52 protein-coding genes and 7 tRNA genes (1 of these 59 cut by a window edge) are annotated in these 56,236 nt (G+C 70.6%); 15 read left to right on the top strand and 44 right to left on the bottom strand.

Features of this window, described 5'->3' with window-relative positions:
* Nucleotides 1-616: the beginning of a RelA/SpoT family protein gene (locus tag ACFY10_RS43720; RefSeq protein ID WP_390670914.1), read on the bottom strand. The gene continues 1,958 nt to the left of window position 1, outside the view; the window shows 616 of its 2,574 coding nt (coding positions 1-616); its start codon is at nt 614-616; its stop codon lies off the left edge, out of view.
* 335 nt (nt 617-951) lie between these two features.
* On the opposite strand from ACFY10_RS43720, the gene ACFY10_RS43715 reads away from it, so the two are divergent.
* Entirely contained in the window at nt 952-1,275 is a 324-nt protein-coding gene (locus ACFY10_RS43715; protein ID WP_390670913.1) for a hypothetical protein, read from the top strand.
* Nucleotides 1,276-1,381: 106 nt separating this feature from the next.
* Here ACFY10_RS43715 and ACFY10_RS43710 read toward each other — a convergent pair whose 3' ends face one another.
* The 14 genes from ACFY10_RS43710 to pgsA form a co-directional block, all read right to left on the bottom strand.
* Complete coding sequence (locus tag ACFY10_RS43710; RefSeq protein ID WP_390670912.1) at nt 1,382-1,921, bottom strand: adenine phosphoribosyltransferase; 540 nt, start codon at nt 1,919-1,921, stop codon at nt 1,382-1,384.
* Entirely contained in the window at nt 1,918-3,036 is a 1,119-nt protein-coding gene (gene secF, locus ACFY10_RS43705) for a protein translocase subunit SecF (RefSeq protein ID WP_390670911.1), read from the bottom strand. The genes ACFY10_RS43710 and secF overlap by 4 nt, the downstream gene beginning before the upstream one ends.
* Before the next feature lies 1 nt (nt 3,037).
* On the bottom strand, nt 3,038-4,807 hold the full coding sequence (gene secD, locus ACFY10_RS43700; protein ID WP_390670910.1) for a protein translocase subunit SecD: 1,770 nt from the start codon (nt 4,805-4,807) through the stop codon (nt 3,038-3,040).
* 132 nt (nt 4,808-4,939) lie between these two features.
* Nucleotides 4,940-5,431: a preprotein translocase subunit YajC gene (gene yajC, locus ACFY10_RS43695; protein ID WP_390670938.1), complete on the bottom strand. Its 492-nt coding sequence runs from the start codon at nt 5,429-5,431 to the stop codon at nt 4,940-4,942.
* 187 nt (nt 5,432-5,618) lie between these two features.
* Entirely contained in the window at nt 5,619-6,689 is a 1,071-nt protein-coding gene (ruvB, locus tag ACFY10_RS43690; RefSeq protein ID WP_390670909.1) for a Holliday junction branch migration DNA helicase RuvB, read from the bottom strand.
* A 32-nt stretch (nt 6,690-6,721) separates the two neighbouring features.
* Entirely contained in the window at nt 6,722-7,327 is a 606-nt protein-coding gene (gene ruvA, locus ACFY10_RS43685) for a Holliday junction branch migration protein RuvA (protein WP_390670908.1), read from the bottom strand.
* On the bottom strand, nt 7,324-7,863 hold the full coding sequence (ruvC, locus tag ACFY10_RS43680) for a crossover junction endodeoxyribonuclease RuvC (RefSeq protein WP_099927474.1): 540 nt from the start codon (nt 7,861-7,863) through the stop codon (nt 7,324-7,326). Before ruvC ends, ruvA begins: the two co-directional genes overlap by 4 nt.
* Before the next feature lie 122 nt (nt 7,864-7,985).
* Nucleotides 7,986-8,738, bottom strand: coding sequence for a YebC/PmpR family DNA-binding transcriptional regulator (locus ACFY10_RS43675; RefSeq protein ID WP_390670907.1), 753 nt, complete (start codon nt 8,736-8,738; stop codon nt 7,986-7,988).
* A 48-nt stretch (nt 8,739-8,786) separates the two neighbouring features.
* Nucleotides 8,787-9,398 carry a pyridoxal 5'-phosphate synthase glutaminase subunit PdxT gene (pdxT, locus tag ACFY10_RS43670; RefSeq protein WP_390670906.1) on the bottom strand — a complete coding sequence of 204 codons (612 nt, stop codon included), beginning with the start codon at nt 9,396-9,398 and terminating at the stop codon, nt 8,787-8,789.
* A 7-nt stretch (nt 9,399-9,405) separates the two neighbouring features.
* The gene (pdxS, locus tag ACFY10_RS43665; RefSeq protein WP_390670905.1) at nt 9,406-10,317 is read right to left on the bottom strand and encodes a pyridoxal 5'-phosphate synthase lyase subunit PdxS; all 912 of its coding nucleotides are present in this window, start codon (nt 10,315-10,317) and stop codon (nt 9,406-9,408) included.
* A gap of 118 nt (nt 10,318-10,435) precedes the next feature.
* Complete coding sequence (locus ACFY10_RS43660) at nt 10,436-10,987, bottom strand: hypothetical protein (RefSeq protein WP_390670904.1); 552 nt, start codon at nt 10,985-10,987, stop codon at nt 10,436-10,438.
* 64 nt (nt 10,988-11,051) lie between these two features.
* The gene (locus tag ACFY10_RS43655) at nt 11,052-12,221 is read right to left on the bottom strand and encodes a glycosyltransferase family 4 protein (RefSeq protein WP_390670903.1); all 1,170 of its coding nucleotides are present in this window, start codon (nt 12,219-12,221) and stop codon (nt 11,052-11,054) included.
* Complete coding sequence (locus tag ACFY10_RS43650; RefSeq protein ID WP_390670901.1) at nt 12,218-13,147, bottom strand: phosphatidylinositol mannoside acyltransferase; 930 nt, start codon at nt 13,145-13,147, stop codon at nt 12,218-12,220. Before ACFY10_RS43650 ends, ACFY10_RS43655 begins: the two co-directional genes overlap by 4 nt.
* The gene (gene pgsA, locus ACFY10_RS43645; protein WP_390670900.1) at nt 13,144-13,824 is read right to left on the bottom strand and encodes a phosphatidylinositol phosphate synthase; all 681 of its coding nucleotides are present in this window, start codon (nt 13,822-13,824) and stop codon (nt 13,144-13,146) included. Before pgsA ends, ACFY10_RS43650 begins: the two co-directional genes overlap by 4 nt.
* 283 nt (nt 13,825-14,107) lie before the next feature.
* Between pgsA and ACFY10_RS43640 the strand changes: the two genes are divergently transcribed.
* Together ACFY10_RS43640 and ACFY10_RS43635 are read left to right on the top strand one after the other, a co-directional pair.
* On the top strand, nt 14,108-16,306 hold the full coding sequence (locus tag ACFY10_RS43640) for an elongation factor G-like protein EF-G2 (RefSeq protein WP_390670899.1): 2,199 nt from the start codon (nt 14,108-14,110) through the stop codon (nt 16,304-16,306).
* A 236-nt stretch (nt 16,307-16,542) separates the two neighbouring features.
* Nucleotides 16,543-18,204: a hypothetical protein gene (locus tag ACFY10_RS43635; RefSeq protein WP_390670898.1), complete on the top strand. Its 1,662-nt coding sequence runs from the start codon at nt 16,543-16,545 to the stop codon at nt 18,202-18,204.
* A 106-nt stretch (nt 18,205-18,310) separates the two neighbouring features.
* Here the strand turns inward: ACFY10_RS43635 and ACFY10_RS43630 are convergent, their stop codons facing one another.
* Nucleotides 18,311-18,871 (bottom strand): HIT family protein, encoded by a 561-nt coding sequence (locus ACFY10_RS43630; protein WP_390670897.1) that lies wholly within the window; start codon nt 18,869-18,871, stop codon nt 18,311-18,313.
* 67 nt (nt 18,872-18,938) lie between these two features.
* On the opposite strand from ACFY10_RS43630, the gene ACFY10_RS43625 reads away from it, so the two are divergent.
* The gene (locus ACFY10_RS43625) at nt 18,939-19,595 is read left to right on the top strand and encodes a potassium channel family protein (protein WP_390670896.1); all 657 of its coding nucleotides are present in this window, start codon (nt 18,939-18,941) and stop codon (nt 19,593-19,595) included.
* A 31-nt stretch (nt 19,596-19,626) separates the two neighbouring features.
* Here ACFY10_RS43625 and thrS read toward each other — a convergent pair whose 3' ends face one another.
* The 3 genes from thrS to ACFY10_RS43610 form a co-directional block, all read right to left on the bottom strand.
* Nucleotides 19,627-21,603, bottom strand: a complete 1,977-nt coding sequence (gene thrS / locus ACFY10_RS43620; RefSeq protein WP_390670895.1) for a threonine--tRNA ligase — start codon at nt 21,601-21,603, stop codon at nt 19,627-19,629.
* Nucleotides 21,604-21,724: 121 nt separating this feature from the next.
* On the bottom strand, nt 21,725-22,951 hold the full coding sequence (locus ACFY10_RS43615) for a hypothetical protein (protein WP_390670893.1): 1,227 nt from the start codon (nt 22,949-22,951) through the stop codon (nt 21,725-21,727).
* Nucleotides 22,948-23,514 carry a DUF4365 domain-containing protein gene (locus ACFY10_RS43610; protein WP_275774182.1) on the bottom strand — a complete coding sequence of 189 codons (567 nt, stop codon included), beginning with the start codon at nt 23,512-23,514 and terminating at the stop codon, nt 22,948-22,950. The genes ACFY10_RS43615 and ACFY10_RS43610 overlap by 4 nt, the downstream gene beginning before the upstream one ends.
* 168 nt (nt 23,515-23,682) lie before the next feature.
* Between ACFY10_RS43610 and ACFY10_RS43605 the strand changes: the two genes are divergently transcribed.
* A complete protein-coding gene (locus ACFY10_RS43605) occupies nt 23,683-24,408 on the top strand; it encodes a 3'-5' exonuclease (protein ID WP_390670892.1) in 726 nt (241 codons plus the stop codon).
* Nucleotides 24,409-24,454: 46 nt separating this feature from the next.
* Here the strand turns inward: ACFY10_RS43605 and ACFY10_RS43600 are convergent.
* Both ACFY10_RS43600 and ACFY10_RS43595 read right to left on the bottom strand, forming a co-directional pair.
* Nucleotides 24,455-24,526 (bottom strand) — tRNA-Val (locus ACFY10_RS43600).
* 39 nt (nt 24,527-24,565) lie between these two features.
* Nucleotides 24,566-25,012, bottom strand: a complete 447-nt coding sequence (locus ACFY10_RS43595) for an SRPBCC family protein (RefSeq protein WP_390670891.1) — start codon at nt 25,010-25,012, stop codon at nt 24,566-24,568.
* 88 nt (nt 25,013-25,100) lie between these two features.
* Between ACFY10_RS43595 and ACFY10_RS43590 the strand changes: the two genes are divergently transcribed.
* On the top strand, nt 25,101-27,500 hold the full coding sequence (locus ACFY10_RS43590; protein ID WP_390670890.1) for an SCO7613 C-terminal domain-containing membrane protein: 2,400 nt from the start codon (nt 25,101-25,103) through the stop codon (nt 27,498-27,500).
* A 19-nt stretch (nt 27,501-27,519) separates the two neighbouring features.
* Here the strand turns inward: ACFY10_RS43590 and ACFY10_RS43585 are convergent, their stop codons facing one another.
* From ACFY10_RS43585 to ACFY10_RS43555, 7 genes are all read right to left on the bottom strand, one after another.
* Nucleotides 27,520-30,258: a Tat pathway signal sequence domain protein gene (locus ACFY10_RS43585; RefSeq protein WP_390670889.1), complete on the bottom strand. Its 2,739-nt coding sequence runs from the start codon at nt 30,256-30,258 to the stop codon at nt 27,520-27,522.
* Between the two features lie 117 nt (nt 30,259-30,375).
* The gene (locus tag ACFY10_RS43580; protein WP_390670888.1) at nt 30,376-30,966 is read right to left on the bottom strand and encodes a hypothetical protein; all 591 of its coding nucleotides are present in this window, start codon (nt 30,964-30,966) and stop codon (nt 30,376-30,378) included.
* A gap of 19 nt (nt 30,967-30,985) precedes the next feature.
* Complete coding sequence (locus tag ACFY10_RS43575; protein ID WP_390670887.1) at nt 30,986-31,858, bottom strand: carbohydrate ABC transporter permease; 873 nt, start codon at nt 31,856-31,858, stop codon at nt 30,986-30,988.
* Entirely contained in the window at nt 31,855-32,811 is a 957-nt protein-coding gene (locus ACFY10_RS43570) for a carbohydrate ABC transporter permease (RefSeq protein ID WP_390670886.1), read from the bottom strand. Before ACFY10_RS43570 ends, ACFY10_RS43575 begins: the two co-directional genes overlap by 4 nt.
* Nucleotides 32,812-32,825: 14 nt before the next feature.
* Entirely contained in the window at nt 32,826-34,115 is a 1,290-nt protein-coding gene (locus ACFY10_RS43565; protein WP_390670885.1) for an ABC transporter substrate-binding protein, read from the bottom strand.
* A gap of 332 nt (nt 34,116-34,447) precedes the next feature.
* A tRNA-Val gene (locus ACFY10_RS43560) sits at nt 34,448-34,519 on the bottom strand.
* An 88-nt stretch (nt 34,520-34,607) separates the two neighbouring features.
* Nucleotides 34,608-35,072 (bottom strand): TIGR02611 family protein, encoded by a 465-nt coding sequence (locus ACFY10_RS43555; RefSeq protein WP_390670884.1) that lies wholly within the window; start codon nt 35,070-35,072, stop codon nt 34,608-34,610.
* A gap of 201 nt (nt 35,073-35,273) precedes the next feature.
* Between ACFY10_RS43555 and ACFY10_RS43550 the strand changes: the two genes are divergently transcribed.
* Both ACFY10_RS43550 and ACFY10_RS43545 read left to right on the top strand, forming a co-directional pair.
* Nucleotides 35,274-35,687, top strand: coding sequence for an SsgA family sporulation/cell division regulator (locus tag ACFY10_RS43550; protein WP_004002642.1), 414 nt, complete (start codon nt 35,274-35,276; stop codon nt 35,685-35,687).
* 242 nt (nt 35,688-35,929) lie between these two features.
* Entirely contained in the window at nt 35,930-36,490 is a 561-nt protein-coding gene (locus ACFY10_RS43545; RefSeq protein WP_390670882.1) for a CGNR zinc finger domain-containing protein, read from the top strand.
* A gap of 66 nt (nt 36,491-36,556) precedes the next feature.
* On the opposite strand, the gene ACFY10_RS43540 is transcribed toward ACFY10_RS43545, so the two are convergent.
* Complete coding sequence (locus ACFY10_RS43540; RefSeq protein WP_390670881.1) at nt 36,557-36,709, bottom strand: hypothetical protein; 153 nt, start codon at nt 36,707-36,709, stop codon at nt 36,557-36,559.
* Between the two features lie 154 nt (nt 36,710-36,863).
* Entirely contained in the window at nt 36,864-37,307 is a 444-nt protein-coding gene (locus tag ACFY10_RS43535) for a hypothetical protein (RefSeq protein ID WP_390670880.1), read from the bottom strand.
* 242 nt (nt 37,308-37,549) lie between these two features.
* Between ACFY10_RS43535 and ACFY10_RS43530 the strand changes: the two genes are divergently transcribed.
* Nucleotides 37,550-38,074: a DsbA family protein gene (locus ACFY10_RS43530; protein WP_390670879.1), complete on the top strand. Its 525-nt coding sequence runs from the start codon at nt 37,550-37,552 to the stop codon at nt 38,072-38,074.
* A gap of 7 nt (nt 38,075-38,081) precedes the next feature.
* Here ACFY10_RS43530 and ACFY10_RS43525 read toward each other — a convergent pair whose 3' ends face one another.
* From ACFY10_RS43525 to ACFY10_RS43515, 3 genes are read right to left on the bottom strand one after another with little or no spacing between them, the layout of a single operon-like run.
* Nucleotides 38,082-38,906, bottom strand: a complete 825-nt coding sequence (locus tag ACFY10_RS43525; RefSeq protein ID WP_390670878.1) for a GNAT family N-acetyltransferase — start codon at nt 38,904-38,906, stop codon at nt 38,082-38,084.
* Between the two features lie 53 nt (nt 38,907-38,959).
* Nucleotides 38,960-39,781 carry an aminotransferase class IV gene (locus ACFY10_RS43520; protein WP_390670876.1) on the bottom strand — a complete coding sequence of 274 codons (822 nt, stop codon included), beginning with the start codon at nt 39,779-39,781 and terminating at the stop codon, nt 38,960-38,962.
* Entirely contained in the window at nt 39,778-40,824 is a 1,047-nt protein-coding gene (locus ACFY10_RS43515) for a chorismate-binding protein (RefSeq protein WP_390670875.1), read from the bottom strand. The genes ACFY10_RS43520 and ACFY10_RS43515 overlap by 4 nt, the downstream gene beginning before the upstream one ends.
* Before the next feature lie 178 nt (nt 40,825-41,002).
* Here ACFY10_RS43515 and ACFY10_RS43510 point away from each other — a divergent pair.
* The 5 genes from ACFY10_RS43510 to ACFY10_RS43490 all read left to right on the top strand — a co-directional run bounded on the left by ACFY10_RS43510 (nt 41,003) and on the right by ACFY10_RS43490 (nt 41,455).
* A tRNA-Gly gene (locus ACFY10_RS43510) sits at nt 41,003-41,075 on the top strand.
* A 39-nt stretch (nt 41,076-41,114) separates the two neighbouring features.
* A tRNA-Cys gene (locus tag ACFY10_RS43505) sits at nt 41,115-41,188 on the top strand.
* A gap of 1 nt (nt 41,189) precedes the next feature.
* A tRNA-Val gene (locus ACFY10_RS43500) sits at nt 41,190-41,261 on the top strand.
* Nucleotides 41,262-41,279: 18 nt separating this feature from the next.
* Nucleotides 41,280-41,351: transfer RNA gene (locus ACFY10_RS43495), tRNA-Val, on the top strand.
* A gap of 29 nt (nt 41,352-41,380) precedes the next feature.
* Nucleotides 41,381-41,455, top strand: a tRNA-Val gene (locus ACFY10_RS43490).
* 83 nt (nt 41,456-41,538) lie between these two features.
* On the opposite strand, the gene ACFY10_RS43485 is transcribed toward ACFY10_RS43490, so the two are convergent.
* From ACFY10_RS43485 to ACFY10_RS43470, 4 genes are all read right to left on the bottom strand, one after another.
* Nucleotides 41,539-41,838 (bottom strand): zf-TFIIB domain-containing protein, encoded by a 300-nt coding sequence (locus tag ACFY10_RS43485; RefSeq protein WP_390670874.1) that lies wholly within the window; start codon nt 41,836-41,838, stop codon nt 41,539-41,541.
* A gap of 80 nt (nt 41,839-41,918) precedes the next feature.
* The gene (locus tag ACFY10_RS43480) at nt 41,919-42,857 is read right to left on the bottom strand and encodes a phosphotransferase family protein (protein ID WP_390670873.1); all 939 of its coding nucleotides are present in this window, start codon (nt 42,855-42,857) and stop codon (nt 41,919-41,921) included.
* A gap of 790 nt (nt 42,858-43,647) precedes the next feature.
* The gene (locus tag ACFY10_RS43475) at nt 43,648-43,842 is read right to left on the bottom strand and encodes a hypothetical protein (protein ID WP_351466481.1); all 195 of its coding nucleotides are present in this window, start codon (nt 43,840-43,842) and stop codon (nt 43,648-43,650) included.
* Nucleotides 43,843-44,040: 198 nt separating this feature from the next.
* Nucleotides 44,041-44,316, bottom strand: a complete 276-nt coding sequence (locus tag ACFY10_RS43470) for a hypothetical protein (RefSeq protein WP_390670872.1) — start codon at nt 44,314-44,316, stop codon at nt 44,041-44,043.
* Between the two features lie 196 nt (nt 44,317-44,512).
* On the opposite strand from ACFY10_RS43470, the gene ACFY10_RS43465 reads away from it, so the two are divergent.
* A complete protein-coding gene (locus tag ACFY10_RS43465; RefSeq protein WP_390670937.1) occupies nt 44,513-45,880 on the top strand; it encodes a protein kinase in 1,368 nt (455 codons plus the stop codon).
* Between the two features lie 4 nt (nt 45,881-45,884).
* Here ACFY10_RS43465 and ACFY10_RS43460 read toward each other — a convergent pair whose 3' ends face one another.
* The 7 genes from ACFY10_RS43460 to ACFY10_RS43430 form a co-directional block, all read right to left on the bottom strand.
* Nucleotides 45,885-46,277, bottom strand: a complete 393-nt coding sequence (locus ACFY10_RS43460) for an NUDIX domain-containing protein (protein ID WP_390670871.1) — start codon at nt 46,275-46,277, stop codon at nt 45,885-45,887.
* 4 nt (nt 46,278-46,281) lie between these two features.
* Nucleotides 46,282-47,100 (bottom strand): TrmH family RNA methyltransferase, encoded by an 819-nt coding sequence (locus ACFY10_RS43455; RefSeq protein ID WP_390670870.1) that lies wholly within the window; start codon nt 47,098-47,100, stop codon nt 46,282-46,284.
* 67 nt (nt 47,101-47,167) lie between these two features.
* The gene (gene cobA, locus ACFY10_RS43450; RefSeq protein WP_390670869.1) at nt 47,168-48,397 is read right to left on the bottom strand and encodes a uroporphyrinogen-III C-methyltransferase; all 1,230 of its coding nucleotides are present in this window, start codon (nt 48,395-48,397) and stop codon (nt 47,168-47,170) included.
* Between the two features lie 262 nt (nt 48,398-48,659).
* The gene (cobT, locus tag ACFY10_RS43445) at nt 48,660-52,883 is read right to left on the bottom strand and encodes a nicotinate-nucleotide--dimethylbenzimidazole phosphoribosyltransferase (RefSeq protein WP_390670868.1); all 4,224 of its coding nucleotides are present in this window, start codon (nt 52,881-52,883) and stop codon (nt 48,660-48,662) included.
* A gap of 392 nt (nt 52,884-53,275) precedes the next feature.
* A complete protein-coding gene (gene cbiE / locus ACFY10_RS43440) occupies nt 53,276-54,496 on the bottom strand; it encodes a precorrin-6y C5,15-methyltransferase (decarboxylating) subunit CbiE (RefSeq protein ID WP_390670867.1) in 1,221 nt (406 codons plus the stop codon).
* Nucleotides 54,497-54,580: 84 nt separating this feature from the next.
* The gene (locus ACFY10_RS43435; protein ID WP_390670866.1) at nt 54,581-55,219 is read right to left on the bottom strand and encodes a GNAT family N-acetyltransferase; all 639 of its coding nucleotides are present in this window, start codon (nt 55,217-55,219) and stop codon (nt 54,581-54,583) included.
* A gap of 153 nt (nt 55,220-55,372) precedes the next feature.
* Entirely contained in the window at nt 55,373-56,209 is an 837-nt protein-coding gene (locus ACFY10_RS43430) for a MetQ/NlpA family ABC transporter substrate-binding protein (protein WP_390670865.1), read from the bottom strand.
* Between the last annotated feature and the right edge of the window lie 27 nt (nt 56,210-56,236).

The raw sequence follows: 56,236 nt of genomic DNA, 5'->3' as shown, positions 1-56,236 counted from the left end.
CGAAGTCGCGGCGCAGCTGGTCGAGGCCGTACTCGGTGTCCTCGACGGTGTCGTGGAGGAGCCCGGCCATGAGGGTGGCCGGATCCATGCCCAGCTCGGCCAGGATGGTGGTGACGGCGAGCGGATGCGTGATGTACGGATCGCCGCTCTTGCGCTTCTGGCCGCGGTGCCAGCGCTCGGCGACCTGGTAGGCCTTCTCTATCTGGCGCAGCGTCGCCGTCTCGATCTTCGGGTCGTTGCTGCGCACTATCCGCAGCAGCGGCTCCAGGACCGGGTTGTACGGGTTGGAGCGCTGGACGCCGAGGCGGGCGAGGCGGGCGCGGACGCGGTTGGAGGAGCCGGAGCGGGCGGGCTGGCCGGTGTTCGGGCGGACAGCGGGCGCCGGGGATCCCCCCGCTCGCACGGAGTCGGGATTGGGGGAGGGCGTGGGCCGTTCGGGTGGCGCGGGCTTGGGGCGCGACTGCTCGGCCGACTTGTCGACGGGCGCGGACTGGGCATGCTCGACCGGCCCGCGGGTGTCGTTCTTCGCGTGCGGCGCGTTCGGCGCGGGCTTGGCCGCGGCTGCCGAGGCGGACTCGGGCTTGGCGGCGGTCAGGTGCTGGGCCTCGTCTGGCAAGAGGGCTCCTCGTGCGCGATCCGGGTCCCCCGGTCAGGCTCCGGAGACCCCATGGTAGCGATCCTGGGCCGCAGGATCGCCTTCAGGCCAATGTGAGGGCCGTCTACCCGAGAAACATGAGGGGCTGCTGCCCGCACCGTCGGGGCGCATGGAATCGACCAGACATATGCCAAATTTCCCCTTTCTCCGAACATTCACCAATTGAACCGAGCGGGAGATCAAGGCCATTAACTCCGTTGACTCGCGCATCAGGCGCCACATAAGATCAACTTCGACCAGAAGTGGGAGAATTTGCCATATTCCCACTTCGAAAGAAAACGGAAACGGGATAGAGCATGAAGATATTCGGTAAGTCAGTGGCCGCTGTGGCCCTGACCGTGGGCATGAGCGCAGCTTTCGCGCTTCCCGCCCAGGCGGCAACGGCAACCCCGATGTCAACGCACAGGGGTAGCTCTGGATGCTTCAACTGGTCCTGGGCCGACGGCACTTCCACAACGACCATCTACTACCACAACACCTGCAGCACGACAAAGCATCTGTGTGTTTGGTGGAAGGACGGCGTGGAGCACAACCTGCATCGCATCACCGCCGCAGGCGATGCGAAGGGTCACCTCAAGGAGCCCGGCACCATCGAATCCGAAGACATCGAGGACTGCTGATTTCGCAGTCAGTCGGATGACATAAATCGGCACGGAAAACAAAACGAGGCAGCCCCGAGTGTGCAATAAGGTCACACTCGGGGCTGTCCCGTTTCCGAAACTCTGCTCAGATGGTGAGTACAGCCTCCAGGGGGGCGCCGTTGAGAGCCGGTTCCAGGCGGGCGCGGCCGCCCAGGAATCCCAGCTCCATCAGGACGGCGAGACCCGCGACCTCGGCGCCCGCCCGGCGGATGAGCTGGAGGGAAGCCTCCGCGGTGCCGCCGGTGGCGAGGACGTCATCGACGACCATGATGCGGTCGCCCGCAGACAGGTCCTCCGCGTGCACCTCGATCGCCGCCGAGCCGTACTCCAGGTCGTACGCCTGGCCGAGGGTTGCTCCGGGGAGCTTGCCCGCCTTGCGTACGGGGATGAAGCCGAGGCCGGCGCGGACGGCCACCGGGGCGCCGAGGATGAAGCCGCGGGCCTCCAGGCCGACGACCTTGGTGGCGCCCGTGTTCGCGGCGATCTCGGCGAGGGCGTCGGTGAGCGCCGTGAAGGCCGCCGGGTCCGCCAGCAGCGGGGTGATGTCCTTGAACATCACCCCCGGCTCCGGGTAGTCGGCCACGTCACGGATGCGGCTGAGCAGCAGCTCCTTGATGTCGGTCATCGGCGCTTCCCGGAGGGACGGCCACGGCCGCGGTTGCGGGACGCCGGCTGGTTGCGCGGACCGACGACCGCGTGGGCGGCGTCTTCGCGCTCGTCGTCGTGCACGCCGTCCACGGCCTCGGGCTCCACTGGCTCGCCCTGCGCCGCGGCCTGGGCCCGCTTGGCGAGGACGCGCTTCTTGAGCGCCTTCATCTGCGGCTCGCGCTCCTTGAGGTCGGCGACGAGCGGCGTGGCGATGAAGATCGAGGAGTACGCACCGGCCGCGAGGCCGACGAACAGCGACAGCGAGATGTCGTTGAGCACGCCGGCGCCGAGGAAGCCGCCACCGATGAACAGCAGGCCCGCCACCGGCAGCAGCGCGACCACCGTGGTGTTGATGGACCGCATCAGAGTGCTGTTGATCGAGCGGTTGGCGACGTCACTGTAGGTCCAGCGGGTCTGCTTGGTGATGTCCTTCGTCTGCTCCTTGAGGCTGTCGAAGACGACGACCGTGTCATAGAGCGAGTAACCGAGGATCGTGAGCAGACCGATCACCGTGCCCGGCGTGACCTCGAAGCCGACGAGGGCGTAGATGCCGGTCGTGATGGTGATGTCATGGATCAGGGCGACGAGCGCGGCGACCGCCATGCGCCATTCGAACGCGATCGCCAGGTAGACCACCACGAGGATCATGAAGATCGCCAGGCCCTGCCAGGCCTTGTTGGCGATCTGGTCACCCCAGCTGGGGCCGACCAGGTCGGCGTTGATGTTCTCGGAGTTGACGCTCAGATCCTTGGCGAGCTTGTCCTTGATCGCGTCGGACTTGTCGGTGTCGATGCCCGCGATCTGGATGCGCAGGCTGCCGTCGCCGAGCTTCTGGACGATCGCCTCGTGACCGGACGCGTCGTGCGCGTACCCCTCGGCCGTGGCGACCGAGGTCGTCATGTGCTTCGGAGTGGTGAAGACCGCACCGCCCCGGAACTCGATGCCCATGTTCAGGCCCCGCACCGTCAGGCCGAGGATGGCCGTGATGGTGATCAGGATCGAGATGCCGTACCAGATCTTGCGGTTGCCGACGAAGTCGTAGCCGACCTCACCGCGGTGCAGACGGGCGCCGAGGCTGCCGAGTTTCGACATCTCACGCCTCCTTCGGGTCGACGGGGGCGGAGGGACGACGAGTGCGGCGCAGCGGGGGCTTGGCGCCCAGTGCCTTCGGGTCGAGGCCCGACCACTTGTGGCCGTTCGCGAAGAACTTCCGGCGGGCGAGGAGCGTCATCAGCGGCTTGGTGAACAGGAAGACGACGACCACGTCGAGCACGGTGGTCAGACCGAGCGTGAACGCGAAGCCCTGGACCTTGCCGACCGTGACGATGAACAGCACCGCGGCAGCGAGGAACGACACGAAGTCGGAGACCAGGATGGTGCGCCGGGCGCGTGGCCAGGCCCGCTCGACGGCGGGGCGCAGCGAGCGGCCCTCGCGGATCTCGTCCCGGATCCGTTCGAAGAACACGATGAACGAGTCGGCTGTGATACCGATCGCGACGATCGCACCGCAGACGGCCGGCAGATTCAGCGCGAAGTGGATGGTCGGGCCGAGCAGCGCCATGATCACGTACGCGAGGATCGCAGAGACCAGCAGCGAGGGGATCGCGACGACCGAGAGGCCGCGGTAGAAGATCAGCAGGTAGACGATGACCAGTGCCAGGCCGATGCCACCCGCGATCAGACCGGCCTGCAGCTGCTCGCCGCCGAGCGCGGCGGTCACCGTGGTGACGCTGTCCTCCTTGAAGCTCAGCGGCAGCGCGCCGTACGACAGCATGTTGGCGAGGCTCTGGGCCTCCTGCTGGCTGAAGCTGCCGGAGATCTCCGCGTTGCCGCTCAGCGCCTGAGTGACGTACGGGTCGGAGACGACGTCGCCGTCGAGGACGATCGCGAACTGGTTCTGCGGGGTCTGGTTCTTGGCCAGCTTGCCGGTGATGGCGGCGAACTTCTTGGAGCCCGTGCCCGTGAACTCCATGGTGACGGTCCAGCCGGCAGCGGACTGCGTGTTGAAGACCGCCCGGGCATTCTTGACGTCAGTGCCGTCCACCTCGGCGGGGCCGAGGATGTACTTCTGCCACTGGCCATGCGAATTCTTGCCGCACGCCACGGTCGGGTCGCTGGACTTGCCCTTACCGGTGTTGGCGCGGGCCTTGTCGTTCTTGCAATTGAGCGCGGTGTACTGCGCCTCGAGCTTGCTCGCGGCCGCGTTGCCGGAGGAACTACTGCTGGCAGACGGGGAGGCGGAGGTCTGCGCGCTCGAGGAGGCGGTGGCGCTCGGCGTCGAGTCGGCCTTCAGGGCGTCGGTGACGGCGCGGCCCTGCGAGGTGGCGGTCGCCGACGGGGCCGCGGAGGAGGACGGGGTCGACTTGCCCGTGGCCTTCTGGGTGGCCTTGCCGGTGGCCTTGCCCGAGGGGCTGCTGGAGGCGCTCGGCGACGGGCTGGTCGTCGCGGCGCCGTCGGAGACCTCGGTGGCGAGCACCGGGCGGAAGTACAGCTTGGCGGTGGTGCCGACCTGCTGCCGCGCCTCCTTGGAGTTCGTGCCCTTGGGGATGTTTACGATGATGTTCCGCGTGCCCTGGGTCTGGACCTCGGTCTCTGAGACACCGAGACCATTGACACGGCGGTTCATGATCTCGACCGCGGTGTCCATGTTGGTCTTGTTGATCGCGGACTCCTGGCCCGGCTCTGCGACCGCCCGGAGCGTGATGCTCGTACCACCGGCCAGGTCGATACCGAGACGCGGAGTGGTGTTTCCGGAGGCGAACATTCCTCCGGTGAGCGCCACGATGGCGATCAGGATGAGGGCCAGCGAGCGCCCCGGCTTGCTCTGGGCGCTCGCGCTCCGGCCCCTCTTAGGTGCTGCCACCTTCTCGTACTCCCTCTCGGGCCGCCTCGCGCCGGGTTGCGGGCGGGGCGGCCATGACATGGTGTCGGGATCCCCTGCGAGCTGCGCATGCTCCGGGGCGCGCGGTCCTGGCCCGCGCGCCCCGGGCCACGCCTACTTCGCGTCGGAGTCGCCCTCGGACTTCTTCGGCTCTTCGTCCGACTTGGCCTCGGCGGCCGGGGTGTCGTCGGCCGGCTCCTCGGGCGCGTCCTTCTTGTCGAGGTCGACGGACTTGTCGTCGGAGGCGGCGGCAGCTTCGTCGGCGGAGTCGTCGGTCTCGGTGAGGGAGGAGGCGTCGTCCGGGACCAGGTCGGTGTCGGACTTCAGGTCGTGCTCGATGCCGTGCACGATGCGGTTGTACTCGTCGTCGCTGAGCACAGAACCGATGGCGTTCTTCGCGAAGAGGAGCTCGACGCCCGGGCCGGCGTCGAGGAGGACCGTGTCCTCGTTGACCTCCTTGACCGTCGCGTACATGCCCCCGATCGTGCGGACGCCGCTGCCGGGCTGCAACTCGTTGCGCATCTGGGCGGCCTGCTGCTGCTTGCGCTTGGCCGAGCGGGTCATGAGGAACATGGCCCCGATGAGCACGATGAACGGGAGGAGCATGGTGATATTCACGGGACGGAATTTCCTTCGCACGACCGCGATGGAGAGCGGCCTCATGGATGGGGGTATGTATACCGCCGACAAAGGCGGCATCGGCGGAGTCTAAGCGAGTCTCCGCGCATGGAACAACGCTCAGCATGGCACCTGGGTTCCTGGCCCGGCCAATGCCCGCGCCGTCACAAAGGCATCACGTCCCGAACAGGTCCTGTTGTCCGTTTCCCGCAGTCGCCGAGCGGGGCGGGGTGAGGCCGAGATGCGCCCATGCGGCAGGTGTGGCGACGCGTCCGCGCGGGGTACGGGCGAGCAGGCCCTCCCGGACGAGAAAGGGCTCGGCGACCTCCTCGACGGTTTCGCGCTCCTCCCCCACTGCGACGGCGAGGGTGGACAGGCCGACGGGTCCGCCGCCGAACAGCTTGAGCAGGGCCTCCAGGACACCGCGGTCGAGGCGGTCGAGGCCGCGGGCGTCGACCTCGTAGACCTTCAACGCGGCGGCCGCGATGTCCCGCGTGATGAATCCGTCCGCCTTGACCTGGGCGTAGTCCCGTACGCGGCGCAGCAGGCGGTTGGCGATACGGGGTGTGCCGCGGGAGCGCCCGGCGATCTCGGCGGCGCCGTCGGCCTGGATCTCGACGTCGAGCAGGTTGGCGGAGCGGTGGATGACGCGCTCCAGCTCGGCGGGCTCGTAGAACTCCATGTGCGCGGTGAAGCCGAAGCGGTCGCGCAGCGGGGGCGGCAGCAGGCCCGCGCGCGTGGTGGCGCCGACCAGCGTGAACGGGGGCAGTTCGAGCGGGATGGCGGTGGCACCGGGGCCCTTGCCGACGATGACGTCGACCCGGAAGTCCTCCATGGCCATGTACAGCATCTCCTCGGCGGGCCGGGACATGCGGTGGATCTCGTCGAGGAAGAGGACCTCGCCCTCCTGGAGGGAGGAGAGAATGGCGGCCAAGTCGCCGGCGTGCTGGATGGCGGGGCCGCTGGTGATGCGGATGGGGGCGCCCATCTCGGCCGCGATGATCATCGAGAGGGTGGTCTTGCCGAGGCCGGGGGCGCCGGAGAGCAGGACGTGGTCGGCGGTGGCGCCACGCGCGCGTGCGGCGCGCAGGACCAGGTCGAGCTGCTCGCGGACCTTCTCCTGGCCGATGAACTCGTCCAGGTCCTTGGGGCGCAGGGCGGCCTCGACGGCCTGGTCCTCGCGGTCGGCGACAGAGCCCACCAGCCGCTCGGGGGCGGGGGCGTCGGTCGGGTCGTCCCAGTTCACTGAGATCTCCTAACTGGGGTGGCGCAGGCGGGTCAGCGGGCGCGGTTGAGGGTCTGCAGGGCCGCTTTCAGCAGCTGACCGACCTGGGGCGTGCCCCCGGCCGCCTCGGCCTGCGGTGCCACGGCGGACACGGCCTCGTCGGCCTCGCGGGTGGCGTACCCGAGGCCGATCAGGGCGGCGTGCAGCTGGTCGCGCCAGCCGGAGGTGACCGCCGTGCCGACGGCCGGGGCGCCGATCGGCTCGCCGAGCCGGTCCCTGAGTTCCAGCAGCAGCTTCTGCGCGCCCTTCTTGCCGATGCCGGGGACGGCGATGAGGGCCTTCTCGTCGCTCGTGGACACCGCCCTGCGCAGCGCGTCCGGGGTGTGCACGGCCAGCATCGCCTGCGCCAGCCGCGGGCCGACTCCGCTCGCCGTCTGCAGCAGTTCGAAGACCTGGCGCTCGTCGTCGTCCACGAAGCCGTAGAGCGTCAGCGAGTCCTCCCGTACGACGAGGGAGGTGGCGAGCTTGGCCGGCTGGCCGAGGCGGAGTGTGGAGAGCGTGTTCGGCGTGCACTGCACGGCCATGCCGACACCGCCGACCTCGACCACGGCGGCGTCGGGGGCGAGTGCGGCAATCGTGCCGCTCACGAAGGCGATCATGCCGTACGGCCTTTCGTTGCGTTGGCTGCGTGCAGGGCGACCGCCTGCTGGAGGCGGTTCTGGGCGGGTGCGCGCCAGATGTGGCAGATGGCGAGCGCGAGGGCGTCGGCCGCGTCGGCCGGCTTCGGGGGTGCGTCGAGCCGGAGCAGTCGGGTCACCATGGCGCCGACCTGGGCCTTCTCGGCGCGGCCGCTGCCGGTGACCGCGGCCTTGACCTCGCTGGGGGTGTGCAGGGCGACGGGGAGGCCGCGCCGGGCGGCGCACAGCATGGCGACCGCGCTGGCCTGGGCGGTGCCCATCACGGTCCGTACGTTGTGCTGGCTGAACACCCGCTCCACGGCGACGACTTCGGGCCGGTGCTCGTCCAGCCACTGCTCGATGCCCTGCTCGATGGCGACGAGGCGCTGCCCCAACTCGGCGTCCACGGGCGTGCGTACGACACCGACGCCCACCATGGTCAGCGGCCGGCCCGCGACCCCCTCGACGACGCCCACACCGCACCGCGTCAGTCCGGGGTCAACCCCGAGTACCCGCACGCGCCCCTCCCCTCGGTGATCTTTGACTTCACGCCAGGCTAACCGCTGCCACCGACAACGGCGGCGGGCCGGTGGGACGCGTGTCCCACCGGCCCGCCACAACCGCTCAGTTCGCGGCAGCGTTACGCGTCGACCTTCTCCATGACCTCGTCGCTGACGTCGAAGTTGGCGAAGACGTTCTGCACGTCGTCGCTGTCCTCGAGCGCGTCGATCAGCTTGAAGATCTTCTTGGCGCCTTCCTCGTCCAGCTCGACCTGGACGGACGGCACGAAGCTGGAGTCGGCGGAGTCGTAGTCGATCCCGGCCTCCTGGAGGGCGGTGCGTACCGCGACCAGGTCGGTGGCCTCGCTGATGACCTCGAAGGACTCACCGAGGTCATTGACCTCCTCGGCACCCGCGTCCAGGACGGCACCCAGGACGTCGTCCTCGGTCAGCTCGCCCTTGGGGACGATGATGACGCCCTTGCGGCTGAACATGTACGACACGGAGCCCGGGTCGGCCATGTTGCCGCCGTTGCGGGTCATGGCGACACGGACGTCGGAGGCGGCGCGGTTGCGGTTGTCGGTGAGGCACTCGATGAGCACCGCGACGCCGTTCGGGCCGTAGCCCTCGTACATGATCGTCTCGTAGTCGGCGCCACCGGCCTCGAGACCGCCGCCGCGCTTGATCGCGGAGTCGATGTTCTTGTTCGGAACCGACTGCTTCTTCGCCTTCTGCACGGCGTCAAAAAGCGTCGGGTTTCCTTCGAGGTCCACGCCGCCCATCCGCGCCGCGACCTCGATGTTCTTGATCAGCTTCGCGAAGAGCTTGCCGCGCTTGGCATCGATCACGGCCTTCTTGTGCTTCGTCGTGGCCCATTTAGAGTGGCCGGACATCTGCCTGTCTCCTTCGCGTAACCCATCCAGATACGAACGCCAGAGATCCTACAAGGACTCCGCCGTACGGTTCGCGCGCACCATGTCGACGAACAGGGCGTGCACGCGGTGGTCGCCGGTCAGTTCCGGGTGGAACGACGTGGCGAGCGCATTGCCCTGGCGGACCGCGACGATGTGGCCGTCGTGCTCGGCGAGCACCTCGGTCTCGGCGCCGACGGACTCCACCCAGGGGGCGCGGATGAAGACGCCCTCTACAGGATCGCCCTCGACGCCCCGGACGTCGACCGCCGCTTCGAAGGACTCGTTCTGCCGTCCGAAGGCGTTGCGGCGCACGATCATGTCGATGCCGCCGATGGTCTCCTGGCCCGAGCGCGGGTCGAGGATCTTGTCGGCGAGCATGATCATGCCCGCGCAGGTGCCGTAGACCGGCATACCGCCGCGCACGCGCGCGCGTAGGGGCTCCATCACGCCGAACAGGACGGCCAGCTTGGAGATGGTGGTGGACTCGCCGCCGGGGATGACCAGGCCGTCCACCTCGGCGAGCTCCTCGGGACGCCGCACCGGCCTGGCCACGGCGTCGGCCGCGGCCAGGGCGATGAGGTGCTCCCGTACGTCGCCCTGAAGGGCCAGGACGCCTATGACAGGGGCTTCGTTGGACATGGGGTGATTACCAGCCGCGGTTGGCGTAGCGCTCGGCCTCGGGGAGGGTGTCGCAGTTGATGCCGACCATGGCCTCGCCGAGGTTGCGGGACGCGTCCGCGATGATCTTGGGGTCGTCGTAGAAGGTGGTGGCCTTCACGATGGCGGCGGCGCGCTTGGCCGGGTCGCCGGACTTGAAGATGCCGGAGCCGACGAAGACGCCCTCGGCGCCGAGCTGGCGCATCAGCGCGGCGTCGGCCGGGGTGGCGACGCCACCGGCGGAGAACAGCACCACCGGGAGCTTGCCGAGCTCGGCGACCTCCTTGACCAGCTCGTACGGGGCGCGCAGCTCCTTGGCGGCGGCGTACAGCTCGTTGTTGTCGTAGCCGCGCAGACGGGCGATCTCGTTCTTGATCTGGCGCAGGTGGCGGACGGCCTCGACGACGTTGCCGGTGCCGGCCTCGCCCTTGGAGCGGATCATCGCGGCGCCCTCGGCGATGCGGCGCAGGGCCTCGCCCAGGTTGGTGGCACCGCAGACGAAGGGGGTGGTGAACGCCCACTTGTCGGAGTGGTTGACCTCGTCGGCCGGGGTGAGGACCTCGGACTCGTCGATGTAGTCGACGCCGAGGGACTGCAGGACCTGGGCCTCGACGAAGTGGCCGATGCGGGACTTGGCCATGACCGGGATCGAGACGGCCTCGATGATGCCCTCGATCATGTCCGGGTCGGACATCCGGGCCACGCCGCCGTCCTTGCGGATGTCGGCCGGGACCCGCTCCAGGGCCATGACGGCGACGGCGCCCGCGTCCTCGGCGATCTTCGCCTGCTCCGGCGTGACGACGTCCATGATCACGCCACCCTTGAGCTGCTCGGCCATACCGCGCTTCACGCGCGCGGTGCCGGTCTCGGGGGCCTGGTTTTCGGAGTGCGTGCTGGACACGGGTTGACCTCACTGAAGTGAAAGAGGGTTTCTGCAAGCACCGAGGAAACGTGAGTGGGCCAGTCCACAGCAAGGGCCAATGGGAAGCCGGTGGATCCTTTTCCGGTCCGCGGTGGCGTTACGGCTGCTGGGCGACCCGGTCGGCCAGCGCCGCCGGCGGCTCGTCGTCCATCTCGAAGGCCATCGGGAAGGGCGCGTGTCCGGCCAGCCGGAACCAGCGCACCTTGCGGTGTTCCCGGAGCCTGCGTGCCGCGCCCACCGCGTCGTTGTGGAACCGCCGGGCCATCGGAACCCGCCGTACGGCCTCGGTCAGTTCGCCGGTCGCCTCCTCGCCGCCGGGTGCCTCACGCACCGCCTCCACCTGCTGCGCCTCCCCGAACACCGCCCGCAGCGCCTGGCTCAACTCGCTCTCGGCGACCTCCCGTTGCTCCTCCTCGGCCTGCCGGGCGGCGTGTGCCGCCTCGTACAGGACGATCGAGGCGGCCGGGTCGAGGACGCCGGAGGTGGCGAGTTCCTGGGCCACGGAGGCCCTGCGCAGCAGCTGCGCGTCGAGCGCGGCCCGGGCGGCGTCGATGCGGGCGTGCAGCCGGTCCAGGCGGCCCGCCGTCCAGCTCAGGTACAGGCCGATCGCGAGGAGGGCGACGAGGATCCAGATGAGGGTTGCGGTCACGGGCGGCAAGGTTAGCGGTGCGCGGAGGGGCCGCCTCGATCAGCCGTCGGCCCGGCCCGTTCGCTCAGTCCCGCGCCAGCCCCAGCCGCGCCCGCAGCCCCGGCCCCCGCTCGTCCTCCGCCGCCGCGACCGCGGCCGCGCCCGCCGTCACCGTCTCGTACACCGACAGGATGTCCGCCCCGACGGTCGACCAGTCGAAGCGCCGTACGTGGGCGCTCCCCCGCTCCCGCAGCTCGGCCCGGCGCTCCGGGTCCGCCAGCAGCCGCAGAGCCGCCTCGGCCAGTGCGTCGGAGTCCTCGTTGGCGAACAGCTCGCCCGCCGCGCCCTGGTCCAGGACCTGGGCGAAGGCGTCCAGGTCGGAGGCGAGGACCGGGGCACCGGCGGACATGGCCTCGACGAGGATGATGCCGAAGCTCTCGCCGCCGGTGTTCGGCGCCACGTACAGGTCGACGCTGCGCAGAAAGCGGGCCTTGTCCTCGTCGCTGACCATGCCGAGGAACTCCACGCGCGGGCGCAGCTCGGCGGGCAGCGACTCGACCGCTTCCTCCTCGTCGCCGCGCCCGGCCACCAGCAGCCGGGCCTGCGGGCGCTCGGCGAGGATCCTGGGCAGCGCCTTCATGAGCACCGGCAGGCCCTTGCGGGGCTCGTCGATGCGGCCGATGAAGCCGATGGTGTTGCCCTGCCACTCCGGCTTGGGCTTGGCCCGGGCGAAGAAGTCGACGTCGACGCCGTTCGGGATGACGACCGCGTCGCCGCCGAGGTGTTCGACCAGCGTGCGGCGGGCGTACTCGCTCACCGCGATCCGGGCGCTGATCTTCTCCAGGGCCGCCTGGAGGATCGAGTAGGCGGCGATCATCGCCCGCGAGCGCGGGTTGGAGGTGTGGAAGGTGGCCACGATCGGGCCCGACGCCGCCCAGCAGGTCAGCAGGCCCAGCGACGGCGAGGTCGGCTCGTGGATGTGGACCACGTCGAACTCGCCGTCGTGCAGCCAGCGCCGGACGCGGGCGGCGCTCAGGAAGCCGAAGTTCAGCCGTGCCACCGAGCCGTTGTACGGCACCGGGACCGCGCGGCCGGCCGAGACGACGTACGGCGGCAGGGGCGTGTCGTCGTCGGCGGGAGCCAGGACCGAGACCTCGTGGCCCAATCGGATGAAGTACTCGGCCAGGTCGCGGATGTGGAACTGGACGCCGCCCGGCACGTCCCAGGAGTACGGGCAGACGATGCCGATCCTCACGACATGCCCTTCTCGGGAGCCGGGGGTTTCTTCCCAGGATCGAGGTCCTTGAGCCACAAGCGCTGGAGCATGTGCCAGTCCTCCGGATGGTCGGCGATCCCGGTGGCGAAGGCATCGGCCAGCGCCTGTGTCATGACAGACGTCTTTTCGGCCCGGCCACCTGTCTCGGGTACCTCGACCGGGGGGTGCACACGCCCCTGCATGACGGGCGAGTCGTCGTACCAGAGCGTGACCGGCAGGAGCAGTGCGCCGGTCTGCTGGGCGAGGAGGGCGGGGCCGGCCGGCATGCGGGTGGCCTCGCCGAAGAACTCGACCTCGACGCCCGAGGACGACAGGTCGCGCTCGGCGACCAGGCAGACCAGGCCGCCGTCGCGCAGCCGCCGGGCCAGCGTGCCGAAGGCGGTGCCGCCGCTGTGCGGCAGGACCTCCATGCCGAGGCCCTCGCGGTAGGCGACGAAGCGGTCGTAGAGGGTCTCGGGCTTGAGGCGCTCGGCGACCGTCGTGAACGGAGTCTCGAGTTTGGTGGTGACCCAGGCGCCCGCGAGGTCCCAGTTGGCCATGTGCGGGAGCGCCAGGATGACGCCCTGGTCGGAGGCGATCCCGTCGGTCAGGTAGTGCACGTCCTTGGGGTCGAAGCCGCCCCTTATGCGCTCGGCACTCCACGCCGGGAGCCGGAAGGACTCCATCCAGTAACGCAGGTACGAGCGCATGCCCGCGCGCGAGAGCTCGGCCAGGCGCTCGGGGCTCGCGTCGGGCACCACGCGCGCGTAGTTGCTCTCCAGGCGCTGGACGCCCTTGCCGCGCTGCTTCCAGGCGAGGTCGGCGATGGAGCGGCCGAGCCGTACGGCCACCGGCTCCGGGAGCTTCTTGACGGTGCTCCAGCCGAGGCCGTACAGCGCGTCCGTCAGCTGATCGCGAGGGCTCACTTCGCCGCCTCGCTCCCCTGGGAGGCGTTCTCCGGCGCGGCCGCCGCGGCCTCCGCCTCCGCCGACTCGCGACGGACGGTGACGACCCGCTGGATCAGCGTGACCAGGCTGCCCACGGCGACGATCCACAGGGCGACGGGCAGCAGGTACTGGATGCCCGGCACACCGAACTTGTGCAGTCCTGCGAATCCGGCCGCGACCAGCGAGATGACCAGGCGCTCGGCGCGCTCGACGAGCCCGTTGACGGCGACCGGCAGGCCGATCGATTCGCCACGGGCCTTGGTGTAGGACACCACCTGGCCGCTGGCCAGGCAGAAGATCGAGACGGCGCACAGGACGTTGTCGTCGCCGCCCCCCGCGTACCAGAGGGCGAATCCCCCGAAGATCGCGCCGTCGGCGACCCGGTCGAGGGTGGAGTCCAGGAAGGCGCCCCAGCGGCTGGTGCGGCCCAGCTGGCGGGCCATGTTGCCGTCGACGAGGTCGGAGAACACGAACAGCGTGATCACGACCGTGCCCCAGAAGAACTCGCCCCGGGGGTAGAAGACCAGCGCGCCCGCGATCACCCCGGCGGTGCCGAGGAGCGTGACCGTGTCGGGGCTGACGCCCCGGCGGATGAGAAACGCGGCGAACGGCGTGAGGACACGCGTGAAGAATGCACGCGCGTACTTGTTCAGCATGGCCTTCCCGACGGTCGGTGTGGCCGCGGCCCCTGCTGGGCTCCGGCTGGCCCATCGTAGCCACGCGCGCGTGTGTGCGACTGCCGGGCACCCGGACGTCAGTGCGGAGATCCGGCGGACGGCCCGCAGCCGACGGCGGGCGGCGCGATCACGTCCGTCGTATGGACGCACCGTGACGGGAGTGGAAAGCTCGAAGAACCGCGGGCGTCATCGGAGCCGCCACCGCACGCGGCCCGGCATGCCCGCGCCCACAGTGACCTCACCGTGCACGGGAGGCAAGGCCATGGGCGACAAGGCGAACGCACACCCCGGAGCCGCCGGCAGGGCAACAGCGGCCGACCACCCCGCGTCCGTACGGAATGTGGTGCTGGTCGGCCACAGCGGATCGGGCAAGACGACATTGGTGGAAGCTCTCGCACTCACCGCGGGAGCAGTGAACCGGGCGGGCCGCGTGGAGGACGGCGGCACCGTCTCCGACTACGACGAGATCGAGCACCGGCAGCAACGCTCGGTGCAGCTCTCCCTGGTGCCGGTGGAATGGGACGGCATCAAGGTCAATCTTCTCGACACCCCCGGATACGCCGACTTCGTCGGGGAGCTGAGGGCCGGTCTGCGAGCGGCGGACGCGGCCCTTTTCGTCGTCTCGGCCTCCGACGGCGTGGACGGCTCGACCCGCATGGTGTGGGAGGAGTGCGCGGCCGTCGGCATGCCACGGGCGATCGTGATCACCCATCTGGAGGCCGCCCGGGCGGACTTCGAGGAGATGACGCGGACCTGCGCGGAGGCCTTCGGCGGGGACGACCCCGACGCCGTCATCCCGCTGTACCTGCCGCTGCACGGCCCGCAGGGTCCGGACGGGCACGCGCCCGTGACGGGGCTGACCGGGCTGCTGTCGCAGAAGCTCTTCGACTACTCGTCCGGCGAGCGCAAGGAGTCGGAGCCGGGCGAGGACCAGCTGCCGGAGATGGAGGAGGCCCGCAACCGGCTGATCGAGGGGATCATCTCGGAGAGCGAGGACGAGACCCTCATGGACCGCTATCTGGGCGGCGAGCAGATCGACCTCAAGACGCTCGTCGAGGACCTGGAGCGGGCCGTCGCACGCGGGGTCTTCTTCCCGGTCCTGGCCGCCGCCCCCGCGGCCGAGGGCGCCCGGCAGGGGCTCGGCACCGTCGAGCTGCTGGAGCTGGTCACGGGCGGCTTCCCGACGCCGTTCGAGCACCCCACGCCGGGTGTCACCACGATCGACGGCAAGCCGCGCGAGGTGAAGGCCTGCGACACGGACGGCCCACTGGTCGCCGAGGTCGTGCGGACGGCTTCCGATCCCTACGTCGGCCGGGTCTCCCTGGTCCGCGTCTTCTCCGGCACGCTGCGCCCCGACGAGACGGTGCACGTGTCCGGACACGGGCTCGCGGACCGCGGGCACGAGGACCACGACGTCGACGAGCGCATCGGCGCGCTGTCCACCCCCTTCGGCAAGCAGCAGCGCACAGTGACGCACGCCATCGCGGGCGATCTGGTGTGCGTGGCGAAGCTGAACCGGGCGGAGACCGGCGACACCCTCTCGGCCAAGGACGACCCGCTGCTCATGGAGCCGTGGCAGATGCCCGACCCGCTGCTGCCGCTCGCCATCCAGGCGCACAGCAAGGCCGACGAGGACAAGCTCTCGCAGGGGCTTTCCCGGCTGGTCGCCGAGGATCCGACCATGCGGCTCGAGCAGAACCAGGACACCCACCAGGTGGTGCTGTGGTGTCTGGGCGAGGCGCACGCGGACGTCGCGCTGGAGCGGCTGCGCAGCCGCTACGGCGTCCAGGTCGACGTGATCCCGCACAAGGTCTCCCTACGGGAGACGTTCGCGAGCAAGTCGGCGGGGCGCGGCCGCCATGTGAAGCAGTCCGGCGGGCACGGGCAGTACGCGATCTGCGAGATCGAGGTGGAGCCGCTGCCGGGCGGTTCGGGCATCGAGTTCGTGGACAAGGTCGTCGGCGGCGCGGTGCCGCGGCAGTTCATCCCGTCGGTCGAGAAGGGCATAAGGGCCCAGGCGGCCAAGGGAGTTGCCGCGGGCTATCCGCTCATCGACGTCCGCGTGACCCTGCTGGACGGCAAGGCGCACTCCGTGGACTCCTCGGACGCGGCCTTCCAGACGGCCGGCGCGCTGGCCCTGCGGGAGGCCTCGGCCGATGTGAAGATCCACCTCCTGGAACCGGTGGCCGAGGTGACCGTCCTGGTCGGCGACGACTATGTGGGCGCCGTGATGAGCGACCTGTCCGGACGGCGCGGCAGGGTGCTGGGCACGGAACAGACCACGGGAAACCGGACGCTCGTACGGGCCGAGGTGCCCGAGATCGAGATCGGACGGTACGCCGTGGACCTGCGCTCCCTCTCGCACGGCACCGCGCGCTTCAACCGCTCCTACGCACGGCACGAGCCGATGCCTCCGCAGATCGCAGAAAGGATTCGTGAAGAGGCGCGCGACGCCTCGTAGTTGGCGCCGGGCGCTTCCAAGTCGCTTTTGTGGAACGCTCCCCTCCGAGTCGGCGGCCGGCCGAAGCCTGAAAGAGGTCCCTTCGGCCGTCCGCCGACGAATGTCGGTGCCTGCGGATACGCTGATGACCTGATCAAGTTTTCACGCGAACACCGTGACGACCTGATCAACAGGTGTGCGGAGCAAGGAAGTCGGGAAAGCCGCAGAAGCGACGTCGGCGGCGATCGGGGGCGGGAATGACCGTTGAGAGCGGCTACGGGGACATCTTCGGCCCGCAGGTGCCGCGCACGGGCAACGAGGGCCAGACGGCGACGTTCGCGCTGGCCTCCGCGGCCTACCGGGACAACCCGGTCGCGGACATCAAGAAGGCCGACAACGAATGGCACCAGACCACCGTCAAACCCGGCCTGAAGTGGGCGAGGATATTCCGGCCCAACCTGGGTGAGGCCTTCTCGCGGGCGGTGGTGGACCGCATGGTGGGTTCCGGCCGCAAGCCGCTCATCCAGTCCTTCGGCGCCGAGCCCCCGGTCGTCGTCGAGCACTGCCTGGCGGCGAACAACATCCGCAAGGACCGGGACAATCTGCTGAGCATCGTCATGGTGCTGTGCGGCCTGCTGTTCCTGCCGGGGCTCCTCGTCTGGCTGCTGGTCTTCCAGATCCGTACGACCATCGCCAAGCGCGACGACAAGCGGGCCGGCGCGCTGGCCACCACCCTGCTGGTGGCGGTGGGCGCCGTCGCCGTGATCTTCCTGATCCGCATGCCGTTCACGGGCTTCTGGGCCTGGTATGCGCGAGCCTCGGTGATCATGCCCGTCATCGGCTGGTTCTGGGCCAAGCAGATCTGCGAGCGCACGGCGAAGGACCTGCGCGAGCGCTGGGACAGCCTGCTGGCCGGCAGCAGCATCGGGGCCAAGGTGCCCGAGGCGGTGCCGACCAGCCCGGGCGAGACGAAGGCGGACCAGCTGCGCCAGTCACTGGCCAAGCTGAGTGCCGAGCAGCAGTCCAACTCCGTGTTCTACGCCGGCCCGAAGGGCATCCTCGGCATGGGCACACGCTGGGGCAGCTGGCAGCTCGCGGAGGACCTGGTGGCGGCCGACCCCACCCGGGAGATCCACCCCTTCCGCAGCTGGGACGTCATCCGCTCGATCCACGACCAACTGCGCATGCTGGAGCGGAACACGCTCAACACCGGCGGCTTCCCCACCCCCTCCGTACGGCACTGGATCGTCACGCCGATCGGCGAGGGCGCGAAAGAGGTGTCCCGGCCCGAGGGCACGGACGTGGACGCATACCAGGTCAAGTCCCATGCGATACAGGACATCTGCAACAAGCAGCAGTTCGGCGCGGGCGACCGGCACTACCTGGGCGTGCAGTGGACCCTGTGGGACGGGCAGCTGGTCATCACCATGATGATCACGGTGACCGTGCTGCACGAGACGCTGCGCATCGAGGTCACCGGGCACGCGCTCGGTCCCGTGAACTCCCTGTTCACCAGCAAGCCCGAGGCGCCGACGAAGGAGGTCCAGAAGTCGTTCAAGCCGTGGGAGACCCGGAAGGTGGCCCTCCCGCTGGTCAACACCGACGAGGTCGTACGACTGGCCGTCCGCGCCCCGATCTCCTGGTACCCGCCCCTGCTGAACTGGCTGGGCGGCACGATAGGCCTGCCCGAGCCCTTCGGCCTCCGGCACGCCTGGGCCGACCAGCCCTGGCGCCACCGCTTCATGGCGGACGACGCACTGCGTGCGGCCACGCCGGTGCTGCGGGTGGTCCATGCCGCGGCCATACGGGTGCTGGAGGAGAACGGCGTGGACACGGAGAAGTTCGGTACGAGGTCCGCTTTCCTGTCGACGGCGGTGCAGGATCCGACGCCTCGGAAGGCCGACGTGTACGACGCCTAGGTCCTGGGGGCTGCCGCCCCCAGACCCCCGCTTTCGGCCTGAAGGGCCTCGTCCTCAATCGCCGGACGGGCTGGATGTGGCGACCGGCGCCGAGAATGCACCGCATTCACACGGACGGCCAGGCCTCCGCCAGCATCTTCCGCGTGTCCGCCAGCAGCTGCGGCAGCACCCTCGTGTGGCCGACGACCGGCATGAAGTTCGTGTCGCCGCCCCAGCGCGGGACGATGTGCTGGTGGAGGTGGGCCGCGATGCCGGCGCCGGCAACCGAGCCCTGGTTCATGCCGATGTTGAAACCGTGGGCACCGGAGGCGGTGCGCAGGGCCGTCATGGCCTGCTTGGTCAGGGCGGCGAGCTCGATCGTCTCGGCGTCCGTGAGGTCCGTGTAGTCGGCGACGTGACGGTACGGCACGACCATGAGATGGCCGCCGTTGTACGGGTACAGGTTGAGCACGGCGTAGACCTGCTCACCGCGCCGGACGATCAGCCCGTCCTCGTCGGACTTGGCCGGGATGGAGCAGAAGGGGCAGCCGTCTTCGGCACCGGGGCCGGTCGGCTTGTTCTCGCCCTGGATGTAGGCCATCCGGTGGGGCGTCCACAGGCGCTGGAACGCGTCCTGGACCCCTACTCCCAACTGCTGCTCCGGCTCACTCGTCATGCCATGCAGCATATGGCGTCGCCCGTTCGCGGCGTGTCGGCGGGGTTGTGGGAAAGGCCCGCCGGGCCAAGCTGGGGCTGTGGACGATGAGAGTCGAGTGGCCCGCTGGCAGCAGCGCACCGAGCTTCCGCTGGCGTTGGCTTCGCTGGCCTTCCTCGCCTCGTACGCGGTCCGGGTCCTGGCCCCCGGCCTGCACGACGTATGGCAGGACCTGAGCCTCGCAGTGCTGCTGGCCTCCTGGGCGCTGTTCTTCGTCGACTACGCGGTGTGCTGGCGGCTGAGCGGGCAGGGGCTGCGCTTCGTACCGAAGCACCGGCTGGACACGCTGGTGCTGGTGCTCCCGCTGTTGCGCCCGCTGCGGATCGTCAAGGTCTACGAGGCCGTGCAGCGGCGGCACGGCAAGCCCCGCCTGGCGCTGCACGCGCGCGTCATCGCTTACTCCGGGCTGTCGACGGTACTGCTCGGCTTCGCCGGGGCCCTCGCCGTCTACCAGCAGGAACGCGGGGCGCCGGGCGCGACGATGCGGACGTTCGGGGACGCCGTCTGGTGGGCCAGCGAAACCCTCACGACCGTCGGCTACGGAGACATCACCCCGGTGACGCCGATGGGGCGGTTGATCGCGGTCGGAATGATGGCCATCGGCCTGGCACTGCTCGGCGCGGTGACCGGCACCTTCGCCTCCTGGCTGCTGCAGGTGTTCTCCCGGGAGGACGACGAGAGGCCCCCGGGAAGCTGACCTCCCGAGGGCCTCCGTGGAAGACGAAGGGTCAGACCTGCGTCCGCTCCTCGACGACCTTCGCGATCTTCGCGATGGCCTCGTCGAACGGGATGCCGTTCTCCTGCGAACCGTCGCGGTAGCGGAAGGAGACGGAACCGGCCGACATGTCCTCGTCGCCCGCGATGACCATGAAGGGCACCTTCTGCTTCTGGGCGTTGCGGATCTTCTTCTGCATACGGTCGGAGGAGGAGTCGACCTCGACCCGCAGGCCCTGCTTCTTCGCGGCCGCGGCGAACTTCTCCAGGTACTCGACGTGCCCGTCGCCGATCGGGATGCCGACCGCCTGGACGGGGGCCAGCCATGCCGGGAAGGCGCCCGCGTAGTGCTCCAGGAGCACCGCGAAGAACCGCTCGATCGAGCCGAACAGAGCGCGGTGGATCATGACCGGGCGCTGCTTGGAGCCGTCCGGCCCCGTGTACTCCAGGTCGAAGCGCTCCGGCAGGTTGAAGTCGAGCTGGATCGTCGACATCTGCCAGGTCCGGCCGATGGCGTCCTTGGTCTGGACGGAGATCTTCGGCCCGTAGAAGGCGGCGCCGCCCGGGTCGGGAACCAGGGGCAGGCCCTGCTTCTCGGCGACCTGGCGGAGGGTCTCCGTCGCCTCCTCCCAGACCTCGTCGGAGCCGACGAACTTCTCCGGGTCCTTGGTGGACAGCTCCAGGTAGAAGTCGGTCAGACCGTAGTCGCGCAGCAGGCCGAGGACGAAGGTGAGCGTCTTGTCGAGCTCCTCCGACATCTGCTCGCGTGTGCAGTAGATGTGCGCGTCGTCCTGAGTGAAGCCGCGGGCGCGGGTCAGACCGTGCACGACGCCGGACTTCTCGTACCGGTACACGGTCCCGAACTCGAAGAGGCGCAGCGGCAGTTCACGGTAGGAGCGGCCGCGCGCGTCGAAGATCAGGTTGTGCATCGGGCAGTTCATGGGCTTGAGGTAGTAGTCCACGCCCTCGTCGAGCTGCATGGGCGGGTACATGCCCTCGGCGTACCAGTCCAGGTGCCCGGACGTCTCGAAGAGCTTCCCCTTCGTCGCGTGCGGGGTGTAGACGAACTCGTAGCCCTCCTCCTCGTGGCGGCGGCGCGAGTAGTCCTCCATCACACGGCGGACGATGCCGCCCTTGGGGTGGAAGACGGCGAGGCCGGAGCCGATCTGCTCCGGGATGGAGAACAGGTCGAGCTCGGAGCCGAGCTTGCGGTGGTCGCGCTTCTCGGCCTCGGCGAGGAAGTCGAGGTAGCCCTTGAGTTCGTCCTTGGAGGGCCAGGCGGTGCCGTAGATGCGCTGGAGCATCGGGTTCTTCTCGCTGCCGCGCCAGTAGGCGGCCGCGTTGCGCATCAGCTTGAACGCCGGGATGTTCCGGGTGGAGGGCAGGTGGGGACCGCGGCACAGGTCCTTCCAGCACAGCTCGCCGGTCTTGGCGTCCAGGTTGTCGTAGATCGTCAGCTCACCGGCGCCGACCTCGACGTCTGCGCCGTCGTCCGAGGACGGGGAGCCCTTGAGGCCGATCAGCTCCAGCTTGTACGGCTCGTTCGACAGCTCCTCGCGGGCCGCCTCGTCGGTCACCACACGACGGCTGAAGCGCTGCCCGCGCTTCTGGATCTCCTGCATCTTCTTCTCGATGGCCTTGAGATCCTCGGGCGTGAACGGCTTCTCGACGTCGAAGTCGTAGTAGAAGCCGTCCTTGACCGGCGGGCCGATGCCCAGCTTGGCCTCGGGGAACAGCTCCTGCACGGCCTGCGCCATGACGTGCGCGGTGGAGTGGCGCAGGATGTTGAGACCGTCCTCGGAGGTGATCTCCACCGGCTCCACGACCTCGCCCTCGGCCGGCGAGTAGGCGAGGTCCTTGAGCTCGCCTCCCACGCGCGCGGCGACGATCGAGCGCTCGCCGGCGAAGAGCTCGGCGGCCGTAGTGCCCGTCGTCACCACGCGCTCTTCCCGCTCGGAATCGCGTTGGATGATCACACGGACGTCTGACACCGGTCTCTCCTGACTGAAGGTTGGGTGCGGCGCCATACCAGGAGCGCGCGCAATAGGGGATCGTACCGACCCCGACCCTCCGACCGCGAAACGGTTGCCCTTTGTGAACGCAGGCCCGCGCTCAGTCGTCGTCCTCCCCGCTGCACGCCTCCTCGAAGAAGTCGAGGTTCTCCTGCAGCGACTTCATGAGCCGGTCCCGCTCGGCCTCCTCCACCTGCACCGGTGCCACCCCGGAGGCCCCGGTCAGCCGTCGGAAGCCGCCCCGGCTCTCCAGCCGCCCGTGCAGCCGCACAGGCAGGCCTACGAGGTGGGCGTGCCCGGCGATGCGGTAGTCCTCCTCGTCCAGTGTGATCCGGACATGCGGGACCTCGGCTCCGGCGATCACGCGCAGCCGTACGCTGCCCTCCCCGCGCGGCCCCGACCTGCGCATCCGCACCACCGTGCCGGTGATCCGGACGGGTACCGAGGGCTCCTCGCGCAGATAGCGGGCCCCGGCCTGGCGCAGCACGGGCAGGTCGCCGGGTGAGAACTCCACCGGCTCGACACCCGCCACGCAGTCCTCGGGCACCCCGGCGGCCGGCGCCCACTCGACGGCGATCCTCGCGCCCTCGGTGCCACGCACCAGGGTGATCAGCGCCTCGGTGAGCTCGCGGCTCACGCCCGCCTCGACGGCGCCGTCGAAGGCGTCCATGCCGCCGGTGGCGCGCCGGTAGTCGATGGCCTCGCGGGCGGCGTACAGGGCCTGGTGGAGGCGTACGGCGAGCGGCCGCCCCGTACCGACGGGCACGAAGGCGGTGAGCCGGCCTCCCCCCGCCGCGGAGCCGACGAGGACGCTCTCCAGCAGCGCGGCGGCGGCGCGGCGGTGCCGGGCACCGTAATAGCCCGCACGCGCGCGCGTGGCGAGCGCTCCGGCGAGCAGCATCTGGCGGGCGGAGGCGCGCAGCTGCTCCTCGACCACCCAGGGCGCGGAGTCGGCGGGACCGCTCGGCACATCCCGCCACCAGCGGATCTCGTCGCTGGGCACGGCGAGCCCGACCAGTACCTCGCGCGCGGAGGGCGTGCCGCTGCGGGTCAGCGCGACGAGCGCCTCGCCGAGCAGGTCGTCGCTGTCGGGGAACGCGCGGCTCTCGGGCACGAGCAGGCTCGTCCCGCCGCCCGAGGGGCCGGGCGGGGTCCAGCGGCCGTACCGTCCGGCGGCGCCGCCGCGGCGCTGCCAGCCGTGCCGGAGCAGCAGAGCACTGAGCACGGCGGGGTCGACCTCGTCGGGCTCGGGGGGACGGTGCCAGGAGGCCTCGACCGGGTGCGGCCGCACCGGCCGCAGCGGCTCCTCCAGTGGGCGGTGCGTCATGGTCTGCCTCCCGACCCGACCCGCGTCATGATCTCGCACAGCGCTCGGTCGTCGAAGATGCGTGAGGTCGGTATCCGCACGGTGGTCCGGGTCCGCCCGGTGACCGGCTGGCCGGCCAGGTTGACCCAGTAGCAGCAGTGCCGCAGGTCAAGACGGTCGTGGCTGGCGCGCAGCCAGTCGTCCTGGGATCTCGGGACGAGCATCACGACCAGGATCTTGTGCACCGAGACGGGCGTGCGCGCGAGCTTGCGCAGATGGTCGTTGTCGAGCGTGAAGGAGAAGAAACGCCCCGGCGGGTTCGGCGGGACCTGGTACGTGCACTTCAGCTGCACCTTGATGGTCACCTCGTCGTCGACGGTGTGCCCGGGCGAGCCGTGACTGACGTGCCAGTCGATGCCGTTGTCCGGAAATGGCTGCGACAGCGAGCAGCCGGCCGCCGCGGCGACCGCGTGCAGATAACCCACCTGCAGTGTCTCCATGCAGGCGGTGGTGGCGAGTGTGCCGCGAAGGGGGCCCGTACGTTCGGGCAGCAGCCCGCCCCGCTCGGGCTGCGCTATCGCCATGACCAACAGCCTTCCACGCCAAGTGATTCCCCGTTGCGGGCCTCTGAACTGCAAAGACCCGTACTCCTGTTGTGTCCTTCCGGCGTACGGCGCAAACAGCCCGGGTATCACCAAACAGGCAGAAGACGGGACGTCAGCTGCCGTGGGTGAACGAGGAGTTGTGTAGGCATGACGACCTGGTACGAGGGGCCCCTGGCCGCCTTCGACACGGAGACCACGGGCGTGGACGTCGAGACCGACCGGATCGTGTCGGCCGCCGTCGTCGTCCAGGACGCCCCGGGCAGCCGGCCCCGGATGACCCGTTGGCTGGTCAACCCGGGTGTGCCGGTGCCGGAGGCGGCGACGGCGGTGCACGGACTGACGGACGAACACCTGGCGCTCAACGGCCGCTGGCCGGCGCCCGTGATGTACGAGATAGCCGAGGAACTGGCCGAGCAGGCGGCGATGGCCCGTCCGCTCGTGGTGATGAACGCGCCGTTCGATCTGACGCTCCTGGACCGCGAGTTGCGCCGCCATCGCGCCTCGTCGCTGGACCGCTGGTTCGAGTCGTCGACGCTGCGCGTGCTCGACCCGCGCGTGCTCGACAAGCACCTGGACCGCTACCGCAAGGGCCGCCGCACCCTGACCGACCTGTGCGCGCACTACGGCGTCACGCTGGAGGATGCGCACGACGCGGCCGCGGACGCAAAGGCCGCACTGGACGTCGTACGGGCCCTCGGGCGACGTTTCGCCACCCGGCTGGAGCGTCTCTCCCCCGCCGAGCTGCACACCCTGCAGACGACATGGCATGCGGCCCAGGCGCGCGGCCTGCAGGCGTGGTTCGCGAAGAGCGGCACGGAGGAGATCGTGAACCCGGAGTGGCCGCTGCGGCCGGATCTGCCGGCGGCGGCGTGAGAGCATCAAAAAGGCCGGTCCGCTGCTGCGGACCGGCCTTTCCCGGTGGGCGATACTGGGTTCGAACCAGTGACCTCTTCGGTGTGAACGAAGCGCTCTCCCACTGAGCTAATCGCCCGGGAACGCACTGAACCATACAGGTCTTCGCCGGTTTCCTTCAAACCGCTTCGAGGTGCGCGACCAGCCCTCGCCGCCCGGCCCGCATCATCAGCCGGTGGTTGGCGCGGAACACGGGCCGCCCCGGTACGGCCAGCCGCCTCAGGAGTGGCTTGTTCACGTCGACGACCTGCTCGTAGCGGGCGAGGGTGCCGGTGTCCGCCGCGGTGATCGTCCAGCGCGCCCAGCCCTCGAGGTCGCCGGACATGGCGATCTCCAGGACCCCGGCGACGGGGTCGCGGCGCGTCTCGCGGGCGGTGAAGTGCAGGTCGTACGGGAGGAGCGACCGGACCCGTACGACGCCGGTGGTGTCGTCGAGCCGGGTCACCTCCCGCACCTGGGGCCACCACCGGGGGTACTCCTCGGCCCGCTCCAGCGCCTCGTACACGGTGGCGGGCGATGCGGGCAGGGCCCAGAGGCTACGGAAGCGGTAGTGCGTCCAGTCCATGAGGGGAGTCTGCCCGCATCCGGCGCGTTCGCCAGGCAGCCGGACGGCGCACTGGCGTGATCTGAGTACGTTCTGAGTACGTGCACTCATGCCGTACGACGTGACGCGGACCACACTCCGAGGCATGACGCATGTTCCGCCCCCGGCCGAGGAGTTGCGGCTCCTCGACGCCGAGCTCTGGCAACTTGACGCCCGCCGGGCCCAGTTGCTCAATCGCCGCGCCTGGCTGGTGGCCGCGCTTCAGGCGGCGCGCCCGATACATCCGGCACCGCAGGCACCCGTCGAGGCGCCTCGCACGGAGGCCACCGCACCCGGAGTGCAGAACGTTCTGCTGCTGCTCGGCGGGGTGCTGCTCACCGTCGCGGCGATGGTGTTCACGCTGGTCAGCTGGGGGCATCTGGGGATCGCGGGGCGGGCCCTCGTGCTCGGCGCGGTCACGTTGGCCGCGCTCGGTGCACCGTTTCTCCTGCTGAAGCGCGGGCTGCGTTCGACGGCCGAGTCGGTGGCCGGCCTGGGGCTGGCGCTGACGGTGCTGGACGCGTACGCGTTGCAGCAGGTCGCCTTCATGGGGACGGACGGCGCGGGGTACACGGCGATCGCTTCGGCGCTGCTGGCGGGGCTCTGGGCGGCGTACGGCCTGCTGCCGCGCGCGGCCGAGCTGCGGCTGCCCCTGCCCGCGGCGCTGGCCGCGGCCCAACTCCCGCTGTTCTTCTGGGCGATCTCGGCCACGGCCGGGTCGTTCGGGATCACGGCCGCGCTCCTGGTGACGGCCGGTTTCGACGCGGCTGTGGCGCTCCGGGTGACCGCCAAGTCCGTACGCGTCCTCGCCTCCGTCGGCGCGTACGGCACGGGCGCCCTGGGCGCATTGACGGCCGGCTGGCTCTCCTGGGGTGCAGCCGGCCCGAGCGCCGCCGCCCGTGCGGCGGCGCTCCTCACCCTGGCGGCGGCCATCGCGCTGGGCGCCGCATGGCGGCTGCCGAAGCCTGCCGTGGCCACGGGCAACGCTGTGGCGGGCGGCCTGTTCCTGGTCGCTGCGGGCGGTGGTGTGCTGCGGGTGACACTGCCCGACGGGTGGACGGTGCCGGGGTATCTGGCGTGCGGCGTCGCGCTGTTGGCGGTCTTGCGGGTGCGGCTGCCCGAGCCTCTGCGGCGGGGGCTGGTCCAGGCCTCCGGCGCGGTGCAGGCAGTCGCCGTGGCCTGTGCGCTGCCGCTGGTCGTGGTCGCGCTGGTGGGTCCGCTGGGCTGGGCGGAGCGCTGGTGGACCGGTGTCCCCTCGGACGCGCGGGCCGCGGTGGCCGTCCACATGCCGTGGCCGCCGTACCCCGGGCAGCTGCTGCTCGGCCCGGTGGTCGTCGCGGCCGTTCTGGCCCTGCTGGTCCGCGGTGAGGCCCGACGGCCATGGGCAGAGATCGGCGCGACGGTTCTCGTCTGGGCCACGGTCATGACGCTGCCGGCGGTCTTCCAACTTCCTTATTCCGCCGCCCTGTTGCTGCAGGGCGCGGCGACCGGCGCGGCGCTCGCGGCGGCGGCCTTCCGGCTCCTGCCGGGGACCGCCACCGCTCTCGCCCTCGGCGGCTCGCTCTCCCTCGTTTTCCTCTCCCTGGCCTCCCAGACGGCCACCCTCACCGTGCTGGCCGTCCTGACCGCGCTGTTCGCGACTGCCTCGCTGCGGCTGCACCTCGCGCCCGTCACCGCCCCGGCTGCGCTCGTGTACGCCACCGCGCTCGCGTGCGCCACGGGCACGGCGGCGGACTGGCGTCCGCAGCACACCGCGCTGCTGGTCCTGGTGGTCCCCCTGGCGGCGGCCCTGCTTGCCGCACGTCTGGGCGAGACGCACGCGCGCGTGCCGGTAGAAGTGACCGGAGCCGCCGCCGGACTGCTGGCCGTCGGCCTCGCGATCACCGCCCCGCCGATGCTCGCCCTGGTGCTGGCCCTGTGCGCAGTGATCGCGGCGGGAGTGGCCGTACGCTCCGACCGCCGTCCCGTCGGCTACGCGGCCGCCGTTCTGTTCCTGCTGGCCAGTTGGGTGCGGCTGGCGGCCTGGGACGTCGGCTCCGTCGAGGCGTACACGCTCCCGGTCACCGTCCCGGCGCTGTGCGTCGGCGCCTGGCGCAGGGTCCGCGATGCGCAGGCGTCGTCGTGGACGGCGTACGGCGCCGGGCTCGCCGCCACCTTGCTGCCGAGCCTCGTCGCGGCCTGGGACGACCCCAACTGGACGCGCCCGCTGCTGCTCGGCACGGCTGCCCTGCTGATCATCCTGCTGGGCGCCCGGCACCGCCTGCAGGCACCCCTCGTGCTCGGCGGCTCGGTGCTGGTCCTGGTTGCCCTGCACGAGCTCGCCCCGTACCTGGTCCAGATGGCCGGCGCGCTCCCCCGCTGGGTACCTCCCGCCCTCGCCGGACTGCTGCTGCTCGCCCTGGGTGCGACGTACGAACAGCGGATCCGGAACGTCCGGCGGGTGCGGGAGGTCCTGGGGAGGATGAGCTAGCCCTCTGCCAACTGGCGCTCTACGAAGGCATTTTGTTGCCGAGGAGCGCCAGGTTCTCGATGGCGGCGAGGCCGTACAGGGCGGTGTCGTTCGACGACACCCAGGCGGCCTCGCTGCCCGGGACCAGCGTCACCGGGCCGCTCAGCTGCTCCGTCTTCCACGGCGAAGCCTCCGTGTAGCCGTCCGAGCTGTAGAACTTCGTCCACGCGCGCTTCGCAAGCGCCTCGTCGCCGGTCCGGACGGCGGCGTACGCGTCGAGGCGCGAGTGGCCCTGGAAGAGCAGCAGGGTGCCGAAGTCGGATCCGTAACGAGCCTTCTGCTCGGCCTTGGTGGCGTTGAAGTAGCGGCAGTAGTCGAAATAGGCCTCGTCGAACTTGGGCATGTCGACGAGATCGATGAGCTCGGCGCACAGCTCGTTGAGGCCGAAGACGGCCGAGAGGTGCGAGACGGAGACCACGGGCGTCGAGGAGACGGCGAACCTGCCGGTGTCGAGGTCGTACAGCCCGCTGCCCTGCACGAAGCCGTTGGGCTGGGCGGCGATGCCCTCCATTGTCGACAGCACGCGCGCCTTGGCCTTCTCCCACTTGGGACCCTTGCGCTCCCACTCGGTCAGCCACGCGGACACGAGGCCGCTCCAGTCGGTGCCGAAGCCGATCGACAGGGCGTGCCGGTCGGGTGTGTACGGGTCGGTGCGGACCTTGCGCTGCGGGTCCAGGACCAGGAAGGTCTCGTCGGAGTCGACGTTGGCGTGCATGAGGTCGCCGACGCGTTCGTCGGCGGTGAGGAAGTAGTAGTAGCGCCGGTAGGTGGTGTTGGCGATGCGCTGCTGCTTGGCGCTGTCGGCGAAGTGCTGGACGCCGTGCCGGGTGCCGAGGCCCGCCCAGTCGCCCAGGTGGTAGACGTCGACCTCGCCCGTGTGCCGGGTCAGCGCCTCGGCGAAGCGGAAGATGTCCGCGCGGCCGGAGCGGATGTAGGCCATCCAGAGCCAGATGTCCGGCGAGAGCTCGGAGTTGTCCCAGGCGTAGCCGCCGACGTCGTAGCGCCACTGGTGGCGGACGGTGTCGTAGGAGTGCATGAAGTCGCCGTAGTCCCAGAAGCCGTACCAACGGCGTTGCTCCACCTGGTCCTTGTAGTAGGTGAAGAGGAAGTCGAGGTGGTCCTCGATCTTGGCCTTGGCCGGTGTGGAGCGGTCGGGCTCGGAGTACAGGCCCGGGCCGAAGACCTTGGCCTTGATGAGCTGCCTGGGCGGGGCGGCGAGCTGCGGCAGCACCCGCACGGCCTCGACCTGCTGGGCCAGATCCTCCGCGGAGGGTGTCGACTCGTTGGCCCAGAAGAGGAGTTCGGAGGTGCGGGCGATGCCGTAGGGGGTGCCGAACTTCGGCTCGTAGTCCTCGTAGGTGATGTTGAGGCCTTCGAGCTGCTTGGCGTACGTGTCCTGTCCCATGCCGTCGTGGTAGAAGCGCAGATCCATGGGCTGGGCCTCGGGCGACCAGAGCCAGAGGGTGACCTCGGCCTCGTCGGTGTGGGCGTCGCGGATGTCGAGCTGGGCGGGGTGCTTCTCCCAGAAGTCCCGCAGCCCGAAGGAGAATCCGCCGCCGACCCCGCCGACGTACCCGAAGCCGGAGGCCCGCTTTCCGCCTCCGGCGCCGATCCAGCCGTACCCCTTCCTGGTGCGCTTGCGCAGGGTGAAGCCGTCGGCGGAGAGCTGGGCGAGCGTGTAGTCGCCCCACTCCGGGATGTACTGCAGCCGGGTCGTCACCCGCTGGTCCCAGGTGGACGGATCGGGCAGCTTCTGCCCCGCGTACTGCGCGGCCTGCACGGCCGCGCCCGGGTCGCGGCGCAGACCGGTGATCCCCTTGACCGCCTCCCGCAGCAGACCGGTGCCCTCGCCGCCGATGCGGATGTGCCGGTCGTACGACTCGTCCCGCATCGGAACGCCGAAGCGCACCCCCAGCCCGCGGATGAAGTCGCCGCTCGCCTTGCCGGGCTCCTGTGTGCCGTCATAGGTGATGGTGTGCACCATGCGGAAGGAGTCGGCCCCCGCGTAGAAGTACAGCCGGATGGAGAACGGCAGCCAGCTCCGGTCGCCCTTGCGGTGCTTGCCGTCGACGCGGACGACGGCCCGGACCGGCCCGTCCTGCTCGACCGTCACCTCGCCGATGGCGCCGTCGAAGCGCTCGGTCCTGACCGTGCCCTGGTCCTCGTCCTCGATCTCCGGCTGGCGGATCAGGACGAGCCGCCCGTTCCTGGCGATCTCCGTCGCTCCACGGGTCACCGACTTGATGATCGTGGAGCCGTTCTTGCCGATCTTCGCGGTGATCACGCCGGTCGACACATCGATGGTGCCGCCGCTCCTGTCCACGGTGACCTTCTTGTCGGGAGCGGCCGCGTCACCGGCGGCGAGAGTGAGCTTGCCGGAGCCCGAACTCACCGCGTGTGCCGACCACTTGAGCGAGCCGTCCGGCCAGTACGCAATCGGCCACGACTGCACGGGCACGGCCTTGCCGTCCGCGTCCGTGAGCGCGAAGGTCTGGTCGGGCCGGTAGGCGCCCTTCGGCCACGGGACACCGACGGTGGAACCGGGGGCGGCACCCAGACCGCCGTCCTCCAGCCAGTCCAGCGTGACGGGATCGGCGTCCGCCGCCTCGGCTCTGGGCGCAGCCTGAGCGTCCTTGGCTCCTAGGGCCCAGCTGAACTGCGCCGCGGCTCCGGCGACGGCGGCCGCCTTGAGGAGGGACCTGCGAGGGATGGGAGACATGAGAGTTCAGCCTTTCCTTATCCGTGCGGGACGTTTCTTTCCGTGCGGCTGGTCAGGGGCATGACAGACAGAGGTACGGCGCCCGGGAGCGCCGGCCTTGTACGAGGGGCGCCGCCGTCACCGGCGCCGGTACCGCTCCTCCACGGCGACGGCCGCGGCCGCGACAGCCCCAAGGACGGGGACCGCGAGCAGTGGAATGAACCAGGCGGACACGGCCACGACAGCCGGCCCGGCGACAACGAGGAAGGACCCGGCGGGATCCAGCACGGTCCGGCGCCCGGCATCCGTGAGCAGCGCTCGCCAGGAAGCGCCGGGCGTCCAGACGGCAGCCGCCCGCAACAGAGCCACAGCCAGTCCGATCAGCGCGAAGATGCCGACGGCCCCGACAACCGGCCCACCCGGAATCCCGGCCCGCGCGGCCAGGACGTCCACCCAGACGGCCGCGACCGCCGCCCAGCCGACGAGCCCGACGGCCCACCCGCCGCGCACGGCCGCCCGGAAGTCCGCGACGAACTCCCGCCGGCCGCCGCCCTCGTGAGCCGTACGACGCCGCAGATGCCGTGCTCCGGCGGCAAAGGCGGCAGGGTAGGTGACGACCCCGAGACAGGCCACGGCGATCCACACGCCGGTGAGCAGACACTCGGCGAAGACCGCGAAGCGCTCGCCGAAGACCGACTCCTTGCGGGCCTTCACACGTGCTTGCGCCATGGTGACCGCCTCAGCCCTTTCACTTCAGTCCGGAAGTCGCCATGCCGTCGATCAGGTAGCGCTGGAAGGCCATGAAGAAGGCGATGACCGGCACCAGCGCCACCAGCGACATCGCGATCATGCTGCCGTAGTTGGAGATGCCCTCCTGGTCGCGGAACATCATCAGGCCGAGCGAAACGGTGTACTTGGAGGGGGTGTTGAGGTAGATCAAAGGCCCCATGAAGTCGTTCCACGCGTTGATGAAGGTGAAGATGGCGCTGGTGATGAGGGCGGGGCGGCACAGCGGCAGCACGATGGACCAGTAGGTCCGCAGATGACCGCAGCCGTCCAGCTTGGCGGCCTCGTCCAGCTCGCGCGGCAGCCCGCGCATGAACTGCACCATCAGGAAGACGAAGAACGCCTCCGTGGCCAGGAACTTGCCCGCGACGAGCGGCACCAGCGTGTCGACGAGTTCGAGCTTTCGGAACATCACGTACTGCGGGATGAGCAGGACGTGATACGGCAGCAGCAGCGTGCCGATCATCAGCGTGAACAGCAGGTTCCGCCCGGCGAACCGGATCTTGGCGAAGGCGTACGCGGTCAGCGAGCTGGACAGCACCACACCGACCACGGCAAGGCCCGCGTACATCAGCGAGTTCACGAAGAAGCTGCTGATGGAGATGCCGGAGATGCCGTCGGCGAGCCCGGAGAAGTTCGCCCAGACCGGCCTGGCAGGCAGCAGGTCGAGGCTGGCGATGATGTCCTTGCCCGGCTTGAAGGCGGCACCGACCACCCAGATCACCGGATACAGGATGACCGCGAGGATGACGAGCGCGCCCAGGTGCCAGGCGATCGATCCGGTGCGCCGCCGCTCACTCGCGGTGCGCACGACAGGGGCGCTGACACTGGTCACTTGGCGGCCTCCTCGTAGTGCACCCACTTCTTCTGCGACCAGAACAGGACCGCCGTGACGAGCGCCACCGCGACCACCAACGTCCATGCCATCGCGGAGGCGAAGCCCATCTGGGCCTCCTTGAAGCCCTTCTGGTAGAGGTAACAGGTGTAGACGAGCGTGGCGTCGGCGGGCCCGCACCGGGTGTCGGAGACGACGTACGCGGAGCCGAACACCTGGAACGCGTGGATGGACTCCAGCAGCACATTGAAGAACAGCACTGGGGAGATCATCGGCAGCGTGATGTTCCAGAACCGCCTGAAGGGCCCGGCCCCGTCCATCTCGGCGGCCTCGTACAACTCCCGCGGTACCTGTTTGAGGCCGGCCAGGAAGATGACCATCGGTGCGCCGAACTGCCAGATGCTCAGGGCCACCAGCGCGTAGATGACGTAGTCCGGGTTGCCGATCCAGCCCCCGACATTGAGACCGAAGATCTTCTGCGTACGGTCCACGATCGCGTCGTCGGAGAACAGCGCTCGCCATACGAAGCCGACGGACACGCTGGCGCCGATGAGCGAGGGCATGTAGAACGCGGCCCGGTACAGGGCCTGTCCGCGCCGCTTGTGCGCGAGCAGCAGTGCGACACCGAGCGCGAGCAACAGCTTGAGCGGTGTGGCCACGACGACGTACTTCAGCGTGACCTGCACCGACTTCTGCCAGCGCGGGTCCTGGAACATCGTCGTGAAGTTGTCGAGACCCACCCACTTGGGCGGCGTGAACAGGTTGTAGCTGGTGAACGCGTAGTACAGCGACGCGATCATCGGCCCCGCCGTGAGCAGCAGGAACCCCGCGATCCACGGCGACACGAAGAGATAGCCGGCGAGGTTCTCGCGGCGCCGCCCGCGCCGCCCGGCCACAGGAGCGGCGGACCGCTTCTTCGCCGGACGGGCGGGCGCTTCCTTGACGAGCGTCATGGTGGTACGTCCCCTCAGCCCGCGAACGCGGCCTTGGCCTCACCGAACAGTGCCTTGGCGGCATCGGCCGGCTTGGTCTTGCCCTGGGCGACATCACCGCCGATGCGCAGGAACGCCGCCTCGATGACGTCGGCGCCGGACGGATGCGGGGTGATCTTTCCGAGCACGCCCGCCTTGGCGACCTCGTCCTCGTAGGCCGCGACGCCCTTGTTCTGGGCGTCGGCGGGCTTGAACGCGTCGTACTGCTCGGTGGTGGCGAGGATGCCTCGGTCGTAGCCCATGATCTTGCCGACCTCGGGGTCGTGGACCATGAAGTCGATGAACTGGGCGGCCTCCTTCGGGTGCTTGGTCCCGGCGAAGGCACTGAGCATCAGCGAGCCGAGGTACTGGCCGGTGTGTTTGCCGTCCGTGGTGGGGATCGGCGCGAGCCCGTAGTCCGACTCGCCCTCGCCCTCGTAGCGGATGGAGAAGTTGTCCCAGGTGAACTCGGATGCGGCGAGCCCCGCCGAGAGACCGGACTTCGGCTTGACCTGCTCGATCTTCTTCGGGTCGGCGACCAGTCCGGACTTCACACGCTTGTAGCCGTCCGCCCACCACTGCGTCAGATCGTCCTGGGTGAAGCCGAGATCGGAGTCGGTGAAGAAGGCCTTTCCGTTCTGACGCAGGTACAGGTCATAGAGGTACATGATGGTGAAGTAGCCGGTGTCACCGGCAATTTTCAGTTTGTCCTTGATCGTCTGCAGCGCGTCGAAATACTCGTCCCAGGTCCAGCCGAACTTCGCCTCCACACCGGCTTTCTTGAAGGCCTTGAGGTCGATGACGAGCGCCATGGTGTTGGCACCCACGGGCACGCCGAGCTGCTTGCCGTCGGCCTGACCGGCCGTCAGAACGCCGTTGCGGAAATTCTCCAGGCTCAGATTCCCGGCGTCCGCCTGCGTCTTGAGATCCATCAGGACACCGCGCTTGTCGTACTTGCGCAGGAAACCGACCGCATTCTGGAAAACGTCCGGCGGATTCCCGCCGGAGGCCTGGGTCTGGAACTTCTCCCAGAAGGCCTCGTAGTCGGTGAATTCAGGCTTCACCTTGATCTTCGGGTGCTTCTTCTCGAAGAGCGCGATCGTCTTCTTGATGGCGATGGTGCGCGGCTCGCCACCCCACCATGCATAACGGAGCGTCACAGTCCCGTCGGCCGACGTCCCGCTGTCGCCCCCACACCCCGTCGTCGCGGCCAGCCCCAGCGCGGCCGCCGATGCCCCGGCAGCCTTGAGGATCGTACGCCTCTCAACATTCCTGCTGGTTCCCACAGTCGGGCCCCTCCCCGGCATCGCTGCCACCTGCATGAATCGTTTCAAGTAAGCGCTTGCTGGCACAAGTTACGGAGGGCCTCGGGGTGCGTCAATGATTCGGACAGGAATTTCTTGTGGGGCACCCGGGCGAGTTGACGGCGCCTCAGGGGCAGAATCCACCGCCCGAGCGGCGATATCGCAGGTGAGACGCGCGCGGTCGACGGACCGAACATCAACTGGCCGTCCGCACACGGACGTTGCTCGGCCGAAACTCGCCGGAGCCCGGGCCGCCCGAAGGAGCTCATACGACGGCGGCCCGTCTGCTCCTGCAGACGGGCCGCCGATCCGGGTGGGCGATACTGGGTTCGAACCAGTGACCTCTTCGGTGTGAACGAAGCGCTCTCCCACTGAGCTAATCGCCCGGACGCAGGAAGAACATTACCCCATGTCAGGGGGTGCCTGTGACCAGCGCGAACGCGCACCGACCGGCACCCGCGACCCCCGCACGGATCACTGGTCCTTGATCTTCCAGGGCATCACGACGCCGAACTTCCAGAGGTAGATGCCGACCAGGACCCCCACGATCACCAGGCCGATCGCCGTCAGCGTGATGTTGCGACGCCGCACCTTGGGATCGAGGGCCCGCTGGGCCGCCTCGGTGACCTTGCGTTTCGTCCAGCGGAGCACCAGCTGGGCCCATACGAACTCGGTCGCCCAGATGGCCATGCCACCGAAGATCACCACCCAGCCGGGCCCGGGGAGCGGCAGCATCACGATGCCGGCGGCCACGACCGCAAGCCCGACGACGAAAACCCCGACCTGCCAGCTCAGATGCAGTGCGCGACGCCTCTTGATGAACGCCGGCGCCTTGGAGCCGAGCCCCTGGTCGCCCTGCGCCCCGTCCGCCTTCGCCCCGTCCGATGCCACGGCAGCCTCGCCCGGCACTCCCTCGATCCGGTCACTCCCCGTATTCATACAGCCAAACTTTACCTTACTTTACCGAGTGGAAACCAGTCACCGGAATGGCCGTACCTCGCGAACGACCCATCGGCCGGAAGAGTTACGTAAAGGCACGCAAAACACTCAGAGGGGTTTACAACGGCACCGTAGGTGGCATGTCGATTTCGCCGACGTGCGAATCCCCGAGCGCACACTGAGCGAAAGGCCCTGGCGCTTATGAACACCACGGTCAGCTGCGAGCTGCACCTGCGCCTCGTTGTGTCGAGCGAGTCCTCCCTGCCTGTCCCCGCAGGCCTGCGGTACGACACGGCCGACCCCTACGCCGTGCACGCCACCTTCCACACCGGAGCAGAGGAGACCGTCGAGTGGGTGTTCGCCCGCGACCTTCTCGCGGAGGGCCTCCACCGGCCCACGGGCACCGGCGACGTCCGTGTCTGGCCGTCGCGCAGTCACGGTCAGGGGGTCGTGTGCATCGCCCTGAGCTCTCCGGAGGGCGAGGCCCTGCTGGAAGCCCCTGCGCGGGCGCTGGAGTCCTTCCTGAAGCGAACCGACGCCGCTGTGCCTCCCGGCACGGAACACCGGCATTTCGATCTCGATCAGGAGCTCTCGCACATCCTGGCGGAGAGCTAGGGCGAGGCACCACGAAGCCGCCCGGCGCCGTCGACTCGGGGAGACGGCTCGGGCCAGGACAACTGCATACGGTACGCATCAGCGCCGTCACCGCGATTCCGTCGCGGGGCGGCGCCGGTGTGTGTGGCGGGGCAGAGGGAAACCGTCCGGGCGGCACGAACGCCCGCAGCCGGGCGGCAAGCCACTAACATCGGCCAGCATGAGGCGGGCGTCCGCCCGACCCACAGGCCAGGGAGCGAAACGTGCTGATCACCCACGACACCCGGTGCGCGCTCGACACTGTGGTGGATCTGGTGAACACCGCGCCGGAGGACAACGCGACGCCGGACGGCCTGCCCGACGTCGCGGCTCTCGAGGATTTCGTACAAAACCACGAAATCAGCGATGTGGGGGCACTCTCGGAGTTCGACCTCTCGGCCGTGCGCAGGATCCGCGGGCGGTTCGCCTCGGTCTTCGCGGCGCCCGACGCCCGGACCGCCTCCGGCGTGATCAACGAGCTGGTCGCCGCCGCGGGCACCACTCCCCGGCTCACGGACCACGACGGCTACGACTGGCATGTGCACTACTTCGCGCCCGGTGCCTCCGTCGCCGACCATCTGGCGGCCGACTGCGGGATGGCGCTGGCGTTCTTCGTGGTGGCCGGTGAGCAGGAGCGACTGCGCCGCTGTGAGGCCCCCGACTGCCGGCGCGCCTTCGTCGACCTCTCCCGCAACCGCTCGCGCAGGTACTGCGACAGCCGTACCTGCGGAAACCGCCTGCACGTGGCCGCGTACCGGGCACGACGCAAGGAGGCGGCGGGCTGACGCCCGGGCCGGACAGTGGTGTCGACGCGGTCCCCGGCGGGTGGCGCCGGGGACCACGGGTACGGCTCACAGCATCAGCAGGTCGTGCAACGAGGCCATGAGCAGCAGACACCCGATCACCGCAAGGAAGATCATCAGCGGTGGCTGGGAAAGGGCGAAGAGGCATCCGCGCGGCTCGTCCTTCGGCGGCGCGGAATCGCCGTGTTTCGTGTCCAGCATCTCGCGGCGATGATGGCGCACTCTGCACGTCCGGTGCGATCAACACGCCCGCAATGACCGGCAGTTCGCCGGATTACGTGAAGTCCGGTTCCGGTCGTGATCGCTTCACGACACAGCCTTGATCCACTGTGTCGTTTCAGTCGTCATGCGCGGGTCATATGCCGTGCTTCTTCAGGATGGCCTCGATGTCGCTGAAGTCGTCCGCCGCCCCGGTGCGGGGCGCGCTCGCGGGCGGGGCCGCCGGACGGGCCCCCGGGCCGAGGGAGGGCGCCGAAGCCGCCGGGGCGACCGCCTCGCGCTGCCCCGCGGCCCTGGCCGCCTTGCGCTCCTTGCGGGTGCCGCCCCGGCGGCGCTCCACCGCGCGCGTGGTGGAGAACAGCAGCCAGGCGGCACCGAGCACGCCGAAGCCGGCCCATGCCGTCGGACTGAAGGCGGTGTCCGCCAGCCACTGCACGGTGCCGGTCATCACCAGGCCGATGGGCACGAGTGAGTAGGCGGCGATCCGGGCGGCCGCGAGGAAGCGCTTGCGGTACGCCGTGACCGCCGCGATGCCCAGGCCGGCCGCGGACACGGCGGAACAGACGGTCTCGGCAATCATCCGGTCCTCCAGGCAGGGCTCGGTCGGGCAGGGGCACTTCGTCCCTTCCATCCTGCACCGCCCGGACCCCGCGGGGCCATGGTCCGGGCGCACATCAGGGACATCTCCGGGTCGGCTCCTCCGAAGGTGCCGGTCCCGGGCCCTCCCCCGGGTGTGGATCAGGGTCCGGGGCGCAGGTCACCGCGGCCGGCGGGCCAGGGTTCGATTGGGTCGACCGCGCCCCGAGCTGGGAGACTGACGGCATGAGCGACTCCTCCCCCGTGCCTCCCGCCGCGCCCGTCCTCGACGTCTGGTGCGAACTCCAGTGCCCCGACTGCCGTAGCGCCCTCGACGATCTGCGTGCCCTGCGCGCCCGCTACGGCGACCGGCTGGAACTGCGTCTGCGGCACTTCCCGCTGGAGAAGCACAAGCACTCCTTCGCCGGCGCGCAGGCCGCCGAGGAGGCGCTGGAGCAGGGGAAGGGCTGGGAGTACGTCGAGGCCGTGCTCGGCCGGGTCGAGGAGCTGGACCGTAAGGGAGAACCCTTCCTGGTCCAGGTGGCCGGCGAACTCGGTCTGGACGCCGAGGAGTTCGACACCGCGCTGATCGACGGCCGGCACATCCTGATCGTCGACGCCGACCAGGCCGAGGGCAAGGCGATCGGCGTGACCGGCACTCCGACGTACGTCATCGGCGGGGAGCGCCTGGACGGCAGCAAGAGCCAGGAGGGGCTGCGGGAGCGGATCGAGGAGATCGCGGACCGGCTGCTGGCCGGGCAGAGCGCCTGACCGCCCCCTAGAGCAGCGTCTTGTACAGGGAGTACCGCGTCGTCTCGTAGCCGAGTGACTCGTAGAGCCGCTCGGCCGGAGAGTTGCCGGCGAACACGTTGAGGCCGAGGACGCGTCGGCCCGCGTCGATCGCCTGGGTCTCCGCCAGGAGCATGAGCGTACGGCCGTGTCCGCGGCCGCGGTGGGCCTCGTCGGCCGCGACGTCGTAGACGTAGGCCTGCTCCTCCAGCAGCGCCACCCAGAGGGTGCCGACGCGCGTCCCCTCGTGTTCGAGGACGCTGAACTGCATGTCCTGTGTGCCGAGCCCGTGCGGCAGGAGCCTGTCGTGGTCGCGCCGGGACCTCTCGTACGCCTCGGTCTCGGGCACGCCCCGCTCGATCCACACGCGCGCATAGTGCTCGGACTCGTACGCGAACCACGCCTCGTAGTCGGCCTCGGTCATGGGCCGGCCCCGGCTGCCTTCCGGCAGAGCGGGCGGGGTGTCGCCGAGCGGCTTCTCCATGCCGCGGTTGCGCAGGACGTAGCCGAGCGCCTCCACGAGCCGCAGCGCCGGCCCCGCGTCGGCGGGCACACCCACCTCGATCTGCCGGCATCCCCAGCCGCGCGCCACCTCCTCCGCGGCCAGTGCGGCCACCGTGCCCCGGCCGCGGCGACGGTCCGGCTCCTCGATCCGCAGGTCGACGATGCGGGCCACCCTGTCGCCGAAGCCCGGCGAGGTGCCGAGGTGGAGGACGCCGACGGGCCGGCTGTTCACGCACACCTGGAAGCGGCGTGAACGCGTGCCATCACCGTTGTGCTGAAGCGGCTCGGTCGGCCGCAGGGTCGTGGTCATCAGGTGTGTTCTACCCGTGGTGGCCGTCTCCGTCAGCCGGATTTCCGGTGCTCTTACGGATCCAGATCGTGCCCGGACCGCTCGTCGAAGATCCGCATGGCCTTGGCGGTCACCGGGCCCGGTGCGCCGGGCAGTTCGCGGTCGTCGACGCGGTGCACGGCCTGGACGTCGCGCAGGGTGGAGGTGAGGAAGACCTCGTCCGCACGCTCCAGGACGTCGAGCGGCAGGTCGGTCTCCCTGGCGCCGGTCCACTCGACCGCCAACGCGCGCGTGATGCCGGCGAGGCAGCCGGAGGCGACGGGCGGGGTGTGGATCTCGCCGTCGAGGACGACGAAGACGTTCGAGCCGGTGCCCTCGCAGAGTTGCCCGACGGTGTTCGCGAACAGGGCTTCCGACGCGCCGTGTTGGTGGGCGCGGGCGAGGGCGACGACGTTCTCGGCGTACGAGGTCGTCTTCAGGCCGGTGAGGGCGCCGCGCTCGTTGCGGGTCCACGGGACCGTGATGACGGCCGTGGAGTCGGGGCGGCGGGTGGTCCCGCCCAGGGCGACGACGAGGGTCGGGCCGTGCTCGCCACGATCGGAGCCGAGGGGTCCGTGGCCGCCGGTATAGGTGATGCGCAGCCGGCCGAGCGGCATCGGGTTGGCCTCGAGGACGGCTGCGCAGGCGCGGCGGACCTCGTCGTGGTCGGGGTCGGGCAGGCCGAGGCCGCGCGCGGAGCGGGTCAGCCGGTCGAGGTGCCGGGTCAGCGCGAACGGCTTCCCGTCCGTCGCCTTCACCGTCTCGAAGATGCCGTCGCCCACGGTCAGCCCGTGGTCGAAGACGGAGACGCGGGCGGACTCGATGTCCTGCAGCCCGCCGTCGAGCCAGATCTTCACGTCTGTAGTCCCTCTCCACTCACCTCGTACGTCCCCGACGCTACCGCGAGCAGTCGGGCCGCCTTCAGTTCGGTCTCCCGCCACTCCGCCTCGGGGTCGGAGCCCCAGGTGATGCCTGCGCCCGTCCCGAAGCGCAGCACACCTTCCGCGCGGTCGATCCAGAAGGTACGGATACCGACGGCCAGCTCGCCGGCTGCGCGATCGGCGTCGACCCAGCCGATGCCGCCGCAGTACGGGCCTCGGGGCGCCGTCTCCAGCTCGTCGATGATCCGCAGGGCGCTGGACTTGGGCGCACCGGTGACCGATCCGGGCGGGAAGGCGGCGTCGAGCAGCTCGGGCCAGCCGGCGCCCGCGCGCAGCTCGCCGCGGACCGTCGACACGAGATGGACGAGCCCCGGGTGCTTCTCGACGGCGCACAGATCGGGGACGCTCACGCTGCCGGTGGCGCAGACACGCCCGATGTCGTTGCGGACCAGATCCACGATCATCACGTTCTCGGCGTAGTCCTTCTCCAGCAGGTCCGCCTCGGTGCGCCCGGTGCCCTTGATCGGCCCGGACTCGACGACGCGGCCGCCGCGCCGCAGGAAGAGCTCGGGCGAGGCCGTGGCTATCTCGACTCCGTGATCCGGCAGACGGATCGTTCCTGCGTACGGCGCCGGGTTGCCGCGGGCCAGCAGGGCGGTCAGGGCGTCCACGTCGGCGCCGGGCGCCACCGGTGCGGTCAGCACCCGGCAGAGGTTCGCCTGGTACACCTCGCCGGCCGCGATGTACTCGCGGATCCGGCGCACGCCCGCCGTGTACGCACCGCGGTCGAGCGAGGACGTCCAGTCACCGGCCGCCGGTCCCCGCCACTCCCCCGGCACCGGCGCGGGCACGGGCTCCACTCGTACATCCCTGAAGCGGGCGCAGGTCAGCCGACCCTCGAAGTCGGCCACGACGGCCCAGAAACCGGTGGAGTCGAGGGCCGCGGGATCGCTGGTGACGTCGAGGAGTCCGGTGGCGACGCGGTCACCGAAGCGGGCGAGAGGAGGGAGGTCGAGCACGCAGTCGAGTCTAGGGCGGGTGTCGTGAAGGTGGCCCGGCCATGTCCCTTCGGGGGCCCTGACCACGTCCGCGAGCAGGCGCAGCGCAGCACGCTGCGCAAACGCGTTTTTGTGCTGGCCCCGGAATCCGCTAGAGTTCAGTTCGTCGCCGGGACGCGGGAGCGGACCGAAACGACAAGCGGACGTAGCTCAGTTGGTAGAGCGCAACCTTGCCAAGGTTGAGGTCGCGAGTTCGAGCCTCGTCGTCCGCTCGATGGAAACAGGGGATCTTCCCGAGCCCCTGCACTCCTGGTGGAGTGGCCGAGAGGCGAGGCAACGGCCTGCAAAGCCGTCTACACGGGTTCAAATCCCGTCTCCACCTCCAAGGACGATTAGCTCAGCGGGAGAGCGCTTCCCTGACACGGAAGAGGTCACTGGTTCAATCCCAGTATCGTCCACTGGATCTTCGGATCCCCGCGCGATTAGCTCAGCGGGAGAGCGCTTCCCTGACACGGAAGAGGTCACTGGTTCAATCCCAGTATCGCGCACGCAGTACGTACCACATGCAGGTTCACCTGCGCGATTAGCTCAGCGGGAGAGCGCTTCCCTGACACGGAAGAGGTCACTGGTTCAATCCCAGTATCGCGCACCAGCCGAAGCCCCCGGCCGTCTCGTACGGTCGGGGGCTTCTTCGTGTGCCGGTCGGTGTCGGCCGCAGCCGTCAGCCGTCAGCCGTCAGCTGGAGAACAGCATGTGGCCGAAGCTCTTGTGGCGCTGGTGACCGCCGTGGTGGCCGCCGTAATGGCCTCCGTGCCCGCCGTGCTGGGCGCCCCAGGCGGGCGCGGGCGGGGCCGGGTACGCCTGCGGGGCGGGCGGGGGCGGCGGCGCGGGCTGGGACCACTGGGACTCCAGGCGGGTCAGCGACTCCAGCTCGCCGTAGTCGAGAAAGATCCCGCGGCAGCCGCTGCACTGCTCGATCTGGACACCGTTGCGGTTGTACGTGTGCATCGGCGCATGGCACTTCGGACACTGCATGGTCGGCTCAACTCCTCGCCGGTCGGTCCTGCTTCGCGTTTCGCCAGGACAGACTCTGTCAGGGTGCGGTCGGTTGCACCCTACTTCGCGAATCCCGGGGTCAACTCCCGCGGGAGGGACGCCATTCGGACACATGCATCGATCAGGGACATCTCGATCTCGTCCAGGGGGCGGTTCTCCGCTGTGGCCTTGGCTATCGCGCGGGCGGCCGTCTGCACCGTGAGGGTGCGGGCCGGGACGTCCAGGGCGGGCCAGGGGTCGCCGTCTGCGGGGACGGCCGGGCCACCGGCCGTGCGGTAGGCGGTCAGGAAGCGGGTCCACTCATCGGGCGGGAGGAGTCCGCAGGCGTACCAGGCCGCCGGGCGTGCCAGGTCCCAGGCGGGGACGCCGATGCCGAGGTCGTCGACGTCGATGAGCAGCCAGGGGCCGTCGGGGGCGGGGTGGCGGACGAGCTGGCCGAGGTGGAGGTCGCCGTGGCACAGGGTGGTGGTGTCCGGCATGGGGGCCTCGGCTCGGGCCCAGGCGGGGAGGGTGGTCCAGGCCTGCAGTACGGGTGGGGTGGCGGGGTGGTCGGCAGCTGTTGCCGTCAGTCGGGCGACGGCCCGGGCGGCCTTGGCGGGGCCTCGCATGGGCGGTAGGGGGGTTGGGGCAGGGGTTCGGTGGAGGCGGGCGAGGAGTGTGGCTGCGGGCTCCCAGGGGGCGACGTCGGGGGTGTCCGGGTCGACGGGGGTGCCGTAGGGCCAGAACGTGACGAGGCGGCCGTGCAGGTCGACGGGGGTCGGGGCGAGTGGGGGCAGGAGGATGCCGGGGAGGTGGGTGGCGGCGGTGAGGCGGGGGGTGAGGTCGGTGCGGGGGGTGTTCGGGGCGTGGGCCTTGGCGACCGTGTCGGCGTGGCGGACGACGGTGGCGTCGGGGCGGTCGGCGAGGGTGGCTGCGCCGCAGGGGCAGGTGGTGGTGCGGGCGTGGGCCCTGGCCTTGGCTCGGGCGGTCAGCTCGGAGAGGAAGGGGGTGGGGGTCACGGGGCTCCCTGGGCGGTGCGGGTCTCTCGCGAGGGTACGGCGGTGGCGGTGGGGTGCCCATGGGTACTCGGCGTCGCTGCGGGGCGGGGGCTGTTCTCGCCCCCGCCGCCCCTACCCGTCCCGTACCAGGGGCTCCGCCCCTTCGGCCCCGCCAGGGGGCCCCGCCAGGGGGCCCCGCCAGGGGGCCCCGCCAGGGGCCCCCGCCAGGGGCCCCCGCCAGGGGCCCCCGCCAGGGGCCCCCGCCAGGGGCCCCCGCCAGGGGCCCCCGCCAGGGGCCCCCGGTCGGCCTGAACGGCCTCGTCCTCAAACGCCGGACGGGCTGAAGCGCCTCACCGGCGCATAGAGGGTGGGCCCCCAACGGGTGGGTGGGGGATCGGGACGGCGGCCTCGTCCTCAAACGCCGGACGGGCTGAAGTGCCTGACCGGCGCATAGAGGGTGGGCCCCCAACGGGTGGGTGGGGGATCGGGATGGCGACGGCGGGCTCGAACGCCGGTCGGGCTGGAAATACCTGGCCGGCGGATAGAGGGTGCGCCCCCAGGGGTGGGTGGAGGGATCGGGACGGCGGCGGGCTCGAACGCTGGACGGGCTGGAAGGCCTGATCGGTGTCGCAGTCGGCACGTCGGTCTCAAACACTGTGTGCGCCCTCGCGGGTGGGGTTGGGGAAAAGCAATGCCGGCGCAGCTCCCCAGCTGCGCCGGCATTTTTGCCGTCCGCCGCACCCCCGTCCCCACGGGGTTTCATGGGTGGATGTCCCCGCCCGGACCGCTCTTCCGGGCCTGGGGTCGCCGCTCAGCGCCCCAGCATCACGCCCACGGACGACGCCTGTGTGGCCACTGTCTCCCAGCCGTCGAAGACGAAGAAGAGCAGGGCCGCCAGGGGGAGGACCATGAGCGTCGCCACCAGGGGGTGGCGGCGGCCCGTGCGGCGGCGGAGTGCGGTGCGCTCCTGGGTGCGGATCAGTGTCCGCGGTGCCGTTAGGGCCATGGTCCCTCTCCTGACCGTTCTCAGTTGTCGTTGGCAGCGGCGGGTGTCTGACCTCGGGGGACGAGTGCTGCACCCGCCGCTTGACCTCAAATCTAGGCGTCCGGCGCTCGCCGCACGTCATGCCCTCGTACCGATTGCCGGGCCTCCCCGAGGATGAGCCGTGAGCTGGGGAGTACTCCCCTGGGTGGAGACGAGGTCCTAGGTCTCAGGGTCTTCCCGGAAGGGGCGCCCGGTGTGCCCTGCCTTTTCCGAGCTGTCCTCCCTGGGGATCGGCTGCTCGACCAGGGCCAGCACCCGGTTCGCCATGAAGCGGGCCGTGCGGACCACGGAGCCGCTGCGGGTGACTTCGCTCACTTCCACGACACCTCGGCGTACCGCCGTCTCCACCCGGCGGCCCGCTCTGCTTGCCACCACCTCGTACGTCCGTGTCGTGTCGCCGGCGTCCACGACTATTTCGACGCGATCACCCTTCACGTGTTCAATCCCCCTTCTTCGGTGGGTGGTTGGGGTCACAGGCGGGATGAAGTCCGCCTGCTCACGGGCTCCCTGACCACCCTTCAAGTCTCGCATCCGGCACTGACAATCGATCTGGGCGAGAGGGCGCGGCCTCTGCGCGCGGGCGGCCGTGGAAACGTAAGCTGTGCCACGTCACACGGACCGGGCAGCGGGGATGAACATGGCGATGATGCGCCTGAGGCGCGAGGACCCGCGCGTCGTCGGCTCGTTCAGGCTTCACAGACGGCTCGGCGCGGGTGGGATGGGCGTCGTGTACCTGGGCTCCGACAAGAAGGGGCAGCGGGTCGCGCTGAAGGTCATCCGGCCGGATCTGGCGGAGGACCAGGAGTTCCGGTCGCGGTTCGCGCGGGAAGTCTCCGCCGCGCGCCGGATCAGGGGCGGGTGCACGGCTCGGCTCGTCGCTGCCGATCTCGACGCCGAACGGCCCTGGTTCGCCACTCAGTACGTGCCCGGGCCCTCGCTGCACGACAAGGTCGCCGACGGGGGGCCGCTGGGTGCGGCCGACGTCGCGGCTGTGGGAGCCGCCCTGTCGGAGGGGCTCGTCGCGGTGCACGAGGCGGGCGTCGTACACCGTGATCTCAAGCCGTCCAACATCCTGCTGTCCCCGAAGGGGCCGCGGATCATCGACTTCGGTATCGCCTGGGCGACCGGGGCGTCCACTCTGACGCATGTCGGTACGGCTGTCGGCTCCCCCGGCTTTCTTGCGCCCGAGCAGGTGCGCGGTGCCGCCGTCACCCCGGCCACGGACGTGTTCTCGCTCGGGGCGACCCTGGCGTACGCGTCGATGGGCGACTCCCCCTTCGGGCACGGCAGTTCCGAGGTGATGCTGTACCGCGTGGTGCATGAGGAGGCGCAGCTGCACGGCGTTCCGGACGCGCTGGCTCCGCTCGTCCGCGCCTGTCTCGCGAAGGACCCTCAGGAGCGGCCCAGCACGCTCCAACTGTCGCTGCGGCTCAAGGAGATCGCCGCCCGCGAGGCGCAGGGTCTCGCCGACCCCCGTCCGCCCGCGCCGCGTTCCGGGGAGGCGGACCGGCCCACCGGGCGGCTCGCCGACACCTATCCGGAGCCGCAGCGCGAACACCGTCGTCCGCCGGGCCCGCAGGGGGCTCCGCCGTCGCGGGGTGCTTCCGCAGGGGCGCGTGGGGTCCCTCCGGTGCGTGGCGGGGCTGCTCCGTCGCGGAGCGGCAACGCTTCTCGTGGTGGCCCCCCGGCCCCGCGCCCGGGGTCCCGGCCCGCGCCGGGATCGCGGAACACGACCCGCTCGGGAACCGGAAGCCGGCCCGCGCCGCGCAGCGGTACCGGTCGTCCGGCGCCCAGACCCACGGGGACCGGGCGGCGGCCGGCCAATCCGCGGCTGCTGCGGCAGCGGCTGTTCGTGTTCGTCGTCGTGACGCTGCTGGTGGCGCTCGGTATCGCCGCGGCTCAGGGGTGCCAGGGGCCGGCGCGGGGGCTGGGCGGTGGCGACGACGTCGTACCGCAGCAGCAACAGCACGTGGAGCCGGGGCGCGCCGAGGTGAACTGACGGGTCACAGGCCCGGCAGGATGCGTTCGAAGAACTCCCGGTCGCCGTCGAAGACCGGGGTGAGTGCCAGGAACTCCTCCGGGGTGACCCAGCGGGTCTCGGCGACCTCGACGGGGTCGGGGACGACCTCGTCGGTGGTCGCGTCCGCCGTCCACCAGTGCAGGCGGAAGACGCCGTCGTCGGTCTCCGACTCCCAGACCTTGGCGCCCGGGGAGACGGTGAGGCCGACCTCCTCGTGGACCTCGCGGACCAGGGCCTGCTCCTGGGTCTCCCCCGGTTCGACCTTGCCGCTGAGGGGCTGCCAGTAGCCGGGGCGGGAGACGCTGGGGCCCCGGCGGATCGCCAGTACTCGGCCGTTCCGGCGCAGGACCGCGACGATCGCCTCGCGCTGGGTCAAGGTGCTAGACCTGCGGGCGGCCCGTGGCCACCGCGTAGAAGGCGACCGCGGCTGCCGCGCCCACGTTGAGGGAGTCGACGCCGTGGGACATGGGGATGCGGACCCATTCGTCCGCGGCGACCAGGGCCTGGGTGGACAGGCCGTCGCCCTCGGCGCCGAGCATCAGGGCCACGCGGTCCATCTTGTGCGGGGCGGCCTCGTCGAGGGACCTGGCCTTCTCGTCGGGGGTGAGCGCGAGGAGCGTGAAGCCGGCCTCGCGGACCGATTCCAGGCCCTTGGGCCAGGTGTCGAGGCGGGCGTAGGGGACGGAGAAGACCGCGCCCATCGAGACCTTGACGCTGCGGCGGTACAGGGGGTCCGCGCAGTCCGGGGAGAGCAGGACCGCGTCCATGCCCAGGGCGGCCGCCGAGCGGAAGATCGCGCCGATGTTGGTGTGGTCGTTGACCGACTCCATGACGACGACCCGGCGGGTGGTCTGGAGGAGGTCGGCCGCCGTGGGCAGCGGCTTGCGCTGCATGGAGGCGAGCGCGCCGCGGTGCACGTGGTAGCCGGTGACCTGTTCGGCGAGGTCCGGGCTGACCGCGTACACCGGTGCCGGGAGTTCGTCGATGACGTCGCGCATGACGTCGACCCACTTGGCGGACAGCAGCATCGAGCGCATCTCGTACCCGGCGTCCTTCGCCCGGCGGATGACCTTCTCGCCCTCGGCGATGAACAGGCCCTCCGCCGGTTCGCGCTTGCGGCGCAACTCGACGTCGGTCAGGCCCGTGTAGTCGCGCAGGCGCGGGTCGTCGGGGTCCTCAACGGTGATGAGATCGGCCACAGGGTGATACTGCCTTGTCCTGGGTGCGGTGCCAACGGCTTGGAGCGGGTTGTGTTACCCGCGGTTACTAAGAAGGGTGCGGACCCACGCCCACGACCTCGCCGATGACGATGACCGCAGGCGGCTTGACCTCCTGCGTACGCACTGTCTCGGCGACCGTCGCCAGGGTCGCGTCGACGCGGCGCTGGGCGGCCGTGGTGCCCTCCTGGACCAGGGCGACGGGGGTGTCGGCCGGCTTGCCGTGCGCGACAAGCGTCTCGGCGATCTTCCCGATCTTGTCGACGCCCATGAGGATCACGAGCGTGCCGGTGAGCCTGGCCAGGGACGGCCAGTCGACCAGGGAGCGCTCGTCGTCGGGGGCGACATGGCCGCTGACCACCGTGAACTCGTGGGCGACACCGCGGTGGGTGACGGGGATGCCGGCCGCGCCCGGGACCGAGATCGAGCTGGAGATGCCGGGGACGACGGTGCAGGGGATGCCGGCCTCGGCGAGGGCGTTCAGCTCCTCCATGCCCCGGCCGAAGACGTAGGGGTCGCCCCCCTTCAGCCGTACGACCGACTTGCCCTGTTTGGCGTGCTCGATCAGGGCGTTGTTGATGGCCTCCTGGGCCATGAAGCGGCCGTACGGGATCTTCGCGGCGTCGATCACCTCGACGTGCGGCGGGAGTTCGGCGAGGAGGTCGCGCGGGCCGAGGCGGTCGGCGATGACGACGTCGGCCTCGGCGAGGAGGCGGCGGCCGCGGACGGTGATGAGGTCCGGGTCGCCGGGGCCGCCGCCGACGAGGGCGACGCCGGGCGTGCGGGTGCGGTGGTGCGGCGCCACCAGGGTGCCGTCGCGCAGGCCCTCGACGACCGCGTCGCGGATGGCGGCGGTGTGGCGGGGGTCGCGGCCGCGGGCCTCGGTGGTGAGGACGGCGACCGTGACGCCCTCGCTGTGGCCGGTCGCCGGGGTCCAGGCCGTGGCGGCGTCGGCGTCGTCGGAGCGGACGCACCAGACGCGATGGCGCTCGGCTTCGGCGGAGGCCCGGGTGTTCGCTTCCGTGTCGCCGGTGGCGATCAGGGCGTACCAGGCGTCTTCGAGGTCGCCTTCGGCGTACGGGCGCTGCTGCCAGGTGATCTCGCCCGCGTCGGCCATGGCTTCGACGGAGGGGGTCGCCTCGGGGGATACGAGGAGGATGTCCGCGCCTGCTGCGATGAGGGCCGGGAGGCGGCGCTGGGCGACCTGGCCGCCGCCGAGGACGACCACTTTGCGGCCGGTGAGGCGGAGGCCTACGGGGTAGGCGGGGTTTTCGGCCATGAGGGTGCGGCTCCTCCGGGGGCGTGGCGGTGGCCCTGACGTGCAGATTTTAAGGGGCTGGGGATTTGGTGGCTTGGGTGTCCGGTGGCTGAGCAGCGTTGCCGGGTGCGGACCGTGGGCGGTTGTGCCCACCCGCTCCGCCGTGCGGAACGCCTGCCCACAACCGCGGCACAGCAACAAGTGACCGCCGATCACCGCGCCGTCCCGGGCACCGGCGGTGCCCGGGACGGCAGAGCCGCCGTGCCGGGCACCGCTCTGTGCCCTACTTCTCAGTTACCCCCGCCGAGTCGAACGTCGCCACCTCGTGCATCGCCCGGGCCGTGCTCTGGACCAGCGGCAGCGCCAGGAGGGCGCCCGTGCCCTCGCCGAGGCGGAGATCGAGGTCGACCAGGGGGCGCAGGCCGAGTCTGTTGAGGGCGGCCACGTGGCCGGGCTCGGCGCTGCGGTGGCCGGCGATGCAGGCGGCGAGGACCTCGGGGGCGATGGCGCGGGCGACCAGGGCGGCGGCGCCGGCGCTGACGCCGTCCAGGATCACCGGGGTGCGGAGGGAGGCGCCGCCCAGCAGGAGGCCGACCAGCGCCGCGTGCTCGAAGCCGCCGATCGCGGCGAGTACGCCGATGGGGTCGGCGGGGTCCGGCTGGTGGACCTCGATCGCGCGGCGGACGACCTCGGTCTTGCGGGCCAGGGTCTCGTCGTTGATACCGGTGCCGCGGCCGGTCACCTCGGCCGGGTCGGTGCCCGTGAAGACCGAGATCAGGGCCGCGGACGCCGTGGTGTTGGCGATGCCCATCTCGCCGGTCAGCAGGGCCTTGTTGCCGGCCGCCACCAGGTCGCGGGCGGTCTCGATGCCGACCTCGATGGCCTGCTTGGCCTCCTCGCGGGTCATCGCGGGGCCGGTGGTCATGTCTGAGGTGCCCGCGCGGACCTTGCGGGGCAGGAGGCCGGGGGTGGCGGGGAGGTCGGCCGCGACACCGACGTCCACGACACACACCTCGGCGCCCACCTGGCTGGCGAAGGCGTTGCAGACCGCGCCGCCGCCGAGGAAGTTGGCCACCATCTGGGCCGTCACCTCCTGCGGCCAGGGGGTGACCCCCTGCGCGTGCACGCCGTGGTCGCCCGCGAAGATCGCGACGGCCGCGGGCTCGGGGATCGGCGGCGGGCACTGGCGCGAAAGCCCGGACAGCTGCGCGGAGATGATCTCCAGCATGCCGAGCGCGCCCGCCGGCTTCGTCATCCGCTTCTGCCGCTCCCAGGCCTCGCCCAGCGCCTTGGCGTCCAGCGGGCGGATCTGCGCGACGGTCTCGGCGAGCAGGTCGTGCGGCTCCTCGCCGGGCAGGGCGCGGCGGCCGTACGTCTCCTCGTGCACGACCCACGACAGCGGGCGGCGCTTGGACCAGCCGGCCTGCATCAGCTCGGGCTCGTCCGGGAACTCGTCGACGTACCCGACGCACAGGTAGGCGATGACCTCCAGGTGCTCGGGCAGCCCCAGCGCGCGGACCATCTCGCGCTCGTCGAAGAAACTGACCCAGCCGACGCCGAGGCCCTCGGCACGAGCCGCGAGCCAGAGGTTCTCGACGGCGAGCGCCGCGGAGTACGGGGCCATTTGCGGCTGCGTGTGGCGGCCCAAGGTGTGGCGGCCGCCGCGGGTCGGGTCGGCGGTGACGACGATGTTCACCGGGGTGTCGAGGATGGCCTCGATCTTCAGTTCCTTGAACTGCTTCGCCCGGCCCTTGGGCAGGGACTTGGCGTAGGCGTCGCGCTGGCGCATGGCCAGTTCGTGCATGCTGCGCCGGGTGTCGGCGGAGCGGATGACGACGAAGTCCCAGGGCTGGGAGTGGCCGACGGACGGGGCCGTGTGCGCGGCCTCCAGGACGCGGAGCAGCACCTCGTGCGGGATGGGGTCGCTGCGGAAGCCGTTGCGGATGTCGCGGCGCTCGCGCATGACCTTCATGACGGCCTCGCGCTCGGCCTCGTCGTAGGCGGGCGCGGCCGGGCCGGTGGACTGTCGTACTTCTTCCACGGCCGCCGTGCTCTCTTCTTCCGGGTCTTCCTGGTCGGCGGCCCTGGTGTCCAGGTCCTCCGCGTGCTGTACGAGTTCGGTGTCGGCCTCCCGGGGGGCGGGGACCTTGACGATCGGCTCCGGCGCCTGCGCCTGGTCTTCCTCCGGGGGGAGGGTGAGTGCGTGCGGCGGGGTCGGGGCGAGGTGCGGGGTGGTCGGCACGGAGCCCTCGACGAGGACGAACTGGCCCACGGGCGCGTCCGGTTGGTGTTCCGCGAGGTCCGCGGCGAGCGGCTGGGGGGTGTCCGTGCCGGGGGCGGAATGGGCCGGGTCGCCGGCCGCCGCTTCGGTCGGGAATACGGGCGGGGCCTCGGGGGAGGCTGCGGCCGGCTCGGGTGCGAGGGGCTCGGCGGGGTGCGCCTGGTCCGTCGGGGAACCTGCATCGGCCGGTCGGGCGGCGTCCAGGGCGGGAGACGCGGCGGGAGCGGCCGGGTCTGCGATGACAGCGGCCTCGGGCTGCGCTTCCGCGTCCGCGGTGGGCGTCGGTGCGTCCGGCGCGCTTTGGACGGGGTGACTGCTCTGGTCCTGGAGATCCTGCCCTGCGTCCACCAGGTGGGGTGAGGGCTCAGGGCCGACGGTTGCGTCTCCGGCCAGTGCAGCGGGGTGCGCGGGATGTGCCGCGTCCGGGGCTGCCGGGAAGGGAGCGGCTGCAACGGCCTCCGCGGTTCCGGGCGCGTGCGCGGGCGTCTCGGCGGTTTGAACAGGCTCGACGGCGACAGCCTGGGCGGGCTCAAGGACGACGGGCTGGGCCGCATCCAGGTCGGCGGCGTGAGCAGCCTGGCCGGCATCCGGCACAACTGCCTCGGGTGCCTGTGCAGCCTGGAGTGCGATTGCCTCAGGTGCCTGTTCGGTATTGAGTGCGGCCACCTCGGGGAGCTGCCCGGTCTCAGGTGCGATCGTCTCGGGGAGCTGCCCGGTCTCGGGGGCGACTGCCTCGGGGAACTGTCCGGTCCCTGCCGCGACTGCCTCCGACAACTGCTCGCTCTCGGGCGCCACCGCCTCCGTGACCTGCGCAGCTTCGGGCGCCACAGGCGCGGCGGCCTGTCCGCTGCCGGGCGCAGCCGTCTCGGCGACCGGCGCGCCCTCTGACGCAACGGCCTCCACGATCGGCGCGCCCTCGGTCGCAGGCCCCTCGGCGACCGGCGCAGCCTCGGGCGCAAAGCCCTCGGCGACCGGCGCGCTCTCAACGGTCGGTGCCCCTTCCGGCGTGTGGGCCGCCTCCGGAACGTGGACGGCCGCCTGCGCAGGCGCCACTCCAGGAGCCGGCACCGCCTCGGGCACAGGCTCAACCCCAGGGGCCGGTACGGCCTGCAAACCGGCCACGGCCGCATCGGTCTGTCCGCCTTCGGGGGCGACTCCGGCGCCGGGCGTCAGCCCGGCCTCCGGTGCAGAACCGACTGGTTCGTCCTGCCCGGCGTCCGAAGCAACCGGGGGAACTGCGCCCTGCTGTACGTCTTCACCGGCTCCGGCCGGAACAATGGGCCCACCGTCCGCAGCAGCCCCCACCGGAGCCACCTGCCCACTGTCCGCGACGAACTGCCCCGGAGCCCCGTGCCCACTGCCCGCGGCGGGGAACCCGACCGGAGCGACGTGCCCGTCCACCTCAACAGGTCCACCCGCGGCCACGGGCCCACCTGCGGCGGTCCCAGCCCCGGCGACCTGCCCGCCCTCCACGGCGGACACCCCCACCGGAACCTGCCCGCCCTCCGGGCCGTAAGCCACGTCGAAGGCACCGTTCTGCGCCGCCTGCGCGCCGTGAGCGAGGCCGGTGTCCTGCGCCGCCGGAGCGGCCTCCGTTGCGATGCGGGCCATGACGGCCTGGGCCGCGGCCACCGGCTCGACGCTCGGCTCGGTTGCCGGAACAACCGTTTCCGCAGCCGGTGCCTCGGCGCTCACCGGTACCTGTACCTGCACCGCGGGCTGCGCCTGGGCGCCCCAAGGGGCCGCGCCCTGCGGGGGCGTCTCGTGGAGCTGGGGGGCGTCGAAGTACTCGGGGCCGGTGGCCGGCGTGCCGGGCTGGCGTACCGGTGCGCCCGCGGGGCCGCGGTCGGCGAGGGAGCGGACCGGGCTTGCCGACGCGTCGGGGATCGGCGGGCCGAGGTGCAGCGGGCGGCGCGGCGCCACCGGCGTCGCCGCGGGCGTCGGGTTGGGAAGGCGGACGCCGCCGAGGTCGACCGAGCCGCTGTCGCGGCCCGCCGTCTCGTGCGGGCCCGGCTCGTGCACGGTCTCGACGACCGGCTCCGGCGCGGGCGGGGCGACCTCGTTGCCCCACGGGCTCTGGGCCCCCGGCAGCAGCAACAGGTCTTCGTCCTCGGCGGTGGTCTCGGAGAGGTAGGTGTACGCACCGTGCGCGTGGACGCCCGGCTGTTCCACCATGCCTGCGCTCTCCGGCAGTCCCTCGCCCGGGACCTGGCCGGTGTCGGTCATGCGTACCCCTCGCCCATCGGTTAGTGCTTCTTACGTCCAGCCCACCGGGAACGGCGCACCGACCGCCCCCGCAGTGAAGAACGAGCGTGCCTGCCCAGCGGCACGAACGACCCGTCCCTAAAAGGCGACAAAGCCATTCAGTGGCATTGTCCAGGCCGTTCCTTCGTCACGACAGGTTGATCCGTGACGACCCGCTGTGGACTGCGCCACGTTGCGCGTCCTCCGGTTCTGCCGTACCACACCCACCCCAAAAGGGGCGTGTTTTCCGGACATTGACGAACGAAGTGCCGGGTCACCCGGTGCGGTACAACGGTCGGCCAGCCTACCGCGAGCGGTACGACTACAGGATCACCGGGACGGCAGAAACCAGGATCACTGGGACGGCGCCTGGGTCACGATGCGCGCCCCCGGAGCATGCCGCTGAGCAGGAACGCGACACTCCGCTCCGTCTCCGTCCAGGCCCTGGTGTCGAGTTCGACGGACTGGATCAGAGCGCACTCCACCTGATAGCCGTGCTCGGTCAGGTCCCGGCCGACGAGTTCGGCCGCGTCGCGGGTTGCGGCGTGGGTGACGATGCGCTGCGGGCGGCGGTCCGCGACCGCGGAGACCACGGCCGCTCCCCCGCCGCCGACGCGGACGACGTCCGGCTCGGGGAGGTTCTCCAGGACGTGCGGGGCAGTTCCCTGCACGATCTGCAACTGGACGCCGAATTGCCGGGCGGCAGCGTCCGTGCGGGCGCAGGCCTCCAGCTCACGATCGACGGCGATGACGGCGGCTCCGGCGCGGGCGGCTTCGGTGGCGAAGGCTCCGCTGCCGCAGCCGATGTCCCACACGAGGTCCCCCACGCGCGGTCCCAGCCGGGCGAGTTGGGCGGCGCGGAGCAGATCCGTCTCGCCCTCGCCCAGCGGGCCGTCGTAGGCCTCGCCGGGCTGTGTCCAGCCGCGCGGCCCGGCTCCCGGGTCGCGCCCGGACAGCCAGCCGCCGCCCTCGCCGGGGACACCGGGGCCGGCGGGTCCGCCGATGACGATGACGACGTTCGGGTCGCGCCAGGTGTGGTCGGGGGCCTTGTCGGAGGTGACGACGGTGACCTGTTCGCGTTCGGTGCCCAGTTCCTCGCAGATGACGAAGGTGCGGTGGACGCCTTCCAGGAGGAGGCCGAGTTCGGCGGGGCCTGCGCCGGGTGAGGTGAGGACGGCGACTTTGGTGTGGGCGCGGCACACATTCACTGCGCGTCGCAGGGTGCGGCGGTGTGCGACGACCACCTGGGCGTCGTCCCAGGGCATACCCGCGCGAGCGAAGGCCGCGGCCACGGAGGAGACGGCGGGGACGACCTCGACCTCGAGGCCGAACTCGGGTGCGCGCAGCGTTCGTACGACGCCGAAGAATCCGGGGTCGCCGTCGGCCAGCACGACCGCGGTGCCGCGGTGGCCCGCGATGCGGCGGGCTGCGAGGGCGACGCTGCCGAGGCGGATGCGCTCGGCGGTGGGCGGCACTTCGGGCAGCGCCAGGTGGTGGGCGGCACCGGCCACCAGCGTGGCGGCGCCCAGGGCGGAGCGGGCCGCGGCGGTCAGGGGCGAGCCGTCCCAGCCGATCACCGTGACACGGTCGGCCATCGTCGTCGGTCTCCAGGGGTTTTGCGCAGGTCGGGCTCCGTGAGGGTACCTGGTGTCAGGTTTTGGCCCTCGAGCCCCCAGGGTTCAGTTCCAGTCGGTGAAGGTCGTGAAACCGCCGGTGTCGGCCAGTTGCTCGCTGACCCCGGCCAGGTCCTCCGGCAGCAGGCTCCAGACGATGACGTCGGTGCGGACGTCGGTCCATTCCCCGTCCCCGCCCCGGGTGCGCGCTATCCAGGCGTTGCGCAGGACGCCCTCGCTGATGCAGCCGATCTTCTGGGCCACCTGCTGGGAGGCGGTGTTGTCGGCAGCGGTGCGCAGTTCCAGGCGTTCGAACTTCCGGTCGTGGAAGAGCCACTGCGCGGTGGCGAGGGCCGCCTCGGAGGCGTAGCCCTCACCGCGGGCCCAGGGGGCGACGACGTAGGCGATCTCACTGGAGCGGACACGCCAGTCCGTGTTCTGCAAGTGCACGATGCCGACGAGGCGCTGGGTGAGGAACTCGGTGACGGCGAAGACGATGCCGCGGCCCTCGGCACGTTCGGCAGGGGCGAGTTGGGTGATCCAGTTGCGGGCGTCGGCCTCGGTGTAGGGCTGCGGCACGGAGGTCCAGGCGGTGATCTGCTCGTCGTTCATCATCTCGGCCAGCGCGCTCACGTCGTCCTCGTCGAAGGGCCGCAGCACCAACCGCTCCGTGCTGATGGAGATGTTGGGGAAGGTGCTAGTCATGCGCCGCTCCGTAACCTTCGGAAAACTTCAGGGCCTGCTGAACTGCCCAGCATGCAGCATCGAGGCACTGAACTGCACGACGGGGTCCACTCGCGGTGAGCAAGTGGACCCCGTGCGTGGCGATACGCCGTATACGCGCAGTCGGCCGAAGGCTCAGAAGGACGGAATGACCGATCCCTGGTACTTGTCCTCGATGAACTTCTTCACCTCGGGCGAGGTGAGGAGCTTGGCGAGCTTCTTCACGCGCGGGTCCTTCTCGTTGCCCTTCTTCACCGCCAGGAAGTTGCCGTACGGGCTGTTCTTCGCGGACTCCAGGACGAGGGCCTCCTTGGCGGGCTTGATGCCGGCGGAGATGGCGTAGTTGCCGTTGACGACCGCGGCGTCCACGTCGTCCAGGGAGCGCGCGGTCTGGGCAGCCTCGACCTCCTTGAACTTGAGGCCCTTGGGGTTCTTGGTGATGTCCTGCGGGGTCGCTTCGTTGCCCACGCCGTCCTTGAGCGTGATGAGCCCGTTGGCCGCGAGCAGCTTCAGGGCGCGGGCCTCGTTCACGGCGTCGTTCGGGACGGCGATCGTCGCACCGCTCTTGAGGGCGTCGGCCTTCTTGACCTTGTGGGAGTAGAGGCCGAGCGGCTCCAGGTGCACCGTGACGACGGGCACGATGTGGGTGCCGCGCTTCTTGTTGAAGTCGTCGAGGTACGGCTGGTTCTGGAAGTAGTTGGCGTCCACCGAGCCGTCTTCGGTCGCAGTGTTCGGCACGATGTAGTCCTGGAACTCCTTGACCTCCAGGTCGAGTCCGGCCTTCTTCGCCAGGTTCTTCTTGACGAAGTCGAGGATCTCGGCGTGCGGGGTCGGGCTCGCGGCGACGACCAGCGGTCCGCTGTAGTCGGAGGAGCTCGAGGCGGAGTCCGAGCCCGAGCCGCAGGCGGTGAGCCCGAAGGTGAGGGCTCCGGCGGCGAGGACGGCAGTGGTGAGCTTTGCGGTGTTACGCACGAAAAGTGCCTTTCCTGATGGGTGCAG

Source organism: Streptomyces sp. NPDC001401, from assembly GCF_042895385.1.
In the GTDB taxonomy this organism is placed as follows: Bacteria; Actinomycetota; Actinomycetes; order Streptomycetales; family Streptomycetaceae; genus Streptomyces.
Note: the sequence above shows the minus strand (reverse complement) of the source record. Positions and strands in the feature narration are given on the sequence as shown.

Bases quoted from the DNA above. Each gene is read 5' to 3' on its own strand.
- ACFY10_RS43475 (WP_351466481.1), bottom strand. From the start codon at position 43,842: ATGGCCCTAACGGCACCGCGGACACTGATCCGCACCCAGGAGCGCACC.
- ACFY10_RS43710 (WP_390670912.1), bottom strand. From the start codon at position 1,921: ATGACCGACATCAAGGAGCTGCTGCTCAGCCGCATCCGTGACGTGGCC.
- ACFY10_RS43630 (WP_390670897.1), bottom strand. From the start codon at position 18,871: ATGCTGCATGGCATGACGAGTGAGCCGGAGCAGCAGTTGGGAGTAGGG.
- ACFY10_RS43540 (WP_390670881.1), bottom strand. From the start codon at position 36,709: ATGCTGGACACGAAACACGGCGATTCCGCGCCGCCGAAGGACGAGCCG.
- pdxT (WP_390670906.1), bottom strand. From the start codon at position 9,398: ATGTCCAACGAAGCCCCTGTCATAGGCGTCCTGGCCCTTCAGGGCGAC.
- ACFY10_RS43485 (WP_390670874.1), bottom strand. From the start codon at position 41,838: ATGCAGTGTCCGAAGTGCCATGCGCCGATGCACACGTACAACCGCAAC.
- ACFY10_RS43640 (WP_390670899.1), top strand. From the start codon at position 14,108: ATGGGCGACAAGGCGAACGCACACCCCGGAGCCGCCGGCAGGGCAACA.
- cobT (WP_390670868.1), bottom strand. From the start codon at position 52,883: ATGACCGACACCGGCCAGGTCCCGGGCGAGGGACTGCCGGAGAGCGCA.
- yajC (WP_390670938.1), bottom strand. From the start codon at position 5,431: ATGCTCCTCCCGTTCATCGTGCTCATCGGGGCCATGTTCCTCATGACC.
- ACFY10_RS43615 (WP_390670893.1), bottom strand. From the start codon at position 22,951: ATGACGCACCGCCCACTGGAGGAGCCGCTGCGGCCGGTGCGGCCGCAC.
- ACFY10_RS43530 (WP_390670879.1), top strand. From the start codon at position 37,550: ATGAGCGACTCCTCCCCCGTGCCTCCCGCCGCGCCCGTCCTCGACGTC.
- ACFY10_RS43715 (WP_390670913.1), top strand. From the start codon at position 952: ATGAAGATATTCGGTAAGTCAGTGGCCGCTGTGGCCCTGACCGTGGGC.
- pgsA (WP_390670900.1), bottom strand. From the start codon at position 13,824: ATGCTGAACAAGTACGCGCGTGCATTCTTCACGCGTGTCCTCACGCCG.
- ACFY10_RS43675 (WP_390670907.1), bottom strand. From the start codon at position 8,738: ATGTCCGGCCACTCTAAATGGGCCACGACGAAGCACAAGAAGGCCGTG.
- cobA (WP_390670869.1), bottom strand. From the start codon at position 48,397: ATGGCCGAAAACCCCGCCTACCCCGTAGGCCTCCGCCTCACCGGCCGC.
- ACFY10_RS43595 (WP_390670891.1), bottom strand. From the start codon at position 25,012: ATGGACTGGACGCACTACCGCTTCCGTAGCCTCTGGGCCCTGCCCGCA.
- ACFY10_RS43635 (WP_390670898.1), top strand. From the start codon at position 16,543: ATGACCGTTGAGAGCGGCTACGGGGACATCTTCGGCCCGCAGGTGCCG.
- ACFY10_RS43570 (WP_390670886.1), bottom strand. From the start codon at position 32,811: ATGACGCTCGTCAAGGAAGCGCCCGCCCGTCCGGCGAAGAAGCGGTCC.
- ACFY10_RS43550 (WP_004002642.1), top strand. From the start codon at position 35,274: ATGAACACCACGGTCAGCTGCGAGCTGCACCTGCGCCTCGTTGTGTCG.
- ACFY10_RS43555 (WP_390670884.1), bottom strand. From the start codon at position 35,072: ATGAATACGGGGAGTGACCGGATCGAGGGAGTGCCGGGCGAGGCTGCC.
- secF (WP_390670911.1), bottom strand. From the start codon at position 3,036: ATGTCGAAACTCGGCAGCCTCGGCGCCCGTCTGCACCGCGGTGAGGTC.
- ACFY10_RS43590 (WP_390670890.1), top strand. From the start codon at position 25,101: ATGCCGTACGACGTGACGCGGACCACACTCCGAGGCATGACGCATGTT.
- ruvA (WP_390670908.1), bottom strand. From the start codon at position 7,327: ATGATCGCCTTCGTGAGCGGCACGATTGCCGCACTCGCCCCCGACGCC.
- ACFY10_RS43605 (WP_390670892.1), top strand. From the start codon at position 23,683: ATGACGACCTGGTACGAGGGGCCCCTGGCCGCCTTCGACACGGAGACC.
- ACFY10_RS43580 (WP_390670888.1), bottom strand. From the start codon at position 30,966: ATGGCGCAAGCACGTGTGAAGGCCCGCAAGGAGTCGGTCTTCGGCGAG.
- cbiE (WP_390670867.1), bottom strand. From the start codon at position 54,496: ATGGCCGACCGTGTCACGGTGATCGGCTGGGACGGCTCGCCCCTGACC.
- ACFY10_RS43610 (WP_275774182.1), bottom strand. From the start codon at position 23,514: ATGGCGATAGCGCAGCCCGAGCGGGGCGGGCTGCTGCCCGAACGTACG.
- ACFY10_RS43465 (WP_390670937.1), top strand. From the start codon at position 44,513: ATGAACATGGCGATGATGCGCCTGAGGCGCGAGGACCCGCGCGTCGTC.
- ACFY10_RS43535 (WP_390670880.1), bottom strand. From the start codon at position 37,307: ATGATTGCCGAGACCGTCTGTTCCGCCGTGTCCGCGGCCGGCCTGGGC.
- ACFY10_RS43525 (WP_390670878.1), bottom strand. From the start codon at position 38,906: ATGACCACGACCCTGCGGCCGACCGAGCCGCTTCAGCACAACGGTGAT.
- ACFY10_RS43435 (WP_390670866.1), bottom strand. From the start codon at position 55,219: ATGACTAGCACCTTCCCCAACATCTCCATCAGCACGGAGCGGTTGGTG.
- ACFY10_RS43585 (WP_390670889.1), bottom strand. From the start codon at position 30,258: ATGTCTCCCATCCCTCGCAGGTCCCTCCTCAAGGCGGCCGCCGTCGCC.